This is a genomic window from Nonomuraea sp. NPDC001636 (genome assembly GCF_040298265.1).
Classification (GTDB): Bacteria; Actinomycetota; Actinomycetes; order Streptosporangiales; family Streptosporangiaceae; genus Nonomuraea.
This window is the reverse complement of record NZ_JBEOZT010000001.1, coordinates 508825-563913: the sequence shown is the minus strand read 5'-3', so window position 1 is coordinate 563913 and position 55089 is coordinate 508825. Positions and strand designations below refer to the sequence as shown.

General features: G+C 70.9%; 62 protein-coding genes and 1 pseudogene (2 of these 63 cut by a window edge). 26 read left to right on the top strand and 37 right to left on the bottom strand.

From position 1 onward, the window contains the following. The 6 genes from ABT158_RS02605 to ABT158_RS02580 all read right to left on the bottom strand — a co-directional run. Positions 1–65, bottom strand: the 5' portion of a protein-coding gene (locus ABT158_RS02605; RefSeq protein WP_352350102.1) for a DEAD/DEAH box helicase. The gene continues 1690 nt to the left of window position 1, outside the view; only the first 65 of its 1755 coding nucleotides appear in the window; the start codon lies at positions 63–65; the stop codon falls past the left edge of the window. Positions 66–189: 124 nt separating this feature from the next. Next, on the bottom strand, positions 190–1065 hold the full coding sequence (locus ABT158_RS02600) for a hypothetical protein (protein WP_352350100.1): 876 nt from the start codon (positions 1063–1065) through the stop codon (positions 190–192). A gap of 90 nt (positions 1066–1155) precedes the next feature. Continuing rightward, a complete protein-coding gene (locus ABT158_RS02595; RefSeq protein WP_352350098.1) occupies positions 1156–2544 on the bottom strand; it encodes an MFS transporter in 1389 nt (462 codons plus the stop codon). A 24-nt stretch (positions 2545–2568) separates the two neighbouring features. Next, positions 2569–3513, bottom strand: coding sequence for a zinc metalloprotease (locus ABT158_RS02590; protein ID WP_352350096.1), 945 nt, complete (start codon positions 3511–3513; stop codon positions 2569–2571). A 78-nt stretch (positions 3514–3591) separates the two neighbouring features. Continuing rightward, positions 3592–3849: a DUF3039 domain-containing protein gene (locus ABT158_RS02585; protein WP_352350092.1), complete on the bottom strand. Its 258-nt coding sequence runs from the start codon at positions 3847–3849 to the stop codon at positions 3592–3594. Continuing rightward, positions 3846–4331, bottom strand: coding sequence for a hypothetical protein (locus tag ABT158_RS02580; RefSeq protein ID WP_352350090.1), 486 nt, complete (start codon positions 4329–4331; stop codon positions 3846–3848). Before ABT158_RS02580 ends, ABT158_RS02585 begins: the two co-directional genes overlap by 4 nt. Before the next feature lie 68 nt (positions 4332–4399). On the opposite strand from ABT158_RS02580, the gene ABT158_RS02575 reads away from it, so the two are divergent. After that, on the top strand, positions 4400–5806 hold the full coding sequence (locus ABT158_RS02575; RefSeq protein ID WP_352350088.1) for a cellulase family glycosylhydrolase: 1407 nt from the start codon (positions 4400–4402) through the stop codon (positions 5804–5806). Positions 5807–5868: 62 nt separating this feature from the next. On the opposite strand, the gene ABT158_RS02570 is transcribed toward ABT158_RS02575, so the two are convergent. Next, complete coding sequence (locus ABT158_RS02570; protein ID WP_352350086.1) at positions 5869–7467, bottom strand: MFS transporter; 1599 nt, start codon at positions 7465–7467, stop codon at positions 5869–5871. 147 nt (positions 7468–7614) lie between these two features. On the opposite strand from ABT158_RS02570, the gene ABT158_RS02565 reads away from it, so the two are divergent. Further along, the gene (locus ABT158_RS02565; protein WP_352350084.1) at positions 7615–8244 is read left to right on the top strand and encodes a TetR family transcriptional regulator; all 630 of its coding nucleotides are present in this window, start codon (positions 7615–7617) and stop codon (positions 8242–8244) included. On the opposite strand, the gene ABT158_RS02560 is transcribed toward ABT158_RS02565, so the two are convergent. Then, the gene (locus tag ABT158_RS02560; protein WP_352350082.1) at positions 8241–8819 is read right to left on the bottom strand and encodes a YqgE/AlgH family protein; all 579 of its coding nucleotides are present in this window, start codon (positions 8817–8819) and stop codon (positions 8241–8243) included. The genes ABT158_RS02565 and ABT158_RS02560 overlap by 4 nt on opposite strands. Positions 8820–8938: 119 nt before the next feature. Between ABT158_RS02560 and ABT158_RS02555 the strand changes: the two genes are divergently transcribed. Continuing rightward, positions 8939–9463 carry a hypothetical protein gene (locus ABT158_RS02555; protein ID WP_352350080.1) on the top strand — a complete coding sequence of 175 codons (525 nt, stop codon included), beginning with the start codon at positions 8939–8941 and terminating at the stop codon, positions 9461–9463. Between the two features lie 33 nt (positions 9464–9496). Here the strand turns inward: ABT158_RS02555 and ABT158_RS02550 are convergent, their stop codons facing one another. Continuing rightward, positions 9497–10117, bottom strand: coding sequence for a TetR/AcrR family transcriptional regulator (locus tag ABT158_RS02550; protein WP_352350078.1), 621 nt, complete (start codon positions 10115–10117; stop codon positions 9497–9499). 67 nt (positions 10118–10184) lie between these two features. On the opposite strand from ABT158_RS02550, the gene ABT158_RS02545 reads away from it, so the two are divergent. From ABT158_RS02545 to ABT158_RS02520, 6 genes are all read left to right on the top strand, one after another. Next, entirely contained in the window at positions 10185–10379 is a 195-nt protein-coding gene (locus tag ABT158_RS02545) for a hypothetical protein (RefSeq protein ID WP_352350076.1), read from the top strand. A gap of 42 nt (positions 10380–10421) precedes the next feature. Continuing rightward, complete coding sequence (locus ABT158_RS02540) at positions 10422–11174, top strand: IclR family transcriptional regulator (protein WP_352350074.1); 753 nt, start codon at positions 10422–10424, stop codon at positions 11172–11174. Between the two features lie 52 nt (positions 11175–11226). Further along, entirely contained in the window at positions 11227–12717 is a 1491-nt protein-coding gene (gene glpK / locus ABT158_RS02535; protein ID WP_352350072.1) for a glycerol kinase GlpK, read from the top strand. A 14-nt stretch (positions 12718–12731) separates the two neighbouring features. Further along, on the top strand, positions 12732–14294 hold the full coding sequence (locus tag ABT158_RS02530) for a glycerol-3-phosphate dehydrogenase/oxidase (protein ID WP_352350070.1): 1563 nt from the start codon (positions 12732–12734) through the stop codon (positions 14292–14294). Positions 14295–14473: 179 nt separating this feature from the next. Beyond that, entirely contained in the window at positions 14474–15529 is a 1056-nt protein-coding gene (locus tag ABT158_RS02525) for a glycosyltransferase family 4 protein (RefSeq protein WP_352350068.1), read from the top strand. A 71-nt stretch (positions 15530–15600) separates the two neighbouring features. Next, entirely contained in the window at positions 15601–16086 is a 486-nt protein-coding gene (locus ABT158_RS02520) for a hypothetical protein (protein ID WP_352350066.1), read from the top strand. 204 nt (positions 16087–16290) lie between these two features. On the opposite strand, the gene ABT158_RS02515 is transcribed toward ABT158_RS02520, so the two are convergent. Genes ABT158_RS02515 through ABT158_RS02500 form a run of 4 tightly spaced genes read right to left on the bottom strand, consistent with a single transcriptional unit; the run spans position 16291 to position 19869 of the window. Continuing rightward, positions 16291–17700, bottom strand: coding sequence for an NAD-dependent malic enzyme (locus ABT158_RS02515; protein ID WP_352350064.1), 1410 nt, complete (start codon positions 17698–17700; stop codon positions 16291–16293). Between the two features lie 56 nt (positions 17701–17756). Further along, complete coding sequence (locus ABT158_RS02510) at positions 17757–18386, bottom strand: cytidylate kinase-like family protein (protein WP_352350062.1); 630 nt, start codon at positions 18384–18386, stop codon at positions 17757–17759. A 9-nt stretch (positions 18387–18395) separates the two neighbouring features. Then, on the bottom strand, positions 18396–19334 hold the full coding sequence (locus ABT158_RS02505; protein ID WP_352350060.1) for a tetratricopeptide repeat protein: 939 nt from the start codon (positions 19332–19334) through the stop codon (positions 18396–18398). Further along, positions 19318–19869, bottom strand: coding sequence for a MarR family winged helix-turn-helix transcriptional regulator (locus ABT158_RS02500; RefSeq protein WP_352350058.1), 552 nt, complete (start codon positions 19867–19869; stop codon positions 19318–19320). The genes ABT158_RS02505 and ABT158_RS02500 overlap by 17 nt, the downstream gene beginning before the upstream one ends. Before the next feature lie 280 nt (positions 19870–20149). Here ABT158_RS02500 and ABT158_RS02495 point away from each other — a divergent pair, with 280 nt between their 5' ends. The 6 genes from ABT158_RS02495 to ABT158_RS02470 all read left to right on the top strand — a co-directional run bounded on the left by ABT158_RS02495 (position 20150) and on the right by ABT158_RS02470 (position 24261). Continuing rightward, entirely contained in the window at positions 20150–21430 is a 1281-nt protein-coding gene (locus ABT158_RS02495; RefSeq protein WP_352350056.1) for a hypothetical protein, read from the top strand. Positions 21431–21489: 59 nt separating this feature from the next. After that, positions 21490–22161: a DUF4230 domain-containing protein gene (locus ABT158_RS02490; protein ID WP_352350054.1), complete on the top strand. Its 672-nt coding sequence runs from the start codon at positions 21490–21492 to the stop codon at positions 22159–22161. Positions 22162–22392: 231 nt separating this feature from the next. Next, positions 22393–22545, top strand: coding sequence for a hypothetical protein (locus ABT158_RS02485; protein ID WP_352324303.1), 153 nt, complete (start codon positions 22393–22395; stop codon positions 22543–22545). A gap of 232 nt (positions 22546–22777) precedes the next feature. Next, on the top strand, positions 22778–23236 hold the full coding sequence (locus ABT158_RS02480) for a hypothetical protein (protein WP_352350052.1): 459 nt from the start codon (positions 22778–22780) through the stop codon (positions 23234–23236). A 145-nt stretch (positions 23237–23381) separates the two neighbouring features. Continuing rightward, entirely contained in the window at positions 23382–23984 is a 603-nt protein-coding gene (locus ABT158_RS02475) for an RNA polymerase sigma factor (protein ID WP_352350050.1), read from the top strand. Further along, positions 23977–24261 (top strand): hypothetical protein, encoded by a 285-nt coding sequence (locus ABT158_RS02470; protein ID WP_352350048.1) that lies wholly within the window; start codon positions 23977–23979, stop codon positions 24259–24261. Before ABT158_RS02475 ends, ABT158_RS02470 begins: the two co-directional genes overlap by 8 nt. Positions 24262–24341: 80 nt before the next feature. On the opposite strand, the gene ABT158_RS02465 is transcribed toward ABT158_RS02470, so the two are convergent. Further along, positions 24342–25523: an acetyl-CoA C-acetyltransferase gene (locus tag ABT158_RS02465; protein WP_352350046.1), complete on the bottom strand. Its 1182-nt coding sequence runs from the start codon at positions 25521–25523 to the stop codon at positions 24342–24344. A gap of 86 nt (positions 25524–25609) precedes the next feature. Between ABT158_RS02465 and mce the strand changes: the two genes are divergently transcribed. From mce to ABT158_RS02450, 3 genes are all read left to right on the top strand, one after another. After that, positions 25610–26032, top strand: coding sequence for a methylmalonyl-CoA epimerase (mce, locus tag ABT158_RS02460; RefSeq protein WP_352350044.1), 423 nt, complete (start codon positions 25610–25612; stop codon positions 26030–26032). A gap of 191 nt (positions 26033–26223) precedes the next feature. Then, positions 26224–27513, top strand: a complete 1290-nt coding sequence (locus ABT158_RS02455; protein WP_352350042.1) for a DivIVA domain-containing protein — start codon at positions 26224–26226, stop codon at positions 27511–27513. A 125-nt stretch (positions 27514–27638) separates the two neighbouring features. Beyond that, complete coding sequence (locus tag ABT158_RS02450) at positions 27639–28778, top strand: AI-2E family transporter (RefSeq protein ID WP_352350040.1); 1140 nt, start codon at positions 27639–27641, stop codon at positions 28776–28778. On the opposite strand, the gene ABT158_RS02445 is transcribed toward ABT158_RS02450, so the two are convergent. From ABT158_RS02445 to ABT158_RS02435, 3 genes are all read right to left on the bottom strand, one after another. Further along, positions 28738–29490: an alpha/beta fold hydrolase gene (locus ABT158_RS02445; RefSeq protein WP_352350038.1), complete on the bottom strand. Its 753-nt coding sequence runs from the start codon at positions 29488–29490 to the stop codon at positions 28738–28740. The two genes, ABT158_RS02450 and ABT158_RS02445, sit on opposite strands and share 41 nt — an antisense overlap. Before the next feature lie 131 nt (positions 29491–29621). Further along, positions 29622–30383 (bottom strand): SDR family NAD(P)-dependent oxidoreductase, encoded by a 762-nt coding sequence (locus tag ABT158_RS02440; RefSeq protein WP_352350036.1) that lies wholly within the window; start codon positions 30381–30383, stop codon positions 29622–29624. Positions 30384–30458: 75 nt separating this feature from the next. Continuing rightward, entirely contained in the window at positions 30459–30794 is a 336-nt protein-coding gene (locus tag ABT158_RS02435; protein ID WP_352350034.1) for a hypothetical protein, read from the bottom strand. A 112-nt stretch (positions 30795–30906) separates the two neighbouring features. Here ABT158_RS02435 and ABT158_RS02430 point away from each other — a divergent pair. Continuing rightward, positions 30907–31557: pseudogene (locus tag ABT158_RS02430) on the top strand (response regulator transcription factor); the annotation flags it as partial. 44 nt (positions 31558–31601) lie between these two features. Beyond that, positions 31602–32729, top strand: coding sequence for a sensor histidine kinase (locus tag ABT158_RS02425; RefSeq protein WP_352350032.1), 1128 nt, complete (start codon positions 31602–31604; stop codon positions 32727–32729). Here ABT158_RS02425 and ABT158_RS02420 read toward each other — a convergent pair. The 3 genes from ABT158_RS02420 to ABT158_RS02410 are packed head-to-tail and all read right to left on the bottom strand — an operon-like array spanning position 32692 to position 35142. Next, a complete protein-coding gene (locus ABT158_RS02420; protein WP_352350030.1) occupies positions 32692–33396 on the bottom strand; it encodes an alpha/beta hydrolase in 705 nt (234 codons plus the stop codon). The genes ABT158_RS02425 and ABT158_RS02420 overlap by 38 nt on opposite strands. A gap of 10 nt (positions 33397–33406) precedes the next feature. Next, positions 33407–33697 (bottom strand): Rv1322 family protein, encoded by a 291-nt coding sequence (locus ABT158_RS02415; RefSeq protein ID WP_352350028.1) that lies wholly within the window; start codon positions 33695–33697, stop codon positions 33407–33409. Continuing rightward, on the bottom strand, positions 33694–35142 hold the full coding sequence (locus ABT158_RS02410; RefSeq protein WP_352350026.1) for a 3-hydroxyacyl-CoA dehydrogenase family protein: 1449 nt from the start codon (positions 35140–35142) through the stop codon (positions 33694–33696). The genes ABT158_RS02415 and ABT158_RS02410 overlap by 4 nt, the downstream gene beginning before the upstream one ends. Before the next feature lie 36 nt (positions 35143–35178). On the opposite strand from ABT158_RS02410, the gene nucS reads away from it, so the two are divergent. The 5 genes from nucS to ABT158_RS02385 all read left to right on the top strand — a co-directional run bounded on the left by nucS (position 35179) and on the right by ABT158_RS02385 (position 40003). Continuing rightward, positions 35179–35841: an endonuclease NucS gene (gene nucS, locus ABT158_RS02405; RefSeq protein WP_352350024.1), complete on the top strand. Its 663-nt coding sequence runs from the start codon at positions 35179–35181 to the stop codon at positions 35839–35841. Positions 35842–35948: 107 nt separating this feature from the next. Next, the gene (locus ABT158_RS02400) at positions 35949–37250 is read left to right on the top strand and encodes a carotenoid oxygenase family protein (protein ID WP_352350022.1); all 1302 of its coding nucleotides are present in this window, start codon (positions 35949–35951) and stop codon (positions 37248–37250) included. Between the two features lie 3 nt (positions 37251–37253). Continuing rightward, positions 37254–37811, top strand: a complete 558-nt coding sequence (locus ABT158_RS02395) for a GNAT family N-acetyltransferase (RefSeq protein ID WP_352350020.1) — start codon at positions 37254–37256, stop codon at positions 37809–37811. A 32-nt stretch (positions 37812–37843) separates the two neighbouring features. Then, complete coding sequence (locus ABT158_RS02390) at positions 37844–39316, top strand: aldehyde dehydrogenase family protein (protein ID WP_352350018.1); 1473 nt, start codon at positions 37844–37846, stop codon at positions 39314–39316. Positions 39317–39460: 144 nt separating this feature from the next. Continuing rightward, entirely contained in the window at positions 39461–40003 is a 543-nt protein-coding gene (locus ABT158_RS02385) for a TetR/AcrR family transcriptional regulator (protein ID WP_352350016.1), read from the top strand. Positions 40004–40171: 168 nt separating this feature from the next. Here the strand turns inward: ABT158_RS02385 and ABT158_RS02380 are convergent, their stop codons facing one another. From ABT158_RS02380 to ABT158_RS02365, 4 genes are all read right to left on the bottom strand, one after another. Further along, positions 40172–40489, bottom strand: a complete 318-nt coding sequence (locus ABT158_RS02380; protein WP_352350014.1) for an STAS domain-containing protein — start codon at positions 40487–40489, stop codon at positions 40172–40174. A gap of 64 nt (positions 40490–40553) precedes the next feature. Then, on the bottom strand, positions 40554–41723 hold the full coding sequence (locus tag ABT158_RS02375) for a sensor histidine kinase (protein WP_352350012.1): 1170 nt from the start codon (positions 41721–41723) through the stop codon (positions 40554–40556). Beyond that, positions 41724–42833, bottom strand: coding sequence for an ABC transporter permease (locus ABT158_RS02370; protein WP_352324280.1), 1110 nt, complete (start codon positions 42831–42833; stop codon positions 41724–41726). It lies immediately after the preceding gene. Next, positions 42830–43726: an ABC transporter ATP-binding protein gene (locus tag ABT158_RS02365; RefSeq protein WP_352350010.1), complete on the bottom strand. Its 897-nt coding sequence runs from the start codon at positions 43724–43726 to the stop codon at positions 42830–42832. The genes ABT158_RS02370 and ABT158_RS02365 overlap by 4 nt, the downstream gene beginning before the upstream one ends. A 127-nt stretch (positions 43727–43853) precedes the next feature. On the opposite strand from ABT158_RS02365, the gene ABT158_RS02360 reads away from it, so the two are divergent. Continuing rightward, positions 43854–44444 (top strand): cob(I)yrinic acid a,c-diamide adenosyltransferase, encoded by a 591-nt coding sequence (locus ABT158_RS02360; protein WP_352324278.1) that lies wholly within the window; start codon positions 43854–43856, stop codon positions 44442–44444. Here the strand turns inward: ABT158_RS02360 and ABT158_RS02355 are convergent. From ABT158_RS02355 to glyA, 13 genes are all read right to left on the bottom strand, one after another. Further along, the gene (locus tag ABT158_RS02355; protein WP_352350008.1) at positions 44441–44821 is read right to left on the bottom strand and encodes a DUF2550 family protein; all 381 of its coding nucleotides are present in this window, start codon (positions 44819–44821) and stop codon (positions 44441–44443) included. The genes ABT158_RS02360 and ABT158_RS02355 overlap by 4 nt on opposite strands. A 29-nt stretch (positions 44822–44850) precedes the next feature. Further along, positions 44851–45252 carry a F0F1 ATP synthase subunit epsilon gene (locus ABT158_RS02350; RefSeq protein WP_080042501.1) on the bottom strand — a complete coding sequence of 134 codons (402 nt, stop codon included), beginning with the start codon at positions 45250–45252 and terminating at the stop codon, positions 44851–44853. A 68-nt stretch (positions 45253–45320) separates the two neighbouring features. After that, positions 45321–46769 carry a F0F1 ATP synthase subunit beta gene (gene atpD, locus ABT158_RS02345; RefSeq protein WP_352350006.1) on the bottom strand — a complete coding sequence of 483 codons (1449 nt, stop codon included), beginning with the start codon at positions 46767–46769 and terminating at the stop codon, positions 45321–45323. A gap of 1 nt (position 46770) precedes the next feature. Beyond that, on the bottom strand, positions 46771–47673 hold the full coding sequence (locus tag ABT158_RS02340) for a F0F1 ATP synthase subunit gamma (protein WP_125631661.1): 903 nt from the start codon (positions 47671–47673) through the stop codon (positions 46771–46773). A gap of 3 nt (positions 47674–47676) precedes the next feature. Further along, complete coding sequence (gene atpA / locus ABT158_RS02335; protein ID WP_352320419.1) at positions 47677–49326, bottom strand: F0F1 ATP synthase subunit alpha; 1650 nt, start codon at positions 49324–49326, stop codon at positions 47677–47679. A gap of 40 nt (positions 49327–49366) precedes the next feature. Next, positions 49367–50176, bottom strand: a complete 810-nt coding sequence (locus ABT158_RS02330) for a F0F1 ATP synthase subunit delta (protein ID WP_352350003.1) — start codon at positions 50174–50176, stop codon at positions 49367–49369. Then, positions 50176–50727 (bottom strand): F0F1 ATP synthase subunit B, encoded by a 552-nt coding sequence (locus ABT158_RS02325; protein WP_352320415.1) that lies wholly within the window; start codon positions 50725–50727, stop codon positions 50176–50178. The genes ABT158_RS02330 and ABT158_RS02325 overlap by 1 nt, the downstream gene beginning before the upstream one ends. Positions 50728–50759: 32 nt before the next feature. After that, positions 50760–50990, bottom strand: a complete 231-nt coding sequence (gene atpE, locus ABT158_RS02320) for an ATP synthase F0 subunit C (RefSeq protein WP_188190622.1) — start codon at positions 50988–50990, stop codon at positions 50760–50762. Positions 50991–51059: 69 nt separating this feature from the next. Further along, positions 51060–51857, bottom strand: a complete 798-nt coding sequence (gene atpB / locus ABT158_RS02315) for a F0F1 ATP synthase subunit A (protein WP_352350001.1) — start codon at positions 51855–51857, stop codon at positions 51060–51062. Between the two features lie 67 nt (positions 51858–51924). Then, entirely contained in the window at positions 51925–52140 is a 216-nt protein-coding gene (locus tag ABT158_RS02310; RefSeq protein WP_229824207.1) for an AtpZ/AtpI family protein, read from the bottom strand. A 65-nt stretch (positions 52141–52205) separates the two neighbouring features. Further along, positions 52206–52628, bottom strand: coding sequence for a Cg1360 family ATP-synthase-associated protein (locus tag ABT158_RS02305; protein WP_352349999.1), 423 nt, complete (start codon positions 52626–52628; stop codon positions 52206–52208). Between the two features lie 131 nt (positions 52629–52759). After that, positions 52760–54049 (bottom strand): glycosyltransferase family 4 protein, encoded by a 1290-nt coding sequence (locus ABT158_RS02300; RefSeq protein ID WP_352349997.1) that lies wholly within the window; start codon positions 54047–54049, stop codon positions 52760–52762. A gap of 57 nt (positions 54050–54106) precedes the next feature. Then, on the bottom strand, positions 54107–55089 hold the 3' portion of the coding sequence (glyA, locus tag ABT158_RS02295; protein ID WP_352349995.1) for a serine hydroxymethyltransferase. It continues 283 nt past the right edge of the window; 983 of the gene's 1266 nt are visible here — the last part of the coding sequence; its start codon lies beyond the right edge, outside the window — the gene reads right to left on this strand; it ends in the stop codon at positions 54107–54109.

Sequence of the window (55089 nt, the reverse complement as noted above, 5' to 3'; positions counted from 1 at the left end):
GCGGTGCCCCACGCGGCGCGGTCTGGATAGGAAGGCGAAAGGTGGGACGCGGCGAAGGTGCTCACCGCATCACCTCTGGGGTTCGTGTGCTTCGCTCTCTCACAGTGACCCAAGAGTAATCGGGCCCACCGACAAGACGTGCCGTGCACCGAGGATTCTGGCCAAGGTCTTCCCTACGTGCTATGTGGCTTATCTGAAGCTCGTCATCACCGCGTCGAGCGCCTGTCTGCCGGTGGCCGCCTCGGGCTGGAGCAGGCCGACGAGCAGCACGGCGCGGCCCGCGCGAGTGAGAAGCATCACGCGCAGGAACGCGGGCCGGTTGACGACGTCCTGGTACTCGGCCCGCAGGGCCCGGGTGTGCCCCTGCGGAATGTCACGGTCGTCGACGACCGTGACCTTGTCGCCCTTGAGCAGCAGCCTGGAGTACAGCTCGGCGGCCTCCCCCGCGGCCTTCTTGACGTTCGGCACGGGCTCGGCGACCCGCCTGGCCATGACCAGCGCGCCGTTGCCGTCCCTGGCGACCGAGGTGAAGCCGGTGACCGGCGGGACCGTCCCGGCGCTCCAGCCGGGCGGCAGCCGCAGCGTCACGCCGGCCACGGCGTCGCTCAGCCGGTCGGGCCGCGGTGGCGGCGCGGTGAGCCGGGACGCCACCGCGCTCACCCCGGCGACCAGCCCCGCCGCCGCCACCAGCGCGACCAGGACGCCGGCCGGACGCCGTCCGCGCCGCGGGGCCTGCTCCAGCGGTCCGGGGTCGGCGGGGGTGCCGTAGAGGCGGGCCGAGGGCGGCAGCGGCTCGGAGGGGGTGGCGTGGCGGCGGGCCGAGGGCGGCAGCGGGTCGGCGGCCGGCGGGTCGAAGGGGACGGTCCGGCGGATCCGGGGGTTCCACGCCGTCCGCTCGTACGGGTCGCGCCCCCGGCGCGGCGGCCAGGGGACCTCCTCGTCGTCGCCGTCGTCGCTGTCGTCGTCGTCGCTGTCGGGGTCGGCCGGGAAGTCCGCGTCCTGGGGAGGAGTGCGGCGGTGCCGGGGCCCGGAAGTGGGGGGCCAGACCCGGTGATCATCCTCCATGACACCTCCTCGTCCCGTTGTCCTATCACTCCTCGGGACGAAGATCTGGCGATCCGTGATCGCTGTGGCGGGAGGGGCAGAATCGCACGATCAGCGGGTGCGGGCGGCCAGGAACGTGGCGGCCAGCCCGATGAGCGCCATGAGGACCGAGATCACCACGAATCCGGTGGCGATCTGCCCGGAGCCGTGCCCGATGAAGTTGATCACCGCGCCGCCCAGGCCCACGGTCAGGGCCGAGCCCAGCATGTCGGTGACCGACAGCGCGGCGGAGTTGGCGCCCTGCTCGCTGACCGGCGACTGCCTGAGCGCGGTGACGCTGACCGTGGTCATGCCGAGGCCCATGCCGAACCCGGCCGCGATCCAGGCCGGCACCGCGATCCAGCCGCTCACCGCGGGCAGCGCCGCGAACAGCGCGATCACGATCCCGGCCGTGACGCACACCGCCCCGAGCCTGATCCGCCGGTGCGGCTCGGCGGTCCGCCTGCTCTGCAGGAACGAACCCGCCGACCAGCCGAGCGCGCCCGTGGTCAGCGCGATCCCGGCGGCCCTGGCGTCGAAGAGCTTGACCGACGTGAGCACCAGCGGGATGAAGGAGTTGACCCCGAAGAACGCGGCCGAGAAGAACCCGCGCAGCAGCACGGTCGTGGGCAGCCCGCGCCCGAACCGCAGCGCGCCCGGCGGCAGCAGCCGGTGCAGACCGTAGACGAGGAAGCCCAGCCCGCCGAGCGTGGCGGCCGCGCCGATCACCGGCTGCTGGTGCAGCTCGTCCACGCCCCACAGCAGCACGCCCGCGCCGCCGGCGGCGGAGGTGGCGGCCAGCGTCATCGCCAGCGGCTGCGAACGCGGCCCGCGCGGGCTCTCGCCGGCCTCACCCCGCGAGGCCATCCGGAGCGCGGGGACGAGCATCACCAGCGCGGGCACCACCAGCGGGATGATCCCGTAGAAGACGAACCGCCAGCCCCACTCCTTCGCGACGGCCCCCGCCACGGCGGGCCCGACCATCGAGGGCACGACCCAGGCGGCCGACAGCGCCGCGAAGACCTTGGGCCGCACGACCGCCGGGTAGACCCGGGCGATCATGACGTACAGCGCCACGATCGAGGAACCGGCGCCCAGCCCCTGGACGGCCCGCGCCACCAGGAACAGCTCCTTGGCGTCCGCCGCGCCGGCCAGCGCCATCCCGGCGACGAACAGCACCACCCCGACGAGGAACGGCAGGGGGTAGCCGCGCCGGTCCGACCAGAGCCCGGCGACCACGTTGGCGAACAGGCTGGCGATGAGGAAGGCGGAGAAGCTGATGCCGTAGAGGTTGAGCGCGTCGAGGTCCGCCGAGACCGCCGGCATGACGACGCCGACCGACATGCCCTCGAAGGCGATCAGCGTGACCACCAGAAGGATCCCCAAGGTGGCGGTGCGGTACTGGGGCCCGAGGATGGGGGGTGAGGTGTCGGGAGCGTCGATTGCCTTCGGTGCTGTCACCTACACATCGTAATTGGCCCCAAACTACGCATCTGCGCTGCGTCGGTAGGCCGTCCACATCTCGTGCATGCGGTCGGCCTGGCCCTGGGTGAACTCCGACATGCACCGGTCGTGGGTGTAGTCCATGTAGTTGCGCATCGGGTCGGAGCCGGCGTGGGTGCAGGTGTCCTTGCCCTCGGGGCAGCCCTCGGTCGCGCGGGCCTCGGGGGCGGTGTCGGCGATGCCGTCGCCCGGCTCGTCGCAGCCGTTCTCGAAGGTGTGGAACAGGCCGAGCCAGTGGCCGATCTCGTGGACGCCGGTGTAGCCCTTGTCGTAGTTGGTCATCGGGCCGCCGGGCAGGCTGCGCCAGTCGATCACGACGCCGTCGAGGGCGGGGGCGCCGGCGTACCAGTAGGGGTAGCTGGCGAAGCCCAGCATGAGCTCGCTGAGCTGGGCGATGTAGAGGTTGAGCGTCTGGGCGCCGCCCTGGTGCAGGCGGGTCTTCATGTCCTTCTCGCCGCCGACGGGGTCGGTGAACCAGCCGGCGTTCTCCTTGACGGAGACCGACTCCAGCTTGAAGCGCACGCCGGTGTCGACGCCTCCGTTGCGGCCGGCGTAAGCGGCGTTGAGCACGTCGATCTGGGCCTTGACCGCCTGCTCGGAGACCTTGCGGCGGCCGTCGGTGAGGACGACCACCCTGGTCGGCACGGTGATGCGCGCAGGCACGGCCACCCCGCGCAGCCGGACCTTCAGCTCGGCCATGACCTTGGCGACGTCCTCGGGGAGCGGCGAGCGCGGGCCGGTCGCCTTGGGCATGCCCGCGTTCGGACGCACGGTCGGACGGGCGGTCGGGCGCACAGCCGGACGTGCGGCCAGGCGTGCGGCCGACGATTCGCAGCGCGACGTCGGCGTGGCGTCGAGCGGGAGCGGCGGGGCGAGCCCGGCCGCCAGCAGGCATGCCAACGAGACGGCGGTCGCGCGCCGGGCCATGCAATCCCCCCGTGACGGTATGGGCTGGTCAGATTACCGACCGTAGCCTTACCCGAGGGGATTGGGCTTCAGCAACACTCACTGCTTCTTGTCGTCGTCCCCGCCGCCCGACGGAAGACCTTCGTAGATCTCCTTGCACTCGGGGCAGACCGGGTATTTCTTCGGGTCCCGACTGGGCACCCAGACCTTGCCGCACAGGGCTCGGATGGGTGTGCCCGTCACCATGCTCTCGGTGATCTTGTGCTTGTCCGCGTAGTGGGCGAAGCGCTCGTGGTCGCCGTCACCGTGAGAGGTGCGCGGCGTGGTCTCCTGCTCAGGGAGGATCTTCGTGCTCACCCCTCCGAGTTTATGCCCGCCGGCGAGCGCTTCCGCGTTCCGCGTCGGCGTGGCAGCGCGGCGAGCCCGGGGAGCCAGCCGAGCACGATTCCCCAGATCAGCCCCAGGGCCAGGCCGCCGCCGAGATAGCCCAGATAGGCGCCGATCCCGGCCTGCGCGACCGTGGCGAGCAGGGCCGCGCGCAGCAGGTTCACCACGACCGCGGCGGCCAGGAACCTGCCCCAGGTGCGCCAGAAGCCGCCGCGCGTGGCCGCCACCGCGCCGACCAGGGCGAGCGCCAGGACCGTGTCGGCGAGCGTGAGCAGCCACGTCGTCTCGCCGAGGGGGACGACGCGCAGGCCCGGCAGCGCGTACGGGGCCCCGACCGCGGACGGCACGGCCAGGTAGCCGACCCTCGTGACCAGGGCCGCGCCGAACAGACCGAACCCCAAGACGATCAAGAAGGCGACGATCGCCGGCAGGCTATTGCGAACAAGGCTCATGTTCGGCAGGCTAGCCGCGTCCATGATTCTGATGGAAGACCCCATTTCCCGGCATCCGCGGAGATCAGATGAAGCGTGCCAGGTTGCTCGCGACGACAGCCGTGCTCGTCCTGCTGGCCGGAGGCGCCGTCGCCGCCGCGACCAGGGACGCTCCCCCGTCCACGCCCCGCTACGTCACCGACGACCGGGGACGGGCGCTGATCCTGCACGGCTTCAACACGGCGGGCAGCGCCAAGGGCGCCCCCGACGCCCTGCCCGAGCTGACCCCGGACGACATCGACCGCGAGTACCGGGACATGGGCACCAACTTCGTGCGGTTCCTCATGCAGTGGCGGGCCGTGGAGCCCTCCCCCGGCACCTATGACACGAAATATCTGGACAAGGTGGCTGAGCGGGTGCGGTGGTACTCCGACCGCGGCTACCAGGTCATGCTCGACATGCACCAGGACCTGTGGGGCAACGGCATCACCCCCACCGGCGTCGCCGGCAACGGCGCGCCCGGCTGGGCCACCCACACCGACGGCCTGCCGGTGGCCACCGACCACTTCACCTGGGAGATGTACTACCTGGAACCCGGCGTCATCCGGGCCTTCGACCACTTCTGGAACACCACCGGCGAGCACCCCGAGCTGATGGACCACTACGCCAGGGCGTGGGCGGCGGTCGCGGCCCGCTTCAAGGACGTGCCGGGCGTTCTGGGGTACGACCTGATGAACGAGCCGTGGGGCGGCTCGGTCCAGGGCGCGGCGTTCGAGACCGGCCCCCTGGCCACCCTCTACCGCAAGAGCATCGACCGGATCAGGGCGGTCGACCAGGACAGCTGGATCTTCCTGGAGCCGCAGGCTGTGGGCGTCAACTGGGGGCTGCCGTCGTCGCTGCCGCGCTTCGACGACCCGCGCGGCGGGCCGCCGCGCATCGCCTTCGCCCCGCACGTCTACCCGCTGCCGCTGGACCTCGGGGACGACTACGCCGCGGGCTCCAAGGAGTGGACCGACCGCACGCTGGGCTGGTGGCGCGACAACATCGCGCGGACGGCCGAGCGCATGGGGGCGCCCGTCCTGCTGGGCGAGTTCGGGCTGGACATGACCCGGCCGGGCGCGTCCGACCTGGTGCGGAAGGTCCAGGGGCTGAGTGACGAGGTGGGCACCGGCATGGCCTACTGGTCGCGGGACGCCGACGCCTGGGGGCCGTACGACGTGAAGGGGAAGGCCACCGCGTTGCCGGGCGCGTACGTCAGGGCGTACCCGAGGGCGATCGGCGGCGTCCCGATCAGCGTCGCCTACGGCGAGAACCGCCTCCAGGTGGTCTTCGACGCCAACGAGACCGGTCCCACCGAGATCTACCTGCCCGAGCGCGGCTTCCCGAACGGCGGCCGGGTGGACGGCGGCACCGCCGCCTGGAACGCCGCGAGGCGCATCCTGACGGTCACCACCAAGACCTCGGGCCGCGTCGTCCTGACCGTCACCCCCGCGTAACCGGGCCCGGACAGCGGAACGGCCCCCGCCACGCAGGCGGGGGCCGTTCCGGCGGGACGCGGTCAGCCCATGTGGACCGGCGCGCCCTCGCTCTTCCGCCCGGCCTTGACGAACAGCGTCAGCAGGGCCGTCAGCACCGCGACACCGGTGCTGACCAGGAAGGCGAGGTGCATGCCGTCCATGAACGAGTGGTGCACGGCGTCGGTGACCACCTGCGGCAGCCCGGGAGGCGCCGCGCCGAACGCGGCGGCCTTCTCCAGCAGCGGGAGCTGCGCGGGCGGGATCGCCTGCGCCGCCGGGCCGAGGTAGCCGGGCAGGGTGTCGGCGATCTCGCCGGCCATCACGGCGCCCAGGATCGCGGTGCCGAGCGCGCCGCCGACCTGCATGGCCGACTGCTGCACGCCACCCGCGACACCGCTCAGCTCGACCGGCGCGTTGCCCACGATGATCTCGGTCGCGCCGACGAACACCGGCGAGAGACCGAAGGCCAGCAGCACGAACGGCAGGCCGCTCTCGATGAACGAGGCGTCGATGCTGAGACGCGACATGAGGAACATCGAGCACGCCGTGATCAGCAGACCGGCGGCCATCGTGATCTTCGGCCCGAGCTTGCCGATCGCCATGCCGGCCAGCGGCGAGGCCACGATCATGCCCGCGCTCATCGGCAACATCCGCAGACCGGCCTCCAGCGGGGTCAGGCCGTGCACGCCCTGGAAGAAGAAGCCCAGGAAGAACATCGCGCCGAACATGGCGAACGCGACCATCATCATCAGCAGGGTGCCGATCGAGATCGAGGCGTTCTTGAACAGCGACAGCGGCACCAGCGGCTGCTTGGCCCTGCTCTGCCAGAAGATGAACGCGGCGATGAGCACGACGAACGCGCCGATGAAGGTCAGCGTCGTCGAGTCGCCCCAGCCCCACTCGGGGGCCTTGATGATCGTCCAGACCAGCGAGAACATCGCGCCCGACAGCAGCAGCACGCCGAGCCAGTCGATCCTGGCGAACGTCTGGACGCGGTTCTCCTTGATCAGGAAAATGCCCATGATCAGCGCGACGATGCCCACCGGGGCGTTGATGAAGAAGACCGACTCCCAGCTCACCTTCTCCACCAGCACGCCGCCCACGATCGGGCCGGCGGCGCTGGACAGGCCGATGATCGCACCCCAGGCGCCCATGGCCTGGTTCAGCTTCTCACCGGGGAAGGCGCCACGCAGCAGGGCCAGGGCGGCCGGCTGGAGCAGGGCGCCGAACAGGCCCTGCAGCACCCGCAGGCCGATCAGCGCGCCGACCGGCGACACGCCGGGAACGATGTCGGCCAGTTCCTGGCTGAGACCGATGCCGATCGAGGACAGGGCGAAGCCGGTCACGCCGATCAGGAAGACGCGCTTGTGCCCGAACAGGTCGCCGAGCTTGCCCGCCGTGATCAGGAACACGGCCAGCGCGAGCAGGTAACCGCTGGTCACCCACTGCAGGTCGGACAGCGACGCCTTCAATTCCATCTGGATGACGGGGTTGGCGATGCCCACCACCGTGCCGTCCAGCATCACCATGATGACGCCGAGGCTGACCGCCAACAGCACCAGCCACGGGTTTCCGCCACCTGTCCCCGTCTTACCGAGGCCGGGCGACGACGGTTCGACGACCGCCTTCGCGTTAGCCATAAGGTCCCCCTCAGTCACATACCGCTCAACTGCGGCATAGGTCTCGTAAGCCTCAGGTAGGGTATGTCAGGCGATGACTTATGACAAACGATTTTAAAAAGACGCCGCATGACTTCTGGCACACTGTGACAGAAAGGTGGCGAAGGGGTGTCCGCTGTGGGTCTACGGGAACGCAAGAAGGAGAAGACGCGCCTCGCGCTCCTCGACGCGGCGCTCGATCTGTTCCTCGAACAAGGATACGAGTCCACCACGATCGAGCAGATAGCGGGGGTCGTCGAAGTCTCTCCCCGCACCTTCTTCCGCTACTTCACCAGCAAGGACCATCTCGTTCTGTGGTTCCACGACCACGGTGAGGAGCTCCTGCTGGAGGAGTTCGCCGCTCGTCCCGCGGACGAGCCCCCGTTCACGTCGCTCATGCACGGCCTGCGGGCCATGGTGGACGACATGCAGGGGTCAACGCCGGAGGACACCGAGAGGTTCCTGAAACTGCGGCAACTATTCGATAAATATCCACATCTGGTGGGACAGTCGGTGGCCCGGGGCGCCATGACGGAGACCCGGCTGGCCGAGGCCGTCGCCGCCCGCAGGGGGGTCGCCCCCGAGGACGATCAGCTGACGTACCTGATCGTGGCGTTCGCGATGTCCACCATGCGCATCGGCTTCGAGTGCCCCCGCAGGGAGACCACCATGCCGGAGATCGTCTCGCGCATCTCCGAGGCGATCGCGCTGGCCGAGGCGTCGCTGCGGCCCGGCTGGGACACCCGCCCGGCGGCCTAGTTCATCGTGGGGTCGTCGGGGCAGGTCGCCACGAAGGCCAGCTCGCCCGGCTGGCGGCGCAGCACGTGCCGCCAGAGCGAGCCGGGGTCGCCGTGGAAGGTGTCGCCGGCCTCGGAGTCGACGACGTACCAGGCGCCTTCGGCGATCTCGCTCTCCAGCTGGCCGGAGGTCCAGCCGGCGTATCCGGCGAAGATCCGCATCTGCGCGATCTCGTCCTGGAGGATCTCGGGAGGCGCGTCGAGATCGACCGTGCCCAGGCGGGAGACGGCCGGGGTGCCGGCGTGGAGCCTGCGCCAGCCGAGCGGCTCCTCCCCGCTCGGCACCGCCGCGAGGGCGAGGGCGCTGTCGGTCTGCACCGGACCGCCCTCGAACAGCACCGGCGGCCCGGTCACCAGCGGGTCCCAGACCGGCAGCACCTGCGTGACCGAGATGTCGCTCGGCCGGTTGAGCACCACGCCGAGCGTGCCGCCGTCGTGGTCGTGTTCCAGGATCAGCACGACGCTACGCCGGAAGTTGGGGTCGTCAAGAAGCGGCGTCGCCACCAACAAACCGCCGACGTAGATCGCTTCCGCCATACCTCCATCATGAGGGGTGTGACGGGCTTCCGCTCCCCCGGCTCGGTCATGTTACTTTCTGTGCGCTTATGGGCACGATCTGTGGCAAAGATCACGCTTGCGGGGCTCGGGAGGAGCACATGCGCATCGGTACACGTCTCGTCCTGGCCGTCCTTCCCGTGGGCGCGGCCCTGCTGCTCCCGTCGGCCGCGCAGGCGTGGCCGCTGCCCGACCGGGGTGACCCGTTCACGATGACGACCGACCGGATCGCGTGCGGCTCGGGGTCCGTACGGGTCACGCTGCGCAACCAGACCCCCCAGCTCGCCCGGTTCGACCTGCGGGTGGACGCGCGCAGCGTGGCGACCGGCTCGATCCCGGCCCGCAAGCAGGTGGTCAGGACGGTCCGGATCGACCGGGGCACCACCCGCGAGATCGAGGCGTTCTCGGTCACCGACACTCATCCCGACACGCTGCTCGACTCCACCCGGGTGCGCAACGACTGCGCCTGGGGGCGGGAGCGCAGGCACGGCCGCCTGCCGTACACCGGGCCGCCGTCCGACCTGTGGGGCAAGCTGGCCACGGCGGCCGGGCTGGTGGTGATGGGCGGGATCATGTGGTGGTACGGCTCCGTCTGGCCCCGTTCGGTCCCCGACGGCCCCCTGTGACCCCGCCCGCGCGAGAGGCGCCGTCGTGCCGCGTCAGGCGTCCCGCGGGACGAACGCGCCCGCCCGCGCCGCGGCCAGCGTGCGCAGCACCGCGTCCCGGGCGACCTCCAGGTCCACCGGCTCCTTGGTGACGAGCAGGCGGTAGTAGAGCGGCGCGGAGATCGCCCGGATCACCTCCATGCCGTCGGTGCCCTCGGGCAGCTCACCCCGTTTCACCGCGAGGTCGACGACCTTCGCCCACTCCTCGATGCGCCGCAGGTAGAACGCGCGCAACGCCTGGACGGCCTGCGCGTCGGAGGTGCCCGCCGCGATCACCGCCTGGAACGTGGCCCCGAGCCGGTGGTCGGTGACCGCGCCCACGACGGCCGTGGCGTTGGCCAGCAGGTCGCCCTCGATGGATCCCGTGTCGGCGTGCGGTGACGACTGCTCGGCCAGCTCGGTCATCAGGTCCGTCACCAGCCCGGCCCTGCTGCCCCAGCGCCGGTAGACCGTGGTCTTGCCCACGCCGGCCCTGGCCGCCACCTGGTCCATGGTCAGCCCATGGAAACCGTGCTCGACCAGCTCGTCCTGAGTGGCCTCCAGCACGGCCGCGCGCACGCGCGCGGTGCGGCCCCCTGGCCGCACAGTCCCCGCCAAACGGGACTCTTGCTCCATTAATGCCCCTTTCATGCTCTCGTCGTGCCGCATCTCAACGGAACAGATGTCCCATCAGGGGGCTGGCATGACCGTGCTCGCCGATCGGCCCCGATCCGATCGCATGACGTCCGCGCAACGGCCGGTTCTGGCGCTCCCGCCGGGGCCCCAGTTCCCGCTCGCCGTGGACTTCTCCATTCTGAACGTGGCGCTGCCGATGATCGGTTCAGGTCCCGGCTTCGCGCCCGCACTCGCGGTCGGCGGGAGCGCTGATTTCCGGTAAGCGTTCGGCAATGTCGAACCGATCTGCGCTAGGGTGGCCGCCGTGGGAGAGACGATTCAATCGGTGGAACGGGCGGCCGCGATCCTGCGACTGCTCGCATCCGGCCCCCGCCAGCTCGGCGTGGCCGAGCTCGCCAGGGCGCTGGGCCTGCCCAAAGGCACGCTCCACGGCATCCTGCGCACGCTGGTCCGCGTCGGCTTCGTCGAGCAGGACGCCGCCACCGGCAAGTACCGGCTCGGGGCCACCCTGCTCCACCTGGGCAGCAGCTACCTCGACGTCAACGAGCTGCGCACCCGCTCGATCAACTGGGCCGACGCCCTGGCCGGGCGGAGCAGGGAGAGCGCCTGGATCGGCACCCTGCACGAGGGGCACGTGCTGGTGATCCACCACGTGTTCCGCCCCGACGACAGCATGCAGACCCTCCAGGTCGGCACCTACCTGCCGACGCACGCCAGCGCGCTCGGCAAGGTGCTGCTCGCCTACGACCCGTACGGGGAGTCGCTCGCGGCCCCGCCGCTGCCGGCCTACACCGACCGGACGCTGGTCGACGCCGCCAAGCTGGAGGAGGACCTGGAGCAGGTCCGGGCCAGGGGGTGGGCGGCCGAGATGGAGGAGCTCACCGAGGGCGAGGTCGCCATCGCCGCCCCGATCAAGGACCCGCGCGGCCTCGTGGTGGGCGCCATCGGCATCCGCGGCGCGGTCGAACGGCTGACCTCCGACGGCGCCCTGACCATGGAGTACGTCTCCTACGTCCGCGACGCCGCCCGCGCGATCACCCGCGATCTGGCCAGATGACCGGTTGAACAACACCGGGGCAAACACGTAACATCGCTCACATCGTTCGACAATGTCGAACCCCGACTCCCAAGCGAGGAACCTCGTGCCTCGACCGCACTACATCGCAGCCATCGACCAGGGCACCACGTCCAGCCGGTGCATCGTCTTCGACCAGGCCGGCAACATCGTCACCGTCGCCCAGCGCGAGCACCGCCAGATCTTCCCCAAGCCGGGCTGGGTCGAGCACGACGCCGAGGAGATCTGGCAGTCGGTCCGGACCGTCATGGCCGAGGCCACCGAGGGGCTCGACATCGCCGCGCTGGGCATCACCAACCAGCGCGAGACCACCGTCCTGTGGGACCGGGAGACCGGGCGTCCCGTCTGCCCCGCGATCGTGTGGCAGGACACCAGGACCGACACGCTCACCCGCGCGCTCGCCGAGCACGAGGGGCTGTTCAAGGAGAAGGCCGGCCTGCCGCTGACCACCTACTTCTCCGGGCCGAAGATCCGCTGGCTGCTCGACGCGTACGACCTGCGCGAGCGGGCCGAGCGCGGCGAGGTGCTGTTCGGCACGATGGACAGCTGGCTGCTGTGGAACCTGACCGGCCGCCACCTGACCGACGTGACCAACGCCAGCCGCACGATGCTGATGAACATCCACACGCTGAGCTGGGACGACGACCTGCTCGCCGCCCTCGGCGTGCCGCGCGCGATGCTGCCGGAGATCCGCCCGTCCGCCGAGGTCTACGGCCACACCGCGGCCGGCGTGCCGGTGGCCTCCGCGCTCGGCGACCAGCAGGCGGCGCTGTTCGGCCAGACCTGCTTCGAGCCCGGCGAGACCAAGAGCACCTACGGCTCGGGCAGCTTCCTGCTGATGAACACCGGCCAGGACCCCGTCGTCTCCCGGCACGGCCTGCTGACCACCGTCGGCTACCAGATCGGCGACGGCCCGGCCACGTACGCGCTGGAGGGCGCGATCGCCGTCACCGGCTCGCTGGTGCAGTGGCTGCGCGACAACCTGGGCCTGATCTCCAGCGCCGCCGAGATCGAGACGCTGGCCAAGACCGTCGACGACAACGGCGGCTGCTACTTCGTCCCGGCCTTCTCGGGGCTGTTCGCGCCCCACTGGCGCTCCGACGCGCGCGGCGTGATCGCCGGGCTGACCGGGTTCGTCACCAAGGGCCACATCGCGCGGGCCGTGCTGGAGGCCACCGCCTGGCAGACCCGCGAGGTCGTCGACGCGATGAACGCCGACTCCGGCCTCGACCTGACCACCCTGCGCGCCGACGGCGGCATGACGGCCGACAACCTGCTCATGCAGACGCTGGCCGACGTGCTGGCCGTCCCCGTGATCAGGCCGATGGTCGCCGAGACCACCGCGCTCGGCGCCGCGTACGCCGCCGGCCTGGCCACCGGCTACTGGCCCGACCTCGACAGCCTGCGCGCCAACTGGCACAAGGCGTCGGAGTGGCGGCCGGAGATCGACGAACAGGTCCGCGCGCGGGAGTACCGCAATTGGAAGAAGGCCGTGGCCCGCACCCTCGACTGGGTCGAACAGTAGGACTGGAGCACGTCATGAACATCGCCATCGGCGCCGACCGGGCCGAGATCCGGCACGAGCTCTCCCGCGCCACGTACGACCTGCTGGTGATCGGCGGCGGCATCCTCGGCACCTCCGTCACCTGGATGGCCGCGCAGGCGGGGCTGCGGGTGGCGATGGTCGAGGCGGGCGACTTCGCCGGGGCCACCTCCAGCGCGTCGTCCAAGCTGGTCCACGGCGGCCTGCGCTACCTGCAGACCGGCAACGTCAAGCTGGTCGCCGAGAACCACCGCGAACGCCGCGCCCTGGCCGCCGACATCGCGCCCCACCTGGTCAAACCGCTCAGCTTCCTGGTGCCGATCTACAAGGGCGGCCCGCACGGCGCGGCCAAGCTCGGCGCCGGCGTCTTCCTGTACTCCGCGCTGTCGGTGTTCGGCGACGGCATGGGCAAGGTCATCACGCCGCACCAGGCCATGACCCGCGTCCCCGCGCTGCGCAGCGAGGGCCTGCGCGCCGCCGCCGTCTACGGCGACCACCAGATGAACGACAGCCGCGTCGCCGTCATGACCGTGCGCGCGGCCGTCGACGCCGGGGCGGTCGTGCTCAACCACGCCGAGGTCGTCGGGCTGCGCAAGTCGGGCGGCGCCACGACCGGCAGCGTGACCGGGGCCGAGCTGCGCGACCGCCTCGACGGCACCGAGTTCGGGGTGGACGCCCGGCTCGTCCTCAACGCCACCGGCCCGTGGGTGGACCACCTGCGCCGGATGGAGGACCCGCACGCCGCGCCGAGCATCAGGCTCTCCAAGGGCGCCCACCTGGTCATGCGCCGCCACGACCCGTGGAAGGCCGCGCTCACCACGCCGATCGACAAGTACCGGGTCTCCTTCGCCATCCCGTGGGAGGACCACCTGCTGCTCGGCACCACCGACGAGGCGTACGAGGGCGACCCGGCCGACGTGCGCGCCACCGACGCCGACATCGCCCAGATCCTCGACGAGGCCGGTCACGCCGTGCGCGACTGCCAGCTCCGCCGTGAGGACATCACCTACGCCTTCGCCGGGCTGCGCGTGCTGCCCGGCGGCCCCGGGCAGGTGTCGGCCGCCAAGCGGGAGACCGTGGTGACCAGGGGCGCGGGCGGCATGTTGTCGGTCGCGGGCGGCAAGTGGACCACCTACCGGCACATCGGCAGGCACGTCCTGGACACCCTCTCCCGCCTGCCGGGCCGGCCGCTCGGCGACGACCTGGCCGACATCCTGCCCGCCGTGCCGCTGCCGGGCCTGGCCAGCCCGGACGCCGTCGCCATGCGCCTGTGGACCGAACGCGAGCCGGGCGCCCGCATGGACCCGCTGGTCGCCCGCAACCTGGCCACCCACTACGGCACGATCGCCTTCGACGTGGCCCGGCTCATCCGCGACGACCCCTCGCTCGGCGAGCGCATCCACCCTGACGGGCCCGACATCTGGGCCCAGGCCGTCTACGCCCGCGACCACGAGTGGGCGGCCACCGTAGACGACGTCGTGCGCCGCCGTACCACGCTCACCGTGCGCGGCCTCGACACGCCCGACGTCCGCACCCGCATCGAGCAGCTGCTCGCCTGACCGTCACCCCGGCCGCGGCGGCGCCCCGCCGCCGCGGCTGCGACGAACGTCACCGCAGTTCACAGGTTCGAAGCGGCCGGTACGGGGAATCCCAGACGTCGCATCCGCCGCCTCCCCGTCGAGGCGGCGGGCCGCCTACCGGCCGAACCCTCTTCTGCCGCCCCTACGGAGGTGACGTCATGTCCGCCAAGTCCCGGCTGCACATCGCGATGGTGGCTCCCCCGCGGTTCGAGAACCCGCCCCGCTCATACGGCGGCGGTGTCAAGGTCATGATGGACGACCTCGCGCGGTCCCTGCTCAGACTGGGCCACCAGGTCACCCTGATCGGCGCTGGCCGGTCGGGCACGTCCCCGCACGTCCTGGCCGCCTACACCGAGCCGCCCTCCCACCCGCTCGACGAACCCGCCCCTAGGGCGGCGGTCCCCGACGTCCGGCCGGCGGACCTGGACGTGGACGTCGTCCACGACCACTCCCCGGCCGGCTCGGTGACCGCCCTGAACCCCCGGATCCCGACGGTGACGACCGTCCACGGCCCGGCCTCGGGCGAGCAGGCCGAACGCTACCGCCGACTCGGCGACTCCGTCGGCCTGGTGTCCACCTCGACGTTCCAGCGCATGCAGGCCCCCGACCTCAACTGGCTGGGCACCGTGCACAACGGCGTGGACCTGAAGAGCTTCCCCTTCCGCGAGCGCAAGGAGGACTACGCGCTCTTCCTCGGCCGGTTCACCCCCGGCAAGGGCGCCCACCTGGCCATCGACGCCGCCCGGCGGGCCGGCCGGCGCATCGTGCTCGCCGGCCGCCTGAACGAGCCGTCCGAGCACGAGTACTTCGACAGCCACATCCGTCCCCGGCTCGGCGACGACGCCGTCTACGTCGGCGAGGCCGACGGACCGCGCAAGCGCGAGCTGCTGGCCGACGCCCACTGCCTGCTCTTCCCCAGCCGCCGGGAGGAGGCGTTCGGCATGGTCATGATCGAGGCCATGGCGAGCGGCACCCCGGTGGTCGCGCTGCGCGGCGGCGCCGTGGGCGAGGTCCTCGTCGACGGCATCACCGGCTACGTCTGCGACGACCCCGCCGACCTGGCCGAGGCGGTCGAGGCCGCGGGCGGCCTGAACCCGGCCGACTGCCGCATGCACGTCAAGCGCAACTTCGACGCGCTCGGCATGGCCATGGGCTACGAGAAGATCTACGAACTGAGCATCCGCGACCGGCGTCCGGCGCCGTACGCCGCCTGAGCCGCGCGTCCCCGTGCGGCGGATCGCCGTCGCACGGGGTGTCGCCCCCGTCCCGGGGGAAGGGGGTAGGCATGCGCACTGCCATGAACGAGGCTCTGATCAGGCATTTCACCGACCTGCGCGACGGCGTCCACGGCGGCGTCACCGCGCGGGAGGACAAGGAACGCCTGTTCGCCACGGCGGTCGAGCTGCTCGACCCGGTGGCGCGGGCGACGCTGGACGAGTTCAACGCCGACCTGCTCCTCGGCACGGGGCAGGTGGTGGCCAGCGGGCTCACCAGGTCTCAGGAGGGCGGGCTCAACGCCATGTGGTCGCTCACCTGGCCGGAGCAGCGCGACAAGGACATCCTGCCGATCGCGATCGTGGCCCACTACGGCGCCGACTTCCACCACCCGCACCTGCGCGGCAACACGGTCGGCGACTGGCCGCTGAACGTCTTCGACCACTCGGACGCGGCGGGCCAGCTCACCACCCTGCGCGCCATCGCCGCCGCCGACGCCCACAACCTGGTCTTCCAGGAGAGCTACCGCCTCATCCCCGCCATCACCCACACGTAGACGGTTCGCTCAGCGGCTTCTCTCCTCACGGCCCTCTCGCGCTTTTCTCTCCTCACGGCTTCGCGTGGTCAGGCCACCCGCCGTACTCCGGCCGGTGACCTTCCATGTCACGCCCTCTGACCCTTCACCGGCGCGCCGCCGTGACGGTGCGCTCTGTGGGCCGCCTGGGTGCGGGGCCGAGCCTGCTGGGTCGGCCCCCGTGTCTCACGCCTCCGTGAAGCCCCGCGCCCGGCCGCCGGCGCTCTCGCGGACGGCGGCGGCCACCGCCGTGGCCACGTCGGGGTGGAAGACGCTCGGCACGATGTAGTTGGGGCCCAGCTCCTCCGGGGTCACCACGGCCGCCAGCGCGCCCGCCGCGGCCAGCAGCATCTCCTGCGTCACCCCGCCGGCCTGCGCGTCGAGCAGGCCGCGGAACACGCCCGGGAAGGCCAGCACGTTGTTGATCTGGTTGGGGTAGTCGGAGCGGCCGGTCGCCACCACGGCGGCGTGCTCGCGCGCGTCGTCGGGCGAGACCTCGGGCTCGGGGTTGGCCAGCGCGAACACCACGGCGTCCTTGGCCATCGTCGCGATGTCGTCGCCGGTCAGGATGCCGGGCGCGGACACGCCCACGAACACGTCGGCGTCCTTGACCGCGCCGCGCAGGTCGCCCGCGTAGCCGTCGGCGTTGGTGTGCTCGGCGATCCAGCGCAGCGAGTCGTCGAGGTCGTCGCGGCCCTTGTGCACGGCGCCCAGGTAGTCGCAGACCACCACGTTGCGGGCGCCGGCGGCCAGCAGCAGCCGCAGCACCGCGTTCCCGGCCGCGCCGGCGCCGGCCATCGTGATCCGGACGTTCTCGATGGACTTGTTCACCACGCGCAGCGCGTTGGTCAGCGCCGCCAGCACGCAGATCGCCGTGCCGTGCTGGTCGTCGTGGAAGACCGGGATGTCCAGCAGCTCGCGCAGCCGGCGCTCGACCTCGAAGCAGCGCGGCGCGCCGATGTCCTCCAGGTTGATGCCGCCGAACCCGGGCGCGATCAGCTGCACGGTGCGGACGATCTCGTCGACGTCCTGGGTGTCGAGGCAGATCGGCCAGGCGTCGATGCCCGCGAACCGCTTGAACAGGGCCGCCTTGCCCTCCATGACCGGCAGCGCGGCCTCCGGCCCGATGTTGCCCAGGCCCAGCACCGCCGACCCGTCGGTGACCACGGCCACCGAGTTGCGCTTGATCGTCAGGCGCCGCGCGTCCTCCTTGTTCCTGGCGATGGCCATCGACACGCGCGCCACGCCCGGGGTGTAGGCCATGGACAGCTCGTCGCGGTTGCGCAGCGGCACCTTCGACTTCATCTCGATCTTGCCGCCGAGGTGCATGAGGAACGTGCGGTCGGAGACCTTGTGGATGACGACGCCCTCGACCGCCTCCAGCTGGTCGACGATGGCCTGCGCGTGGTCGGTGTCACGCGCGGCGCAGGTGACGTCGATGCGGAGCTTCTCGTGGCCCGCGTTGGTGACGTCGAGGGCGGTCACCACGCCTCCGGCCGACTCTACGGCGTGGGTGAGCTGGCTCACGGCCTTGCCGCCTGCGGGCACCTCAAGACGCACGGTTATGGAGTACGACACACTCGGGACGGTCGCCACGTCAATCGCTCCTTCGGGACTGACCAAGAAGTCATCCAAGGATAGGGGGCATCAGGTCAACCCAGTGCCGTCGCTGCGGTGACGATGAGATCGACACACGCGGGGACGGGAATCGTCGTGCTGTCGAGCACGAGGTGATAGTGGCACGGATCACCCGGATCCGCCCGGTAGAAGTGGCGGACGTAGGCCGTCCTGGCCCGGTCGTTGTCCTCGATGACGGCCCGCGCCTCCCGCTCGCTCGTGCCGCTCAGCGTGGCCGTCTGGCGGACCCGGCGCTTGAGCGGCGCGTCGAGCCTGACATGGAGGGCGCCGGGATGGTCGGCCAGCACCAGGGCGCCGGCACGGCCCAGGAAGACTCCCCCCTGGGCCAGGGCCATCTCCTTCATCATGCGCTCGGTGCGCCGGACGAACTCCTCGGGCGGCAGCGGCATCGCGCCGGGGACGTACATGTCCACGCCGCCGAAGGTGACCGTGGGCAGCCGGATGGCGCCCGACAGCAGCCTGCCGAGGCCGTGTTCGGCGCGGTCGTCGTGGGCCAGCGCCTCCTCCAGCGTGCAGCCGAGCTCCTTGGCCACCGCGCTGGGGATGGCACGGTCGACGAAGGGCACGCCGAGCCGTTCGGCGACGGCCGGGCCGATGTGGCTGCCGGCCGTGCCGTAGGCCGCGGAGATCGTGACGACCCGCATACCTCCAGGCTAGAACAGGGCGCTCGCCAATGCTCTACGCGCTTTTGCCAAAGATGGGTCGTCTGACGGCAACGCGTCGAAAAGTCCGAGCAAGTGCTTTCTGGCCCGGTCACGGTCGTCGCCCGACGTGCGCTTGACCACGGCCACGACCCGCTCGAACGCCTCGTCGACCGCGCCGGAGAGCATCTCCAGGTCGGCGGCCAGCAGCTGCGCGTCGATGTCGGACGGGTCCTGGGCGCGCCGCTGCACGTCGGCCGGGTCGGCCGCGGAGGTGCGCTTGATCAGGCCGACGCCCGCCAGGCCCATCTTGGCGTCCTCGTCGCCGGGGACGCGGGCCAGCAGGCGCCGGTAGGCCGCCTCGGCCGCGTCGAGGTCGCCGGCGTCGATGGCCTGCTCGGCCGCCACCAGGTCGGGGTCGGCGGGCGGCCCGGCGGGCTCCTGCGGCCCCTCCTCGGCCGCCGGCGGCCGGGCGTCGGGGTTGGCCTGGTAGAACTGCTCGACCGCGCCCATCAGCTCGTCGAGCCAGCGGCGCACCTCCTGCTCGGGCAGCACCTGCTGGAAGCCGGTGACGGCCTGCCCCTGGAAGATGGCCAGCACGGTCGGCACGGCCTGCACCCGCAGCGCCTGCGCGATCTGGGGGCTGGCGTCGACGTTGACCTTGGCCAGCACGGCCCGGCCGCCCAGGTCGCCGATCACCTTCTCCAGCACCGGGCTGAGCTGGGCGCTGCCGGGCGCCCTCGGCGACCACAGGTCGAGCACCACCGGCACGGTCATCGACCGGTCGATGACGTCCGTCGTGAACGTCTCCTCGGTCACGTCGACGACCGAGGCGGAGGTGGCCCCCTGGGGACCGGCGGCCTCCCGCCGGGCCTGGGCCTCCAGTGCCTGTTTGCGCGCGCCCAGGTCCACAGCTCCGTAGAGCGACCCGGGCCTAGAGAAGTCCGCCATGCTCCTCATCTTGCCGCATGGACGCGCCCGCGAAGTCACCCGCCGCCACCCTCAGCGTGCGGAGCTGGTCGAAGATCTGGCGGAGTTCGTCCTCGGCGTACATCGTGAGGCCGAACTCGGCGGCCATCAGGTCGTCGGTGGCCCGGCGCACGACCTCCCTGCCCTTGCCGGTGATCTCGGCCAGCACGCCGCGTCCGTCGCGGGGGTTGGGCAGGCGGCAGACGAACCCGGACTTCTCCAGCCTGTCCACCGTGTTCGTGACGCTGGTGGGGTGGACCATGAGCCGTTCGCCGATCTTCCACAGCGGCAGCGAGCCGGTGTGGCTGAAGGTCAGCAGGACCAGGGCCTCGTAGCGGGCGAAGGTGAGGTCGTGGGGTTTCAGCAGCGAGTCGAGCTGCGACAGCAGGATCTGCTGCGCTCTCATGATCGAGGTGACCGCGGCCATCGCGGAGGAAGGCCCGAAGCGGGCACGCCAGCTCTCCGCGGCGCGGTCGATGGGATCGAACGGCAGATTGAGCGGCTTCGGCTGGGACACAGCGCTACGGTAGCGTGCCTCTCGTCCCGGTTTCGTCGGGCCACCTGGAGCGACAGGCTTCACCGCTTGACCAAGAATCCGACCGTCAATCATCACGCTCCGTTATGGTTCTCTCACGTAAGGTGACGCGGAAGCCAAGTCCATCTGCCGTGGGGACGGGTCTGGGCTGGCATTCTTCCGCTTTGCCGAGGGCACGGGGGGTGCTTGGTGAACATCAACGGGATACAGGGTGCGTGAGCACGCGGGCGTTACACGCGAGGAGCTGAAGCACAGCGCGGCCGTGACAGTGGCAGTGCTGCTCGCTCTCGGCCTGGTCGCAGCGTGGAACGTCCTGATACCAGGCGTCGACGCGTGGGAGAACATCCTGGCCGCGGTCATCGGCTCGCTGCGGATGACCGGGCCGGTGGCGGCCGCGTTCGCCGCGTGGGTGGCGCTGCGCAAGCGGCGCGCCCTGCGCGGGCGGTCGCTCACGACCTGGCGGGCGCTCAAGGCGCCGCTGGCGATCGTGGTGGTGGTGCTGGGCTCGTTCGGCGCGACGGTGCTGGTGCTGGCGGTCAAGACCGTGCTCACCGACCAGGCGGGGCGGCTCAGCCTGTCCGGCCTGGGCATGGGCATGGCCGGCCTGGCGCTCTACGCGGTGATCGGGTGGGTGGCCGGCTGGGTCGTGCCCAAGGCGCTCACCCCGCCGATCACGGGGCTGGCCTGCTACGTCGCCTTCTCCTGGCTGGCCGACGACCGGGGGCTGGCCGACCGGCTGGTGCCGGGCACCGGCGAGCCGTACGACCTGTTCCAGGGGCTGGGCGGGGCGCCGTTCTTCGACCAGACGATCTGGCTGCTCGGCATCACCTGCGCGCTGCTGCTCGGCTGGGCGGCGCTGGTGACCAGGCAGGCCCTGGTGCTGGCGTGCGCGCTGCTGGCGGTGCTGGCGGCGGGCATGGGCGTGTCGCGGATGCTGGCCCACCCCAAGCCGGCCGCGGCCGAGGACATCGCCTACGCCTGCCAGGAGTGGCCGATCACGGTCTGCCTGCATCCCGGCATGCGGGCCGGGCAGACCGAGCTGGGCGCGGTGTTCACGCAGATCGCCTCGCGCCTGGCCGGCACGCCGGCCGCGTTCACGCGGGTGGAGCAGCGGCCGCTGGACGAGCCGCTGAAGCCCTCCAACGGCCTGGCGCCGATCCACGTGCCCGACCTGTCGGCGGGGTTCGCCGAGGAGGCGGCCTACGAGTACATCGACGCGCTGGCCGCCCGCTGCCCCGGCACGCCGGCCGACGGCTACCGGGAGATCGTGATGGCCTGGCTGCGCGGCGAGCCGCTGCCCGGCGGCCCGCTGCCCGAGCACCAGTACGCCGCGTCCTGGTTCTCCGGTCTCGACGAGCACCAGCGCAGGGAGTGGCTGCGCATGTTCTACAGCGACTTCCAGGCCTGCCGCCTGTCCAGCACGCACTTCGGCGGCGGTCCGGCCCCCAGCGCCGTCATCACGCCCCCCACCGGCGCCACGCCCGAGAGCAGCCACGTCTACCCGGTCTATCCCGACCCCGGCACGGCGGGCACCACCGGCTGAGGACGAAGATGTCACCCCGCGGGTGGCACTGATGATCGCCGAGCGGGTAGTCATGCCCCATGACGACTTCCCAGACGACGTCGCCGGACCTGGCTCCCCGGCGGCGGCGCAGGTGGCGATACGCGGCGGGGTTCCTCGTCCTGGCGGTCCTGCTCGTGGTGGGCGGCCGGCTGGCCTGGACCTGGCTCAACCCGTTCGGAGAGCAGACCGTCGACCGCAGCCAGCCGGTGCTGCTGCAGTCCATCAAGGACCTCAGCCGGTTCGAGGCGGCCACGGGCACCTTCCAGGTCGTCGTCGACCTGGAGAAGGACGCCAACTTCCTGCCCGACGCGGTCAAGGGCACCCGCACGCTGTTCGTGGGCGCGGGCGGCGTCGACGCCTACGTCGACTTCTCGGCCATGGGGGCGGGCGCGGTGACCGTGAACAAGGAGCGCACCGAGGCCACCGTCCGCCTCCCGCGCGCCCAGCTGGAGAAGCCCAACCTGGACAACAGCCGCTCGTACGTGTTCGCCCAGCAGCGCGGCCTGCTCGACCGCGTCCAGGACTTCCTGTCGGGCTCCCCGGGCGACCAGCGCGAGCTCTACCTGCTGGCGGAGAAGAAGATCACCGAGGCGGCCGTGGCCAGCGACCTGCGGGCGCGGGCCGACGCCAACACCAGGTCGATGCTCACCGGCATGCTCAAGTCGCTCGGGTTCGCCAAGGTGACCGTGAAGTTCACCGACGAGCCCTGACGGGCCGCCTTACCCTGCCTGCGGACCGCTCCACCTCGGGTGGGGCGGTCCGTCCGCGTTCCCGCCTAGGTATGCCGAGGCGTGCTTAGTTCATGGGCGCGTCTGCCTAGGTACCTCCCTACCTGCCCGAACCCCGGCAGATAGGACATCCGCCCGATGTGGCGGGAGGGGCCTTAGGAGGAGTCTTAAGAGTGCAGGGAACAAGGAAACACGAAACAGCAGGAGCATCGGATGAACGCCGAACTCGAGTACTCCGTCATGCAGCACCACGCCGCCGAACTCCGTCGGGCCGCCGCCGAGCAGCGGCGCGTACGGGAAGCGCTGAAGGGACAGCGTTCCGAGCGTCGCCACCGCTCGGTCTTCGCCAAGTTCCTGGCTTCATGACCGTCCACAAGCAGCCCGGCCGCATCCTCCCTCGCGGCCGGGCTGAGATGCCCCCTTAGGGGGCGCGTCCGGCGCCGGATTCCTGGCCGGCCCGAGCGCAGCGTCAGCGACACCCCGGTCCGTTCCTGGTGGACCGGGGTGTCGCGCGTTCACGCCGTACGTCGCGGGGGCTCGTACGGCGTCTGGAAGACACTGACGGAAGATGTCAGGGATCGGCGCATACCGTCCGGGCATGGACAACAGCTTCGACTTCTTCGTCGGCACCTGGACCTCACGGCAGCGGCGGCTGCGCAAGGTGCTGGCCGGCAGCGACGAATGGTACGAGTTCACCGGCCGCACCAGGTGCTGGAGCGTCCTGGACGGCGCGGGCAACATCGACGAGGTCACCTTCCCCAGCCAGGGCTCGGCCGGGGTGACCCTACGCCTGTACGACAAGACGGCCGGCACCTGGTCGCTCTACTGGGCCGGCAGCGCCACGGGCATGTCCCTGCCGCCCGTCGTGGGCCGCTTCGACGACACCGGAGTCGGCCTGTTCACCTGCGACGACGTGTACGACGGCAGGCCGATCAAGGTCGCCTACGTCTGGTCGGACATCACCGCCGAGTCGTGCCGATGGGAACAGCGCTTCTCCCCCGACGGCGGGACGACCTGGGAGACCAACTGGACGGCCGAGTTCACCCGCGCCTCCTGAATCCTTTCCGGGGGTCGGCGCCTCTCATGTCCGTACAACGGAACGAGACAATGGGAGACCGTCATGGTGATCGGCATCGCGGCCGGGGTTGCGGCGCTACTGATCTGCACGTGTGTCGTCGTACTGCGGCGAAGGAGCAAGGAACGTGGCTGACCCGCAGCGCCTCGGCACGGTCGCCGGGCCCGGCGCGCCGGCGCCGGGCGGCGGCGGGCGCGCCTGGTCGGACGAGCAGCTGATCGACGCGGCCCGGGCCGGCGACGCCGACTCGATCGCCGCGCTGGTGTCGGGCGCCCACCCGCACGTGCGGCGCTTCGCCCACACGCTGTGCGCCACGCCGGAGGACGCCGAGGACGCCGCCCAGGAGGCGCTGATCGTCCTGTACCGCAAGATCGGCACCCTGCGCGCGTCCGGAGCGCTGGCCTCGTGGATGTTCCGGATCATCCGCAACGAGTGCATCAGGCGGGCCCGCCTGATGCTGCGTCCTGCACCACCCACCCCCTCCTCGGCCGCCGTGCGGTCGGCCGAGGAGGAGATGTTCGAACGGCTGGAGGCCGCGCGGGTGGCCGAGGCCATCGCGGCACTCCCCGCCGACCAGCGGCGGGTGCTCATCATGCGGGACGTCCAGGGGCTCAGCGGCCGCATGGTCGCCGACGCCCTCGGGCTGAGCGTCCCGGCGATGAAGTCCCGCCTGCACCGCGCCCGCGCGACCGTGCACGGCCTGCTGTCGCGAGGAGCCCTCCATGACTGAGCCCACCGCGGGGACGTCACTGCCCCGCCACCTGGCCCGCGGCGCGCTGGGCTTCGGCGCGCTGATCGCCTCGGTCGCGCTGATCCCGTGGACCGGGCCGGTCAGCCTGGTGCTCGCCGTCGTCGGCGCGATCGCCCTGCGCGGCTGCCCGGCGTGCTGGGTGATGGCGCTGGTGCAGCTCGTCTCGATGGGACGCATGCAGCGCCGGTGCACCGACGGCGTGTGCGAGCTGGTCCCGGCGGGCGGGCGGCACACGGGCAAGGGCGCGGCTCATTGACCGCGCCCTGACCGGCGACCGCGCGCGGGGGGCGGGAGACGGGCCCACCCGACGACAGCGGCCGGGTGGGCCCGGACGGGTCAGGGCACGCGGATGATCAGCGCGTCGCCCTGCCCGCCGCCGCCGCACAGACCGGCCGCCCCGAGGCCGCCGCCCCGCCGCTTCAGCTCGTACGCCAGCGTCAGCACGATCCGCGCCCCCGAGGCCCCGATCGGGTGCCCGAGCGCGATGCCGCCGCCGTTGACGTTCACCTTGTCCAGCGGCACGCCGAGCTCCTTGGCCGACTGCAGGACCACGCTCGCGAACGCCTCGTTGATCTCGATCAGGTCGAGGTCGTCGGCGGTCAGCCCCTGCTTGGCCAGCGCGTGCTTGATGGCGTTGGCCGGCTGCGACTGCAGGGACGCGTCGGGCCCGGCCACGTTGCCGTGCCGGCCGATCTCCGCCAGCCACGGCAGCCCGAGCTCCTCGGCCTTGGCCTTCGACATGACCACCACGGCGCACGCGCCGTCGGAGATCTGCGAGGCCGACCCGGCGGTGATGGTGCCGTCGGCGGCGAAGGCCGGGCGCAGCTTGGCCAGCGTCTCGGCGGTGGTGTCGCCGCGGATGCCCTCGTCCTCGCGGACGATCACCGGCTCGCCGCGGCGCTGCGGGATCTCGACCGGGACGATCTCCTCCTCGAAGACGCCGTTCTTGGTGGCGGCGGCGGCGAGCTGGTGTGAGCGGGCCGACAGGGCGTCCTGCTCGTCGCGGGCGATGCCGAGCCGGGCGTTGTGCCGCTCGGTCGACTCGCCCATCGCGCACTGGTCGAAGGCGCAGAACAGGCCGTCGTGGGCCATGGAGTCGACCACGTCGGAGCCGCCGTACTTGACGCCCTTGCGCAGGCCCGGCAGCAGGTGGGGGGCGTTGGTCATGGACTCCATGCCGCCCGCGACCACGATGTCGAACTCGCCGGCGCGGATGAGCTGGTCGGCCAGGGCGATGGCGTCGAGGCCCGACAGGCAGACCTTGTTGACGGTCAGCGAGGGCACGGTCATCGGGATGCCGGCCTTGACGGCGGCCTGGCGGGAGGGGATCTGGCCCGCGCCCGCCTGGAGCACCTGACCCATGATCACGTACTCGACGGCCTCGGGGGCCACTCCGGCACGTTCCAGGGCGGCTTTGATGGCGATGCCGCCCAGCTCCACGCCGGACAGCCCGGACAGGGCGCCGAGCAACTTGCCGATGGGGGTACGAGCTCCGGCGACGATGACGGAACTGGACATTGGCGGCGGCCTCCTGTGCTCACGAGGGGTTCTTTGACACCATACCCACGAGTAGGAGCTCGCCCGCTATGGAGGTAGGCCACACAATGTTCATGCGCATCGACCACATCGGGATCGCCTGCCACGACCTGGAGGAGAAGATCGCGTTCTTCTCGGAGACGTTCGAGCTGACCGTCGTGGCCCGCGAGGTCAACGAGGCGCAGGGCGTCAAGGAGGCGATGCTGCACATCGCCGACGGCGAGGGCGGGGGCTCCTACATCCAGCTGCTGGAACCGCTCTCCGACGATTCGCCGGTGGGGAAATTCCTCGCCAAAAGGGGCGAAGGTGTCCACCATGTGGCATTTGGGGTTTCCGACGTCGCCGAGGCCATGACTAAGATCAACGAGAAGGGCGTGAGGGTGCTGGACGAACGTCCGCGTCACGGTTCGATGGGGTCGCAGATTGCGTTCCTGCACCCCAAAGATGTGGGAGGAATGCTCACCGAGTTGGTCCAAGCGGCCTCGCGCTAGCAAACGGAAATATCGTACATAAGTAACTAGTCACGCAGAAAGCTGGACGGGGCCCGAAGGTGGCACCAGCGGAGTACGCTGGCTTCCCACCGGACAGGGAGCCTGCCGTGAGGCACAGGCTCCTGGCTCGGCTGCCCCGAACCCCCCGTCCGGCCCGTGTAGCCGTCTCGACAACCCAGGATCGAGCCTCCATGCAGTCCGACATCGACGCCCAGCTCAACAACTTCTTCGAGGACGCCCCGGCACGCGAGTTCGACGTCGTGCTCAGGGGCTACGACCGGCACCAGGTGCACGACCACCTCAAGCAGCTCGACCTGGAGCTACGCCAGTCCAGGGAGCAGGTCACCAACCTGCAGCGCGATCTGTCCGACTCCCAGCGCCAGCTGCAGGAGCAGGAGCGTCCGACGTACTCCGGTCTCGGCGCCCGCATCGAGCAGTTGCTGCGTCTGGCCGAGGAGCAGGCCACCGAGCTCGTGCAGGCCGCCCGGACCGAGGCCAACGAGATCAAGGCCGCCGCCAAGGTCGAGGCCGCCGACCTGCGGGCCGCCGCCGAGGCCGAGGCCGCCGAGAAGCGGGCCCAGGCCACGCGGGAGAGCGACGACATGCGCTCCACCGCCGAGCGGGACGCCGAGGAGATCCGCTCCACCGCCCGCCGCGAGGCCGACGAGCTGACCAACACCACCGAGCGCGAGGCCGCCAAGCTGCGGGCCACCGCCGACCACGAGGTGGCCGAGAAGCGGGCCGACGCCGAGCGCGAGATCGCCAAGCTGCGCACCACCACCGAGCGCGAGGTGGCGCAGCTGCGCGCCTCGACCAAGCGCGAGCGCGACGAGGTGCTGACCACCGCCAAGCGGCAGGCCGACGAGATGCGCGCGCAGGCTCAGCGGGTGCTGGAGGAGTCGGAGGCCAAGCGGGCCCAGGACGAGGCGGAGTTCGAGATCCAGCTCGCCTCCCGCCGGGAGGAGGCCGAGCGCCAGGAGGCCGAGCGCCACGCCACCGCCCAGGCCAACACGCAGAAGATGGTGGCCGAGGCCGAGCAGCGGGCCGCCACGGCCGAGTCGCGCGCCACGAAGGCCACCCAGCAGGCCGAGCAGACGCGCCGCGAGGCCGACCTGCACGCCAAGCAGCTCGTCGCCAACGCCCGCAAGAGCGCCGAGACGATCATGTCGGAGGCCAAGACCAGCGCCGAGACGATCGTCACCGAGGCGAAGAACGACGCCGAGCGCACCCGCACCACGATGCAGCGCCAGGTCGACGAGCTGACCAGGCAGCGCGACAGCATCACCAGCCACCTGGCCCAGCTGCGCCAGCTGCTCGGCGGCGCCGCCCTGCCGGGCCTGGAGCCGGAGCCCGCGGTCGCCGCGGCCCCGGCCAAGCCGGCCATCGCCGCGCCGGCCGCCGAGCCGGTCGCGCCGCCCACGACGCCCGCTCCCAAGGTCGAGGCCAAGAGCGAGGACGACGCGGAGTGGTGGCAGGAGTGACGGCGGGCTAGACGGGAGACCGCACACGGGGGCAGCGAAACGATTGGAGAGAGAGCCTGGTGACCTTGGGTCGCTAGGCTCTCTTTCTGTTTCCCCGACACCTCCCGTCCCCCTAGGAGCCCCCCGTGTCCGCAGAAACCGAGCCCAGGACCGCCGAGGAGGCCGGGGCGCCCCAGGAGCCCGGTCCCGCAGAGGAGCAGGGGGCCGCCGAGGAGCCGGCGCCGTACGGGCTGCCGGGCAAGCCGTTCGCCCGCGGGCCGTTCCTGTTCGGGCTGGTGGGCGGGCTGGGCGTGCTGACCGCCATCGCGCTCGCGCAGATGATCGAGAAGTCGCTCAGCACGATCATCCTCATCGTCGTGGCGATGTTCCTGGCCGTGGGCCTCAACCCGGCGGTGGAGGCGTTGCAGCGGCGCGGCCTGGGCAGGCGGCCGGCGATCTCGATCGTGTTCACCGGGGTGGTCGTGGCGTTCGCGCTGTTCGGCCTGGCCGTGGTGCCGCCGGTCAGCCAGCAGTTGTCGGAGTTCATCGCGGCCGTGCCCGGCTACATCACCGACCTGAGCAACCATCCGACGGTCCGCCAGATCGAGGCCGAGTACCACGTGCTGGAACAGGTGCGCCAGTTCGTGACCAGCACGCTCGGGCCCGCGCTGGCCAGCGGCATCATGGGCGCGGGCCTGGTGGTGCTCAACGGCGTGTTCACCACGGTGACGCTGCTGGTGCTCATGCTGTACTTCCTCGGCTCGCTGCACACGATCAAGGAGTACCTGCTCAAGCTCGTCCCGGCCTCGCGCCGGCCGCGTACGTCGGCCATCACCGAGCAGATCCTCACCGGCATCGGCGGCTACGTCGCGGGCAATGTGCTCATCTCGGTCATCGCGGGCGTGCTGACCTGGATCTTCCTGTCGATCGCCGGGGTGCAGTACGCGCTCGCGCTCGCCCTCGTCGTGGCCCTGACCGACCTGATCCCGCTGGTGGGCGCCACGATCGGGGCGGTGCTGGTCACCGGGGTCGCGCTGCTGCAGTCGCTGCCCGCCGGCATCGCCTGCGCCATCTTCTTCGTGGTCTACCAGCAGATCGAGAACTACTTCATCTACCCCAGGGTGATGAAGCGCTCGGTGGACGTGACGCCCGCCGTGACGGTGATCGCCGCGCTGTTCGGCGGCGCCCTGCTCGGCATCGTCGGAGCGTTGCTGGCGATCCCGGTGGCCGCCGCCATCGCGCTGATCATCCGGGAGATCGTGCTGCCCCGCCAAGCTCGGTCCTGAGGAACTCGGCCACCATCGCGTTGAACGCCTCCGGCTGCTCGACCGCGCTCAGGTGACCGGCCTTGGGGATGACCTCCAGCCTGCCCTCGGGCGCGGCCCGCGCCATGGCCTCGGCGTCGGCGGGCGGTGACAGCTCGTCCTCCTCCCCCACGACGATCAGCAGGGGCACCTTCAGCTCGCCCAGCGTGCCGAAGGAGTCGGGGCGCGCGGCCATGGCCCGTTGCGCCCAGGCCACGGCCCCCGGCGGGGCCGACTGCACCAGGCCCTTGACCCGGCCGAACACCATGGCCCTGCGTTCCTTGGTCGTGGGGCCGATGAGCGCCGGCAGCACCTCGCTGACCAGCACCTCGCTCCCCTCGTCCAGCACGGCGCGGGCGATGCGTTCCCGGTTGTCCCTGGCGGCGGGCGGGTCGGTGCCGGCCTTGGTGTCGGCCAGGACCACGCCCAGCACCCGGTCGGGGTGCCGGCGGCAGAACGCCATGGTCACGTAGCCGCCCATCGACAACCCGCCGACCACCGCCCGGTCGATGCCCTCGTCGTCGAGCAGCCGGGCGACGTCGTCGGCCATCAGATCGAGGGAGGGCTCGTCGTCGCCCAGCCGGGAGCCGCCGAACCCGCGCAGGTCGGGGGTGATGACCCGGCAGACCGTCGACAGCCCTTCGCGCTGGGCCAGCCACATCGCCGACGACAGTGGGAACGCGTGAAGCAGCACAACCGGGAGTCCGCTCCCGGCCGATCTCGTGTAGAGCTGCACGGACCACACGGTAGCCGGGTTCACGGAGACATTCACTTATTGACCTATGCCGGTATACCGGGATAAGCCCGCCCGGCGTCTTAATGGGCTCAGCCGATCGCGGTGGCCCCGCCGTCGACGAACAGCACCTGCCCGGTCATGTACGCCGACGCCTCCCCGGCCAGGAACACGGCCGGCTGGGCCATCTCCTCCGGCGTCCCCCAGCGCCGCATGGGCACGCCCGCCACGGTGGCCGCGGCGGCGGTCTCGTCCTGCCACAGGTTGCGGTTGAGGTCGGTGGCCGTCCAGCCGGGGCACAGGGCGTTGACCCGGACGCCCGCCGGCGCCCACTCGGCCGCGAGCGTCTTGGTCAGGGCCACCAGCCCGGCCTTGGCGGCGGCGTACGGGGCGAGCAGCGGAGCGCCGCGGGCCGCCACCGAGGCCACGTTGATCACCGAGCCGGAGCCGCGGCCCAGCAGGTGGGGCGCGACGGCGTGGCAGACGGCCATGGCGGAGTCGAGGTTGAGCCGCATCAGCTTGTCCCAGCCGGACAGGCGCAGGTCCTTGAACTCAACCAGGAAGTTCGAGCCGCCGGCGTTGTTGACGACGACGTCGAGGTGCCCGAGCCCGTCGATCGAGGCGGCGACGGCCGCGGCGGCCGCCTCGCGGTCGGTGAGGTCGGCCGGGATCACGACGGCCCGCCTGCCGAGCGCCTGGACCTCCTTGGCCACCTCGGCGAGCGGCTCGGCCGACCTGCTGACCAGGGCGACGTCGGCGCCCGCCGCGGCGTAGGCGAGCGCGATGGCCCGCCCGATGCCCTTCGACGCCCCGGTGACCAGAGCCGTCCTGCCGGACAGGTCGAACGCGCCCACACTGCCTCCTCGCTCGGAACCGAACAAGATTCTACAAATCTTGCCCGGCCCGCGCTATGCCCGTACCGCCCCAAATCACGACAGGACGGGCGCCGCGGGTGCGGCCGGGGCCTGCGGCGCGGCCGGCAGCCTCGCCCCTCGCGGCAGCAGCGACTCGCACGCCCTGACCGCCGCCCCGTACGTCGCCGACAGCGCGTCCACCCGCTCGCCGTCGATGCTGAGGTTGATCAGCCCGTCCTCGGAGACGGTGACCCCGGGGAAGTCCGGCAGCCCGTGCGCCCGCACGCAGGCGGTGAACGCCTTCCCACCGTCGCCCGGCCCGCTCTCCCCGTACGACGCCGCCGCCCCGCCCGCCACGGCGGCGAAGACCAGGGCGGCCAGGGCCACCCGCCTGATGGTCGAACCCTTCATGATGACTCCTCCGTTTCGTCCGACGCTCCCAGCGAACCCCGCCCCCGGTTACCGCCCGGGAACGACGGCGGTTACCCCGCTGTAACCCCGCTCTGGGCATGCTGGGCGGACCATGAGGGTGCTGATCGTCGAAGACCACGAGGAGCTCGCCCACACCGTGGCCGCCGGCCTGCGCCGCGAGGGCATGGCCGTCGACGTGGCGCTGGACGGGCCGGCCGGGCTGGAACGCACGTCCGTCAACGACTACGACGTGGTCGTGCTCGACCGCGACCTGCCCGGCCTGCACGGCGACGACGTGTGCCGCAGCCTGGCCGCCGGCGGCCATCCGGCGCGGGTGCTGATGCTCACCGCCGCCGGGACCATCGACGACCGGGTGAGCGGGCTGGGCATCGGGGCCGACGACTACCTGCCCAAGCCGTTCGCGTTCGCCGAGCTGGTGGCCAGGGTCCGGGCGCTGGCCAGGCGGGCGCGTCCGGCGCTGCCCGCGGTGCTGGTCCACGGCGGGCTGCGGCTCGACCCGGCCACGCGGGTGGCCACCCGCGACGGACGCCGGCTGGCGCTCAGCCCGAAGGAGTTCGCGGTGCTGGAGCTGCTGCTGTCGGCGGGCGGCGCGGTCGTCTCGGCCGAGCAGCTGCTCGAACGCGGCTGGGACGAGTTCGCCGACCCGTTCACCCAGACCGTGAAGGTCACGGTCAGCCGGTTGCGCCGCAAGCTCGGCGACCCGCCGCTGATCGAGACCGTGCCGCAGGCCGGGTACCGGATGGCCGGCCCCGCGCGGGCACCGGACCCGGACGGAGGTGCCCCGGCGTGCGGCGGACCGTACGGCTGCGGCTGACGCTGCTCTACAGCGGCCTGTTCCTGGCCGCCGGGCTGCTGCTGGTCGCCCTGATCTACCTGCTGGTCGCCCACTCGCCGTTCCCGGCCGCGCCGGCCGCGCCCGTCCTGCCCGGCGGGCCCGGCCAGGTGGTGCCGCCGCCGCGGGTGGACGTGGCGTACCTGGCCGAGCAGCAGGCGGCCGGGCTGCGCAGGCTGCTGGTCAACTCGGCGATCGCCCTGGTGGTCATGGCGTTCGCGTCGGTGCTGCTGGGCCGGTTGACGGCCGGGCGGGTGCTGCGCCCGTTGCGGGACATGACGGCGACCGTCCGGCGCATCACGGCCGACCGGCTCGACCGGCGGCTGGCCGCCTCCGGCCCGCACGACGAGCTGAAGGAGCTGGCCGACACCTTCGACGACCTGCTCGACCGGCTGGAGGCCGCCTTCACCGCGCAACGCCGCTTCGTGGCCAACGCCTCCCACGAGCTGCGCACCCCGCTGACCCTGCAACGCGCCATGGCCGAGGTCGCGCTGGCCGACCCCGACGCCGGCGCCGCCGAGCTGCGCCGCGTCCTCGACCGCCTGCTGGCCGCCGGCCGGCACCAGGAACGGCTCATCGAGGCGCTGCTCGTCCTGGCCAGGAGCCAGCAGGGGCTGGACCACCGGGAGCCGCTGGACCTGGCCGCCGTCGCCGGGCAGGCGCTCGACCGGCGGCCGGACTCACCCCTGCGGGTCGAGGCGGCGCTGCGGCCCGCGCCCGCCTCCGGTGACCGCGCCCTGCTCGAACGCCTGGTCGTGAACCTGCTGGACAACGCGGCACGGCACAACGTGCCGGACGGCTGGATCTCGGTGACCACCGGCGTGCGGGCGGGCCTGGCCACGCTCAGCGTCGCCAACAGCGGCCCGGTGATCCCGCCCGACCGGGTCGCGACGCTGCTCCAGCCGTTCCAGCAGCTGGCGGGCGGCCGCCGGGCGGTCGGCGACGGGCTGGGGCTCGGCCTGTCGATCGTCGCCGCCGTCGTCCAGGCCCATCACGGCACGCTGGAGGTGGTCGCGCGGCCGCAGGGCGGGCTGGAGGTGACCGTCAGATGTCCGTCGGCAGCGGGTACGCCTCCGGATTGACCCGCCGGACGATCTCGTTCAGCACGATCCGGACGTAGGGCTCGCCCACCCACAGGTGCTTGGCGCCGTCGACCCCGATGACCTCGGCCTGCGGCACCCTGGCGAAGCGCCGCCGGGCCTCCTCCGGACGCAGGTAGTCGTCGAACTCGGGCACCATCGCCACCAGCGGCCGGCCGAACCGGGCCCAGGCGTCGAGGTCGTCGTCGGTGGCCCTGTGGAGCGGCGGCGAGAGCAGGATCGCCCCCTCGACCAGGGGGTCGTGGGCCCACTTCAGGGTCAGCTCGGTGCCGAAGGACCAGCCCACCACCCACACCCGCGGCAGGTCGTTGAACTCGGCGTACTCCAGCGCCGCCGCCACGTCGAACCGCTCGCCCTCGCCGCCGTCGAACGCGCCCCCGGAGGTGCCGCGCTCGGAGCTGGTGCCGCGCGTGTTGAAGCGCAGCACGGCGAGGTCGGCGAGCGCGGGCAGCCGGTTGGCGGCCTTCTTGTAGACGTGGCTGTCCATGAACCCGCCGTGGGTGGGCAGCGGGTGCAGGGTCACCAGGGTCGCCACGGGCGGCCGGTCGAGGGGCTGGGCCAGCTCGCCGACCAGGGTCAGGCCGTCGGCCGTCTGCAGCTCGATCGGTTCACGCCTGGCGGGCAGCACGGTGGCCGCGCGAATCTCCACGGGGGTCCTCCTAGTAGCGGCTGCGGCCGGGGCCGCGGTCGAGTCTCTTGCGCCAGCAGGCCGGATGCCAGTGGCGGCGCTCCTCGTCGCCGCCCGGCCAGTCGGGCCAGGCGACCAGGTGCGGCCTGCCGCCCAGGATCTCCTGGTCGCAGCCGGGGCAGCGGTAGGTCTTGGTCGAGGACGCGCCCGTGAGCATGCGCACCTTCCAGTCGCCGTCCGGCCATTGCTCCACCTTGTCGGTGCCGGTGGGAAGGCCGAGAGGGCGGGAGTCGTCCCTCCGGCGGGCGCGGCGGGGGCTCATGAGCGGGGGAACTCGCTCACACCGGCCGTGACGAGCTGGTCGAGCAGGGGGGCGGGGGCGAAGGCGGGCTCGCGGTACTCGGCGTACAGGGCCCTGAGGCCGTCGCGGACCCTGGCCAGGCCGAGGTAGCCCAGCATCTCGAACGGGCCGGCCGGGTAGCCGCAGCCCAGCCGCATGGCGGCGTCGATGTCGGCGATGGAGGCGTAGCCGGCGTCGTACATGCGGACGGCGTCGTTGAGGTAGGGGAACAGCAGGGCGTCGGCCACGAACCCGGCCCGGTCCTTGCACGAGACGGGCACCAGACCGGCGACCCGCATCAGGTCGCGCGCCGCCTTGGCGGCCCCGGGCGAGGTGAGCGCGGTGCCGGCCAGCTCGGCCACCTTGTCGCCGACGACGTGCACGCCGACCATTCTGGTGGGGTCGGACAGGCGTACGGCGTGCTCGATCACCGGACGGTCGGTGCAGCGCAGCACGGTGTCGGGCGCGTCGGACGGCCCGAACCCGGAGGCCCGCAACCGCTCGCCGAGCCCGTGGACGTCGGGCCCGTCGATGCCGAACGTGATGACCGTGGACTTCTCCGGCTCCTTGGGCGGCTCCTGCGGCCCGTAGAAGCCGTGGCCGCTCTTGCGGCCGAGCCGCCCGGCGGTGACCAGCTCGCGCAGCAGCGGCGAGGGCGCGTGCCGGCGGTCGCGCGTCTCGTCGAACAGCACCTCCATCACCTCGTACGCGGTGTCGAGCCCGATCAGGTCGAGCAGCGCGAACGGCCCCATCGGCAGCCCCACGCCCAGCCGCATGGCGTCGTCGATGCCGTCGCGCGTGGCGATGCCCAGCTCCAGCAGGACGGCGGCGTGGTTCAGATAGGGCAGCAGCAGCCGGTTGACCACGAACCCGGCCCGGTCGCCCGCCGGCACGGCGGTCTTGCCCAGCCGCCCGGCCAGCTCGCAGATCTCGGCGACCACTCCGGGCGCGGTCACCACCGTGCCCACGACCTCGACCAGCCGCATCACCGGCGCCGGGTTGAAGAAGTGCATGCCGACCACGCGGCCGGGCCGGCCCGTGGCGGCGGCGACGGCGGTGACCGGCAGCGAGGAGGTGTTGGTGGCCAGCACCGTCTCGGGCTTGCAGATCCGGTCGAGGTCCTGGAACAGCGAGATCTTCAGGTCGAGCACCTCGGGGATCGCCTCGATCACGAGGTCGGCCTCGCGCAGGTCCTCGCGCGAGGTGGTCAGCGTGATGCGCCCCAGGATCTCGGCCCGCTGCCCGTCGGTCAGCTTGCCCCGGTCGGCCGCCCTGGCCGTGGAGCGCTCGACGTGCCCGCGCCCCCTGGCCAGCGCCTCCACGTCGGCCTCGACGCCGATCACCCGGAGCCCGGCACGCGCGAAGACCTCGGCGATCCCGGCGCCCATCGTGCCGAGCCCGACAACTCCCACCGTTTCAAACGCCATGCGACCAGTTTTCCAGAGCCGCTAAGGTGGACCGTCATGCGGCTGGTCATCGCGCGGTGCAGCGTGGATTACATCGGACGGCTCACGGCGCATCTGCCGATGGCGCCGAGGCTCGTCCTCATCAAGGCGGACGGGAGCGTCAGCATCCACGCCGACGACCGCGCCTTCAAACCGCTCAACTGGATGAACCCGCCGTGCAAGCTCAAGGAGGACGGCGAGACCTGGACGGTCACCCACGGCAAGACCGGCGAGAAGCTGGTCCTGACCATGGCGGAGATCATCCACGACTCCAGCCACGAGCTGGGCGTCGACCCCGGCCTGATCAAGGACGGCGTGGAGGCCCACCTCCAGGAGCTGCTGGCGGAGCACATCACGACCCTGGGCGAGGGCTACTCGCTGATCCGCCGCGAGTACATGACGGCCATCGGGCCGGTCGACATCCTGTGCCGCGACGCGCAGGGCGCGACGGTGGCCATCGAGATCAAGCGGCGCGGCGAGATCGACGGCGTCGAGCAGCTCACCCGCTACCTGGAGCTGCTCAACCGCGATCCGCTGCTCGCGCCGGTGCGCGGGGTGTTCGCGGCGCAGGAGATCAAGCCGCAGGCGCGCGTGCTGGCCGCCGACCGGGGCATCGACTGCGTCACCCTCGACTACGCCGCCCTGCGCGGCATCGAGCCGGAGAACCCGACCCTCTTCTAGCCCTTCCCGGCCTCCTGGCAGGCCGGGATTTCCCATGGCCTGACATTCCTGTGTTGACACGTCTCTCATGGACGTTCTAGTTTCGACCTATCGAGATTGGAGTGTTCATGGACGTTCCCGCGTATCTCAGCGGCGACCTGGCGCCCGTCCCCGACGAGATCGAGGCGCACGACCTGGAGGTCACGGGCGCGCTGCCCGCCGAGCTGACCGGGCGCTACTTCCGCAACGGGCCCAACCCGCGGCCGGGCGAGGATCCCGGCCACTGGTTCGCCGGGCACGGCATGCTGCACGGCGTCCGGCTGCGGGACGGGCGGGCCGAGTGGTACCGCAACCGGTGGGTGCGGACCAGCAAGTTCACCGACGACGCGCCGTTCGTCTCCGACACCGGCGTCGATCTCGCCGCCGTGACCGCCAACACGCACGTCGTCCGGCACGCCGGGCGCATCCTGGCGCTCGTGGAGAACGGCCTGCCGCACGAGGTGACGCCCGAGCTGGCCACCGTGGGCCCGTGCGACTTCGGCGGACGGCTGACCACCGCGATGACCGCCCACCCCAAGCACGACCCGCTCACCGGCGAGCTGCACTTCTTCGGCTACGGATACTTCCCGCCGTTCCTCACCTACCACCGGCTCTCGGCCGCCGGCGAGCTGGTGGAGAGCAGGGAGATCGAGGTGCCGGGGCCGACGATGATGCACGACTTCGCCGTCACCGAGCACCACCTGCTCTGGCTGGACCTGCCGGTGGTGTTCGACCTGGACCGCCGCGGCATGCCGTACGCGTGGGAGGACGACTACGGCGCCAGGATCGGCGTCACCCCCCGGGCGGGCGGCCCGACCCGCTGGTTCGACGTCGACCCCTGCTACGTGTTCCACGTCGGCAACGCCTGGGAGGACGAGCGGGTGCGCGTCGTCCTGAACGCCGCCCGCTACTCCCCCGGCGCGTGGTCCGCCGTCTGGAAGCAGATCGGCGGCGCCGCCGACCCGGCCCGGCACGCGGGCGCCGCCGGCGCGGCCGCCCTGCACCGCTGGACCCTCGACCCGGCCACCGGCACGGCCACGGAGGAGGCGCTGGACGACCGCGGCGTGGAGTTCCCCACGTTCAACGAGGACCTGCTCGGCCGGCCCAGCCGCCACCTGTACACGGTGGGCGCCGACGCCGTCGTCAAGTACGACCTGCGCGACGGCTCCGCCCAGGTCAGGAAGACCGGCGGCGCCACCGGCGAGGCCGTGTTCGTGCCGGCCGAGGGGGCCGCGGGCGAGGACGAGGGGTGGCTGCTGTCGATCGTCACCTCCGGGGAGTCGTCCGAGCTGCTGGTGCTGGACGCGAGCGACCTGTCCGGCGTCGCGTCGGTGCGGCTGCCCAGGCGGGTGCCGGCGGGCTTCCACGGCTCGTGGTTCGCGGAGGGCTGACCGGTGGAGATCAGGCAGTCCGACGACTTCGAGGCCGCCGGCGACGCGCTGGCCAGGGCCTTCCACGACGATCCGGTGGTCTGCTGGCTGCTGCCCGGCGGCCATGGCGCGGCGGGGATGTTCACCACGATCGCCCGTCACCTGCACGGGTTCACCGACACGGCGCTCAGCGGGGGCGGCGCCGTAGCGGGGGCCGCGCTGTGGGACCCGCCGGGCCACCGGCCCGACATGGAGGCGGCCGTGCCCGGCCTGGTGGCGGCCATGGGCGACCGGGTGCGCCAGGGGCTGGTGCTGGAGGAGGAGTTGGCCCGGCACAAGCCGGAAGGCCCCTACTGGTACCTGGCTCAGCTCGGCACCGTGCCCGAGCTCCAGGGCACCGGCGTGGGCGGCGCGCTGCTGCGCGCGGGCCTGGCCAGATGCGGCGGCCTGCCCGTCTACCTGGAGAGCAGCAAGGAGTCGAACGTGCCCTTCTACGAGCGGTTCGGGTTCGCGGTCACCGAGCGGTTCACGCTGCCGGACGGGCCGCCGGTGTGGGGGATGCTGCGCCCGCCCCGGAGCTAGTAAGCGACGGCTTACCGGTTTATCGTGACGCCATGACCACGCTGACGTTCGACTCACTGAACCCGGCTACCGGCGAGGTCGTCGGCAGTCACCCCAAGAACGACGCCCAGGCCGTGCGCGAGGCCGTGACCAGGGCCGAGACGGCCGCGGAGTGGTGGGCGGGCCTGCCCGCGGGCGAGCGCAGGCGCCGCCTGCTCGACTACAAGGCGGTCATCACGCGGCGCCTGCGGGAGCTGGCCGCGCTGGTGCACGAGGAGACCGGCAAGCCGGTGGGCGACGCCACGCTGGAGATCGTGCTGGCCGTCACGCACCTCGACTGGGCGGCCCGCAACGCCGCCAAGGTGCTGGGCCGCCGCCGCGTGGCGACCGGCATGCTGGGGCTCAACCTGGCCGCCACCCTGGAGTACCTGCCGCTCGGCGTGGTCGGCGTGATCGGCCCGTGGAACTACCCGGTGTTCACCCCCATGGGGTCCATCGCGTACGCGCTGGCCGCCGGCAACGCGGTCGTGTTCAAGCCCAGCGAGCTCACCCCGGGCGTGGGCGTGCGGCTGGCGGAGCTGTTCGCCGAGTCGGTGCCCGAGCAGCCGGTGTTGCAGACGGTGACCGGGCTCGGCGAGACCGGCGCGGCGCTGGCCGCCGACCCCCGGGTGCGGAAGGTGGCCTTCACCGGCTCGACCGCCACCGCCAAGCGGGTCATGGCGGCGTGCGCGGAGAACCTCACGCCCCTCGTGGCCGAGTGCGGCGGCAAGGACGCCTTCATTGTGGACGCCGACGCCGACCTGCCCGCCGCGGCCGACGCCTGCCTGTGGGGCGCGATGTCCAACGCGGGCCAGACCTGCGCGGGCGTCGAGCGGGTCTACGTGGTGGACGCGGTGTACGAGCCGTTCATGCGGGAGCTGTCGGAGCGGGCCGCCGAGATCAAGGCCGGCCAGGACTACGGCCCGATCACCATGCCCGCCCAGATCGACATCATCCGGCGGCACATCGACGACGCCACCAAGTCCGGAAAAGTGGTGACCGGCGGCCCCGGCTCGGTCCGGGCGCCGTTCGTCGACCCGGTCATCGTGGCGGACGTGCCCGAGGACTCCCCGGCCGTGCGCGAGGAGACGTTCGGGCCGACGATCACCGTCCGGCGCACCCGCGACGCGCAGGAGGCGCTGGAGCTGGCCAACGCCTCGGCGTACGGGCTGGCGGGCACGATCTTCTCGCGGGACGCGCGCCGGGCGACGCGGCTCGCGCGCGCGATGCGTACCGGGATGACCGCCGTCAACTCGGTCATCTCCTTCGCCGGGGTGCCCGCGCTGCCGTTCGGCGGGGTCGGCGACTCGGGGTTCGGCCGCATCCACGGAGCCGACGGCCTACGCGAGTTCACCAGGCCGAAGGCGGTCTCCCGGCAGCGCTTCGCCCTGCCCGGCATGAACCTGACCTCGTTCAGGAGGGGCCCCGACGAGCTTGAGCGACTGATCAGGCTTGTCACGTTCTTGCACGGACGACGTAAAAGATAATCATCGCACTCTTTCCCAAATCCGATCATCCGTCCATAATTGTGTGCTCTGGGGGCCACGATCATGTTGGACGGGTGGAATGTGAACCGGTCTTACCGGGGAATGTCGGCTGAGCAAAGGCTGGCGGACAGACGCGAGCGGCTGATGACGGCCGCCTACACGCTATACGCGAAACCAGGTTTCGCGGCGACGACCATCGAAAGATTGTGCTCGGAGGCGCGGATCTCCAACCGCGCCTTCTACGAATGTTTCGGCGGCCGCGAGGAGTTGCTCCAGGCGCTGCACGAGCGGTGCGTGGAGGAAAGCCTCGCGGTTGTGGCCAAAGCGTTACAGGAGGCGCCGGGCACGCTTGACGGAAGAGTCAAGGCGGGGATTCGCGCCTATATCGAGTTCGCCGCCGCCGACTGGCGGCGGGCCCGCATCATGCACCTGGAGGTGCGCAGGTCGGGTGACGTCCTGACAGCCTCGCGTCAGCGGGCGGTGGACTCCTTCGCCCGGCTCGTGGAGGAGGCGTCGGCGGATTTCCCGCAGGCCGGCTCGCTGAATCGGCGCCTGGTGGCACTTGGCGTAATTGGCGCGCTGCAAGAGCTGCTGATCGAATGGATACTGGCCGACCAGCAGCCCGCCATCGACGATCTGGTCGAGGTGGCGGTGCACATCTTCATCCGCAGCCTCAGTCCGTCGTGACCCGCCGATTACCCGCAGTGATGGGGTCACAGAATAATCACTTTCACAGTTCTTTCCGAGTGCCCACGCCCGTGATAGCGGGCCAGCCGAAATCTACATTCCTTCTATATTCGGCTCGTGAAAGGGCACGGGCGACGGCTGATCGGCGCCCGGCCCCGATATGTGACCTCAGGCCACCGCGGCCGCGGGAACCTCGACGAGCAGGACCCGATTCAGCCGGGTCACCGCCAGGATCCGCATGATCCGCGGGGGCACCCCCCGAAGAACGAGGCGGCGTTGCACGCTGATCGCGCGCCGATGCGCTCCGACCAGCACCCCGAGCCCGGTGGCGTCGATCATCTCCAGCTTGGAGAGGTCGAGGATGAGGTCGCCCTCGCCGGCGTCGAGCGCGGCGTGCAGCCGCTCGCGCACGCCGGCCGACGTGCCGGCGTCGAGCCGGGCGCCGATCCGCACCGTCTGGCCTCGTGGATTGCGCCGGACGCGCATGCCACCTCCTCAATCACGCACACGGCGTGTGGTCGCCGGGATCGAAACCCCCGCTCCACCTCCCCTACCCATCTATCGGGAGTGACACGACAGCCGTCAGCAGGAACTGTCCGTCGCCGGTGGGACGGGCCGTCATGCGCCCGCCCACGGCAGCCATCCGCTCGCCCATGCCGGTCAGCCCGCTGCCCAGGTCGTCGGCCTGCCTGCGGGCCACGCCGTCGTTGCGCACCGCCAGTTCCGCCTCCTGGTCGGTGAACCGCAGGGTGATGTCGCAGAAGGTCGCGGCGCTGTGCTTCAGCACGTTCGTGACGGCCTCACGCACCGCGTAGGCGAACACCGGCGCGACCCCGTGGGGCAGCTCGCGGTGCGGCAGGCGCACCTCGCAGCGGACGCCGGCCGCTTCGAGCACTCCCTTCACGCTATTCAGCTCAGCGGTCAAGTCAAGTTCGCGGTAGCCGCGCACGGCCTGGCGCAGCTCCCGCAGGGCCTTGCGGGTCAGCGTGTTCACCTCCGCCATCTCGTCCCTGGCGGCCTTGCCGTCGGCGTCGGCCAGGCGTACGGCCAGCTCGGTCTTGACGGCGATGGCGGACAGCTGATGGCCGACCAGGTCGTGCAGGTCCCTGGCGAAACGCAGCCGCTCCTCGGCCAGCGCCAGCCGGGTGTGCGCCTCGCGGCCGTCGTGGGCCTGCACGGCCAGCGACCAGATCCAGGCCCACATCCTGTTGGTGCAGGGCAGCGCCGTGGCCCACACGACGTCGAGGGCGGCGATGACGAGCAGCGAGACGAGGAAGGAGTCACCGCTCAGCGCCAGCAGGCCCGTCCCCCCCAGCACGGACAGTGCGCCGAGCCCGACGCAGGCCGCGCACGTCGCCGCGCCCAGCGCCAGCGCCCGGCGCGCGGGCAGCCCGATCACCACCACCGACAGCCAGACCATGGGCACGAACCCCCAGCCCATGGGGTCGGCCCCGCCGAGCAGCGCCGCCAGGAACGCCAGAGCGCCGGTCCACACGACCTCCCTCGTGGGATACCGGCGCTCCATGACCGCGGCGACGACGCGTACGTAGAGCCAGGTGAAGCCGAGTGCCGCGATCGTCGCGAGCAGCAGGCGCGGCCAGCCGGCCGCCCCCGAGCCGAGGCTGAAGACGGTCGACGCGATCAGGAAGATCCACATGATCACGAGCGTCGAGTTCAGCATCCGGCGGGTCAGCCGCCGCGCCCGCGTGATCGCGTCCATCTAGCCCGCGCGCAGCACGTCGCCGAGCTTCAGCCGGGCGCCCGTGCGCAGCACCGCCCGCTCGTAGACCTTGGCGCCGAACGACAACACCGCCAGCACGGCCACGGCCATCGCCGCCATGGACGCCGCCACCTGCCACATCGGCACGTCCGCCGCCGCCATCCGGACCGGCATGATCATCGACGAGAACGGCGGGATGTAGGACATCACCGTGGCCAGCGTGCCCGTGGGGTCGTTGGTGGCGTAGAAGGCCACGAAGTACGTGACCATGATGAGCATGGTCAGCGGCGACATCACACTGCTCACCTCCTCCTGGCGGGAGACCAGCGAGGCGAACGCGGCCGCGAGCGTGGCGAAGAACGCGTACCCGAGCACGAACCAGACCAGGACGGCGACCACCAGCCCCGGCACGCCCGGCGGGAAGTCGGCGGCGAACCCCGACACCGACGTGGCGACCAGGCCGACGGCGAGGATGGTGAGCAGGTTGATCAGCCCGAGCACGCCCAGCCCGACGATCTTGCCGCCGAGCAGCTGCCACGGGCGCACCGCCGCGAGCAGGATCTCCACGATCCTGCTGCCCTTCTCCTCCACCACGCCCATCGCCACCATCATGACCTGACCCATGAGCAGCATGAACAGGACGAGCACCAGCACCACGGCGATGCCGGTCTTGGCCGCCTGGTAGCGGGTGTCCACGCCCACGGAGACCATCTGCAGCGGCGGGATCGTCACCCCGGCCGCGCCGAGCCGCATCTCCCGGTTGGTGCTCTGCATGAGCACGCCGAGCTTGCTGTCGATCTCGCCGTCGGTGAGCACCTTGTCGCCGTTGACCAGCACCGCGTCCACGTCACCGGCCAGCACGGCCTTCTTGGCCGCGGCCTCGTCGGGGAAGGAGCGCCACTCGAACTCGGCGTCCGGCGCGGCGGCCTTCAGCGGTAGCTGCTGGGAGTTGACCGTGCCCAGCGTGTACGAGTCGTTCCCGCCCATGATCTTGGGCGCGAAGGAGACGGCCGCCACCAGCAGCGCGGTCACCAGCAGGCCGACCAGGAACGTCTTCGTCCGAACCTGCGTGACGATCTCGCGGCGGGCGACCAGCATCAGTCCGTTCACGCCACGGCCTCCTTGAAGATCTCGGTGAGGGTCGGCTGCTCGACCCCGAAGTGCTCGACGCGGCCCGCCTTCATGGCGCGGCGCAGGATCTCCTGGTCGTCGCCCTCGGTCGTCCGCAGGGTGTGCAGGTCGCCGTGGACGGTCACCGTGCCCGGCAGGCCGTCGGCCCAGCCCGGGGCGGGGTCGCGGACCTCCACGCGCAACGTGTCGCCCTCGGCGGCGCGCAGTTCGGCCACCGTGCCTGTCGCGACCATCCTGCCGCCGGAGACGATGCCCACCGAGTCGCACAGCCGCTCCACCAGGTCTAGCTGGTGGCTGGAGAAGATCACCGGCACGCCGCTCCGGCAGCGTTCCTGGAGCGCCCCGGCCAGGGCGTCCACGGCGAGCGGGTCGAGCCCCGAGAACGGCTCGTCCAGGACCAGCGCCTCGGGGTCGTGCACCAGCGCCACGGCGAGCTGCACGCGCTGCTGGTTGCCCAGCGACAACGTCTGCACCGCGTCGCCCCTGCGCTCGGTCAGCCCCAGCCGCTCGATGAGCTCGTCGGCGGCCTTCTTCGCCGCCGCCGGGGCGAGCCCGTGCAGCCGGCCGAAGTACTCGATCTGCTCGCTGACCCGCATCTTCTGGTACAGCCCGCGCTCCTCGGGCATGTAGCCGAACCGCGTGCGGTCGTCGTAGCCCAGCGCGCGGTCCCGCCAGCGCACCGAACCGGAGTCGGCCTGGAGCACGCCCATGACGATGCGCATCGTCGTCGTCTTGCCCGCACCGTTCGCGCCCACGAAGCCGTACATCTCGCCCGGACGTACCGTGAAGCTGATCCCGTCCAGGGCCACCTTGCCGCCGGGGTTGTCGGGACCGCCCGCGAAGCGCTTGCGCAGCTCGCTGATCTCGAGCATCAGGTCCTCTCTCTCGTCATGAGTAGATTGTGGCTTTGGCGGCGTTCGCCCTGGTAGTCGTGGAAATCATGGACGCGACATGGAAAGCGCGTCCCGTTCGGATGACATTTGTCATTACGCTGGGCTCATGACGCGTGCCGACAAGGACAAGCCCGTCGTCCTCTCCCGCATCTACACCCGTACGGGCGACGACGGCACCACGAACCTGAGCGACATGAGCCGCGCGGCCAAGACCGACACCCGGCTGGCCGCCTACGCCGACGTCGAGGAGGCCAACGCCTGCCTGGGCCTGGCCCTGTCCCACGGCACCCTGTCCGCCGACCTCGTGGCGCTCCTCGTGCGCATCCAGAACGAGCTGTTCGACGTGGGGGCCGACCTCGCCACACCGGTGGTGGACGAGCCGGAGTTCCCGCCGCTGCGGGTGGAGCAGTCCTACATCGACCGGCTGGAGGAGCAGTGCGACCGGCTCAACGCCGAGCTCCAGCCGCTGCGCAGCTTCATCCTGCCCGGCGGCGACCCGGCCACGGCCGCGCTGCACCTGGCCCGGGTGACCGTACGCAGGGCCGAGCGCACCACGTGGGCGGCGCTCGAGGCCCACGACGACGTCAACCCGCTGACCGCGAAATACCTCAACAGGCTGTCCGACCTGCTCTTCATCGCCTGCCGGGTCGCCCACGGCGGCAACGAGATCCTCTGGAAGCCCGGCGGCACCCGCTAGGCGACGTCGAGGTACGCGCTGGGCGGCGCCGACTCCAGCCAGGCGAGGAAGCCGGTGAGGGCGTCGGCGCTCATCGCCAGCGACAACCCGCGCGTCGTGCCGCCGCAGTCGACGGCGTAGAGGCCGCCGTCGATCTCCCGCCGGGCGGAAACGACGAGGCCGCGCCTCGCGATCGCGTGGCGCGGCCTCAGTCGGACGCCCATGAGCGGAATCCAGTGGAGCTCACCGTCGGCGTAGCGGGCAACCCCGCTCTGCCACCCTCGGCTGCCTGCTTTCAGCCGACAGGGTACGCTCCCGCGCGAACGGGCGAGCGTCACCCCTCGCAGGACCACGAGGGCGACCAGCAGCAACAACAAAACCGAAACCGTCGCCACCATGGCCGCCCCCCTGAATCCCGTTGTATGTATTAAACCTCTTCGCCCGCCGCGCGCAGCCGGGCCCTGGCCCGCTTCGCCTCGATCGCCGCGTCGGCGTCCTCCTGGTTGGCCTCGATCGAGGCCTGAGCCCGGTCGAGAGCGTCTCGGGCGGCCGCGACGTCGACCTCGGAACCGAGCTCGGCGACCTCGGCGAGCACCGACACCTCATCATCGGCCACGGAGATGAACCCCCCGTGAACGGCCGCGACGAGCTCGGGCTCACCTTCCCGCTTGACGCGCAGCACGCCGCCCTCGACGAGGACACCGAGCACGGGTGCGTGTTGCGGCATAATACCGATCTCGCCGTCAACGGTCTTGGCAATCACCATGTCGGCCTCGCCCGACCAGATCTCACGCTCGGGTGAGACAACCCCTACGCGTAGCTTCGCCACTTCGTCAGGTTCCTTTCCGATCAGGTAGCGGCACGGGTTCTCCCACCCGTGCCACTACCGTAGGGCGATCAGCGACGCTCGAGTTCCTTGGCCTTGGCCACGGCCTGGTCGATGCCGCCGACCATGAAGAACGCCTGCTCGGGCAGGTGGTCGTACTCGCCGGCGCACAGGCCCTTGAAGGAGGCGATCGTCTCGTCCAGCGGGACGTTCTCGCCCGGCTGGCCGGTGAACGCCTCGGCGGCGTACATCGGGTGCGACAGGAACCGCTCGATGCGACGGGCCCGCTGCACGGTGACCTTGTCCTCTTCGGACAGCTCGTCGATACCGAGGATCGCGATGATGTCCTGGAGCTCGCGGTACTTCTGCAGGATCCGCTTGGTCTCCTGGGCCACCCGGTAGTGCTCCTCGCCCACGACCTGCGGGTCGAGGATCCGGGAGGTGGAGTCGAGCGGGTCCACCGCGGGGTAGATGCCCTTCTCCGAGATCGGCCGGGACAGAACGGTCTGCGCGTCGAGGTGCGCGAACGCGTTGTGCGGGGCCGGGTCGGTGATGTCGTCGGCGGGCACGTAGATCGCCTGCATGGAGGTGATCGAGTGACCGCGCGTCGAGGTGATGCGCTCCTGGAGCACACCCATCTCGTCGGCCAGCGTCGGCTGGTAACCCACCGCGGACGGCATGCGGCCGAGGAGGGTGGAGACCTCCGAGCCCGCCTGCGTGAAGCGGAAGATGTTGTCGATGAACAGCAGCACGTCCTGCTTCTGCACGTCGCGGAAGTACTCCGCCATCGTCAGCGCGGACAGGGCCACCCGCAGACGGGTGCCCGGCGGCTCGTCCATCTGGCCGAAGACGAGCGCGGTGTCCTTGAGGACGTCCGCCTCCTCCATCTCCAGCCAGAGGTCGTTGCCCTCACGGGTGCGCTCGCCGACGCCGGCGAACACCGAGGTGCCACCGAAGTTGCGGGCGACACGACGGATCATCTCCTGGATGAGAACCGTCTTGCCCACACCGGCGCCGCCGAACAGGCCGATCTTGCCACCCTGCACGTACGGGGTGAGCAGGTCGATGACCTTGATACCCGTGACCAGCATCTCGGTACGGGACTCGAGCTGGTCGAAGGGCGGGGACGGCCGGTGGATGCCCCACTTCTCGGTGACCTGGAGCGAAGCGGTCGGCACGTCGAGCGACTCGCCGAGCGCGTTCCACACGTGACCCTTGACGACGTCGCCGACGGGCACCGAGATCGGGTGGCCGGAGTCGGTGACGGCCGTACCGCGGACCAGGCCGTCGGTGGGCTGCATGGAGATGGCGCGGACCAGGTTGTCACCCAGGTGCTGGGCGACCTCCATGGTCAGGGTCTTGGTCTCGCCGCCGAGGGTCACCTCGACGTTGAGCGCGTTGTAGATGTCGGGCATCGCCTCGACGGGGAACTCCACGTCGACGACGGGCCCCTTGACGCTGGCCACACGACCGGCACCGGCCGACGTGGGCTCAACAGTCTCAACAGCCTCTGCAGTCATTTCACTCTTTCCCCGCTGCGGCGTCAGCCAGCGCGTTGGCGCCACCGACGATCTCGCTGATTTCCTGGGTGATCTCGGCCTGGCGAGCCTGGTTCATCTGCATGGTGAACACGCGGATCAGCTCGTTGGCGTTGTCCGTGGCGGACTTCATGGCGCGGCGGCGCGCGGCCTCCTCCGAAGCAGCCGACTGCAGCAGCGCCGTGAAGATGCGGGACTCCACATAGCGCGGCAGCAGCGATTCGAGCACGTCGCCCGCGGTGGGCTCGAACTCGAAGTACGGCGGGATCGTCTCGGTGGCCGTCGCCTCGGTCTCCTCGACCTCCAGCGGCAGCACGCGCTTGACCACGACGTTCTGGGTCAGCATCGAGACGAACTCGGTCGAGACGATGTGGATCTCGTCGATCCCCGCCTCTTCCTTGAAGGAGTCGATCAGCGTCTGCGCGATCTCCTTGGCGTCGGCGTAGGCCGGCTTCCTGGAGAAGCCGACCCACTGGCCGCCCATCGTACGGTTGCGGAAGGTGTGCCAGGTGACACCCTTCCGGCCGGTGACGAACGGCACCACCGTCAGGCCGCGGCTCTCCAGCAGCCCGCGCAGGGCCTCGGCCTCGCGCAGGACGTTGGCGTTGAAGCCGCCACAGAACCCGCTGTCGCTGGTGACGATGAGGACGCCCGCCTTGGCGGGGTTCTCCTTCGCCACGGTCAGCGGATGGTCGACGCTGGCCGCGTTGCTGACGACGCCGGTGACGGCGCGAGTGATCTCACGCTCGTACGGCAGCGCCGCCTGCATCCGCATCTGCGCCTTCACGATCCGCGAGGAGGCGATGAGCTCCTGGGCGCGCGTGATCTTGGCGGTCGACTTGACCGACCTGATCCGCCGCCGCAGCAGCCTTAGCTGGGCACCCATGAGCTACTTCTCCGTCGCCGGACGGACGACCTTCTTGATCTTCTCCTGGCCGACCTCGTCGGCCTCGAGCGGCGCCACCGGCTCGTCCTTGACCAGGAGCTCGCCCGAAGAGGTGGTGAAGCCCTTCTTGAACTCCGTGACGGCGTCCTTGAGGCTGGTCACCGCGTCGTCGGACAGCTCGTTGGTCTCGCGGATGCTGTCGAAGATGCCCTTGTGACTGCTCTGCAGGTAGTCGAGGAACTCCTGCTCGAAGCGGCGGATGTCCTCGATCGGAACCTCGTCGAGCTCACCCGTCGTGCCCGCCCACACCGACACGACCTGACGCTCCACGGAGAACGGCGAGTACTGCGGCTGGATGAGCAGCTCGGTCAGGCGCTGACCGCGCTCCAGCTGGGCGCGGGAGGCCGCGTCCAGGTCGGAGGCGAAGGCCGCGAAGGCCTCCAGGTCGCGGTACTGCGACAGCGACAGGCGCAGCGTGCCGGCCACCTTGCGCATCGCCTTGATCTGCGCCGAGCCACCGACTCGGGAGACCGAGATACCGACGTTGATGGCGGGACGGATACCGGCGTTGAAGTAGTCGGTCTCCAGGAAGATCTGGCCGTCGGTGATGGAGATGACGTTGGTCGGGATGAACGCCGACACGTCGTTGCCCTTGGTCTCGATGATCGGAAGACCGGTCATCGAGCCACCGCCCATGTCGGCGGAGAGCTTGGCGCAGCGCTCCAGCAGACGGGAGTGGAGGTAGAAGACGTCACCGGGGAACGCCTCGCGGCCCGGCGGGCGGCGAAGCAGCAGCGAGACGGCGCGGTAGGCGTCGGCCTGCTTGGTGAGGTCGTCGAAGATGATGAGGACGTGCTTGCCCTGGTACATCCAGTGCTGGCCGATGGCCGAACCGGTGTAGGGGGCGATGTACTTGTAACCCGCCGGGTCGGAGGCCGGGGCGGCGACGATCGTGGTGTACTCCAGGGCGCCGGCCTCTTCGAGACGGGAGCGCACCTGGGCGATCGTCGAGCCCTTCTGGCCGACCGCGACGTAGACGCAGCGCACCTGCTTCTCGGGGTCGCCCGAGAGCCAGTTGTCGCGCTGGTTGAGGATGGTGTCGACGGCCACGGCGGTCTTGCCCGTGCCACGGTCACCGATGATCAGCTGGCGCTGGCCGCGGCCGATCGGCGTCATGGCGTCGATGGCCTTGATGCCGGTCTGCAGCGGCTGCTTCACCGGCTGCCGCTGGACGACCGAGGGGGCCTGCAGTTCGAGGGCGCGCAGGCCCTCGGACTCGATCGCGCCCTTGCCGTCGAGGGGGTTGCCGAGCGGGTCGACCACACGGCCGAGGAAGTTGTCGCCGACCGGCACGGACAGGACCTCGCCCGTCCGGCGGACCGTCTGGCCTTCCTCGATCTTGCTGAAGTCGCCCAGGACCACGACGCCGATCTCTCGGGGGTCGAGGTTCAGGGCCAGGCCGCGCGTGCCGTCCTCGAACTCGAGCAGCTCGTTCGCCATCGCCGAGGGAAGGCCGGAGACATGGGCAATGCCGTCGCCGGCGTCGACGACGGTCCCGATCTCCTCGCGCGCGGCGCCTTCCGGTTCGTACGCCTGGACGAAGCGCTCAAGCGCGTCCCGGATCTCGTCCGGCCGGATCGTAAGCTCCGCCATCTCTACTCTGTCTCCCTATTCATTCGGCGCTCACTGCGCCTCAGCCGGCCAACCGGCGGCGGACTTCTTCAATTCGTCCCACGATCGTGGTGTCGATCATCTCGTCGCCGATGCGGACCGAGAACCCACCGAGCACTCGCTTGTCCACCTCGACGTTCAGGTGCACGTCACGACCGTAGGAGGTGCGCAGCCAGTCGGCCAGTCGCTGCTTCTGCGCGTCGGACAGCTCGACCGCGCTGCGCACGACCGCCACCAGGCGCTGGCGCTGCTGGGCCACGAGCTGGCCGAACTCCTCCAAGCCCCTTTCCAGGCTACGCCCGCGCGGGTGCACCGCCAGCTGCGTGATCAGGCGCTGGCTGGTGGGGGCCACCTTGCCGCCGAGCAGGTCGCCCAGCAGCTGCCGCTTGCCCTCCGCGGGCGCGGCCGCGTCGGCGAGCGCGCGTCGGAGGTCGGGGTTGGCGGCGACGATACGGCCGAAGCGGAAGAGCTCGTCCTCGACGTCGTCGAGCCTGGACTGGCCCTCCGCCTCGGCGGCGGCGGCGACGACGCCGAGCCGTTCGAGCGAGTCGGCCAGGTCACCCGCGCGCGACCACCGGACCGAGACCGCGGCCTCGGTCGTGGCGAGGGCCGCCTCGGAGACCTTGCCGCCGAGCAGGGCGCGGACGGTGCCCGCCTTCTGCTCGGCAGCCCTGGCCGGGTCGGACAGCGCGCGGCGCAGGCCGTGCTCGCGGTCGAGCAGATCCGCGACGGCGAACAACTCGTCGGAGAGCGCGCCGAGGTCGGCGCTGCCCGCGACCGCGTTGAAGCGCTCCTCGACCTCTGCCAACGAGGTCCTGCTCAGACCTCGCATTAGCGCACCGCCTGCGCGTTGCTGCTCTCGAGCTCGTCGAGGAACCTGTCCACGATCCGGCTCTGGCGGACCTCGTCCTCAAGGGACTCGCCGACGATGCGGCCGGCCAGCTCGGTGGACAGACGGCCGATCTCCGTGCGGAGCTGCGCGAACGCGGCGGCGCGGTCGGCCTCGATCTGGGCGTGCGCGGCCTCGACGAGACGACGGGCCTCGGCCTGCGCCTCCTCGCGGAGCTCCGCCTTGATCTGCGCGGCCTGCTCGCGAGCCTCTTCACGGAGCCGGCCGGCCTCGCGGCGGGCCTCCTCAAGCTGCTGCGCGTACTGCCGCTGGAGGTTCTGCGCCTCGGCCTGGGCCTCCTCAGCCCTCTTGATGCCACCCTCGATCGCGTCGGTCCGCTCGGCCAGAGTCTTCTGGATGCGCGGAACGAGAATCTTGCCGACGACGAGGAGGACGACGAGGAACGAGAAGATACCGACGACGAGCTCGAACGTGTGCGGAAGGAGCGGGTTCGCCCCTTCTTCCTGCGCGAGGAGCGTAGCTGCCTTAATCATGGGTGCAGCCTTTCGTCAGAATTCTTCTGGTCCTAGATGCCCGCGAAGATGAACGGCGCGACCAGACCGATCAGGGCGAGGGCCTCGGTGAGGACGAAGCCGAGGAGCATGTTCTGGCGGATCAGGCCGTAAGCCTCGGGCTGACGCGCGATGGCCTGCACGCCCTGACCGAAGATGATGCCGACGCCGATGCCGGGGCCGATGGCGGCGAGACCGTAACCGATGGCGGTGACGTTGCCGGAGACCTCAGCGAGAACGCTCATTGCTATTTCCTTTACTGGACGGCCGGTGAAGGGAGTCCCACCGGTCATGGATATTCCGGTATGTGGTTCTCAGTGATCCGGGTGCAGCGCGCCGCCGATGTACATCGACGCCAGCATCGCGAACAGGAAGGCCTGCAGGAACTGGATGAACATCTCGAACCCGGTCAGGATGATCGTCATGATCACGCCCACCACGCCGACGGGGGCACCCAAGGGCGTCAGCTTCTCGAACAGGAACCAGAAGCCGACCATGCTGAAGAACGCGAGCAGCATGTGACCGGCGAACATGTTCGCGAACAGTCGGACAGCGTGCGTGAACGGCGCGATGATCATGTTCGACAGGAACTCGATCGGCGCCAGAAGGAAGTAGATCGGCTTGGGCAGGCCGGGCGGGAACATCATGTTCTTGAAGTAACCGATGCCGCCCTGGTGCTTGACGCCCAGGTAGACCTTGATCGCGTAGATCGAGAGCGCGAGCACGGCCGGGAACGCGATGTGCGAGGCGACCGGGAACTGCGCGAGCGGGATCACGCCGAGGATGTTCCAGAACAGGACCAGGAAGAAGAGCGTGACCAGCAGGCCCATCCACCGATCGGCGTCCTTGCCGAGGAACGGCCGGGCGATCTGGTCACGGACGAACATGTAGCCGTACTCGACGACGTTCTGGGTGCCCCTCGGCACGAGCTTCGGCTTGGCGAAGGCCACCCAGCACACGGCGATCACCACGAGCGCGCTGAGCATCGCCAGCAGCACCGGCTTGGTGAACCAGGTCACCCCGGGGATGATCGGCGTGAACGAATTGAACAGCTCATCGGGCGATGGCGCCCGGAAGTTGTCTTCGGGGGCGAGGACCGTCAGCGCAATCACGCGGCGTTCCCTTCAACGTCGTAGTGGATCACAAGGGTTTCCTCAGCGAGGCGATCGCTGCGTCGGGTTAGCGACCGAACTTCCGGTAGACCGCGTAGCCGCCGAGCACGACCCCAAGGACCACGCCTATGGGGAAGAACGCGGACATGTCGAGCCACCGGTCCAGCAACCACCCGAGACCGCCATAGACCGCCATCCCGGCGAGCAGATAGCTGGGGACTGACCACATGGCATCGGAGAAGTCGCGACCGTCGTGTTCCGGCCGGCGTTCCTGTGCGCTCATCGCGGCCCCGACGATAGCAGGCGAGTGGAGGACTAGTCATATCGGACCCCATCCCTTTACCTGCCTCATGAGTCGCCCTTTCCGGGGACCGAGGCTTCGGGGTCGACGTAGAGCATCTTGGTCTTCATGAACGCGCGGACCTCGAATCCGGTCCAGACGAGCGTGCATCCGACCACGGACCACGCGAAGGCCTGGGTGTTCCAGGCGGTGGTCTCACGGAAGGCGGACAGCACCACCATGATGGCGACGACTTTGACGAGGTAGCTGACCATCGCCGCGATCGCCATCATCTGGGGGGAGACGCGGGCGGCATAGGAGACCGCTACCACGCTGATGCTGAAGAAAACCCCGACGAGCAAGGTGCCGAGGGCCGCGCCGAGCGCTCCCTTGCCGCCCGCGAGGAGGAACGCCACGATGACCGCGACCACCCCGACCGCGAAGGTCGGAACAGCGGCGCTCTTGAGTACGCGCACGTCGTTGGCCTGCATCGGTGCTCCATCAGCATGTTGTCAAGCGAGCGTTTGCTACCTCCAGAACATGTGCGTCTGGAGGTCCCTGCTCGTGAAAGATATCACAAGCTCACGGAAGACCGCTTTTACCTGCCGTTTCTAGTTCCCGATCACGGACGGCTCGGAAATGCAGGAATGACCGGTTTGCCCTCGGCGCTCGCGCGTTCCTGCGCCGAAGGGCCGCCCTGCGGCGGCATCTGCCGCCTGACCTGGGTGTCCGGGCCGATCGGCGGCATCGGGCCGGTGGGCGGGCCGTCGTCGTCGGGCTGCTTGTCGCGCGTGGCGGCGTGCGCGCCGCCCCTCCCCCGCCACCGCGGCGCCGCCATCAGGACGAGCACCGCCAGCGCCAGCACGATGACCACGACGAACAGCAGCACCGGCACGCCCTCGCGGGACATCGCCACCAGGCCGAAGGCGAACAGGAACGCCCACGCGTACATGATCAGCACCGAGCGGCGGTGCGAGTGGCCGATGTCCAGCAGCCGGTGGTGCAGGTGACCGCGGTCGGGCGCGAACGGCGACATGCCGTGGGACGTGCGCCGGACCACGGCGGTGATCAGGTCGATCAGCGGCAGGACCAGCACCGCCGCCGGCAGCATCAGCGGCAGCAGCACCGGGACCTTGTTCATGTCCTCGATGGCGGCCGGGTCGAGCGGTGTCACCGTGACGATCGAGGAGGCGAGCACCAGCCCGATCAGCATCGCCCCGGTGTCGCCCATGAAGATCTTGGCCGGATGGAAGTTGTGCGGCAGGAAGCCCAGGCACGTGCCGATGAGCACGGCCGCGATGGCCGCCGTCGTGGTGATGTTGCCCACGCTCATGCTCTGCGCCAGCAGGATCGAGTACGCCCACGTGGCCATGGCGGCGATGCAGACGATGCCGGCCGCGAGCCCGTCGAGCCCGTCGACGAAGTTCACGGCGTTGATGGTGACCACCACGATCATGATGGTGATGATCGTGCTCAGCGTGTAGTCGAGGCTGGTGGAGCCGCCCCAGTCCTTCGGCAGCGGGATGTAGAGCAGCCGCAGGTCGAAGTAGACCAGCACGCCCGCCGCCGCGATCTGCCCGCCGAGCTTGATGAAGGCGTCCATGCCCCACCAGTCGTCGAGGAAGCCGGTGAGCGTGATCAGGCCGCCGGCGACGATCAACGCGGTGACGGCTCTGCCGTCGTACTCCGACAGCGCCGCGCCGGTGTGTTTCAGCTGGCTGGCGACCAGCAGGCCGACCACCAGACCGCCGTACATGGCCAGGCCGCCGAGTCTCGGCGTCGGCGTGGTGTGCACGTCGCGCTCGCGAACCTCGGGCATGGCGCCGATGCGGATGGCGAAGCGGCGCACCAGCGGGACCAGCAGATACGTCACCGCTGCCGAGATGAGCGCCATGAACAGGTATTCGCGCACGGACCTAGTTTCCCGGATGCTCCGGCCAGCTGTGACCGGAAACCGACACAGACCAGCTTAATATTCGCTGAGATATGGCTGATGGATGGCGAGAAGCGCCGCCACTCTTTCCCTGACCTCGGGCGCAACGGCCGGATCGCGTACGGACATCGACAGCAGACTTCCCACCTCCTCCATCTCCCGCGGGCCCATGCCCTGCGTCGTCACGCACGCCGTGCCCACCCGGATCCCGGAGGTGACGGCCGCCGGCTCCGGATCGTACGGGATGACGTTGCGGTTGAGCGTGATGCCGGCGGCCGCGCAGCGCCGTTCGGCCTCGGCGCCCGAGACGCCCAGCTCACGCAGGTCGATCAGGGCCAGGTGGGTGTCGGTGCCGCCGGTGACCGGACGCATGCCCGCCCCCTCCAGCGCGGAGGCGAGCGCGCGGGCGTTGCCGACGACGCGGCTTGCGTACGCGGCGAACTCCGGCCGCAGCGCCTCCCCGAACGCCACCGCCTTGGCCGCCACCGCGTGCATCAGCGGCCCGCCCTGCACGAACGGGAACACCGCCCGGTCGATCTTGGCGGCCAGCTCCTCCGTGCACAGGATCGCGCCGCCGCGCGGCCCGCGCAGCACCTTGTGCGTGGTCAGCGTCACGACGTCCGCGTACGGCACCGCCGACGGGATCACCCCGCCCGCCATCAGCCCGATCGGGTGCGCCACGTCGGCCAGCAACCACGCGCCCACCTCGTCGGCGATGCCGCGGAAGACCGAGAAGTCGATCAGTCTCGGGTACGCCGTCGCGCCGCACACGATGACCTTGGGCCGGCGTCGCAGCGCCAGGTCGCGCACCTCGTCGTAGTCGATGAGCTCGGTGTCGCGGCGCACGCCGTAGGAGGCGACGTCGAACCATCGTCCCGAGAAGTTCACCTTCGAGCCGTGCGTGAGGTGGCCGCCGTGCGGGAGCGCCATGGCGAGCATGGTGTCGCCGGGCTGGAGCAGGGCGGCGTAGGCGGCCAGGTTGGCGCTCGCGCCCGAATGCGGCTGGACGTTGGCGTGCT

Bases quoted from the DNA above. Each gene is read 5' to 3' on its own strand.
- ABT158_RS02510 (WP_352350062.1), bottom strand. From the start codon at position 18,386: ATGCGGGTCGTCACGATCTCCGCGGCCTACGGCACGGCCGGCAGCCAC.
- ABT158_RS02435 (WP_352350034.1), bottom strand. From the start codon at position 30,794: ATGAAGGGTTCGACCATCAGGCGGGTGGCCCTGGCCGCCCTGGTCTTC.
- ABT158_RS02380 (WP_352350014.1), bottom strand. From the start codon at position 40,489: ATGCGCGTCCGGCGCAATCCACGAGGCCAGACGGTGCGGATCGGCGCC.
- ABT158_RS02360 (WP_352324278.1), top strand. From the start codon at position 43,854: ATGACGCGTGCCGACAAGGACAAGCCCGTCGTCCTCTCCCGCATCTAC.
- ABT158_RS02305 (WP_352349999.1), bottom strand. From the start codon at position 52,628: ATGCAGGCCAACGACGTGCGCGTACTCAAGAGCGCCGCTGTTCCGACC.
- ABT158_RS02325 (WP_352320415.1), bottom strand. From the start codon at position 50,727: ATGATTAAGGCAGCTACGCTCCTCGCGCAGGAAGAAGGGGCGAACCCG.
- ABT158_RS02480 (WP_352350052.1), top strand. From the start codon at position 22,778: ATGGACAACAGCTTCGACTTCTTCGTCGGCACCTGGACCTCACGGCAG.
- atpD (WP_352350006.1), bottom strand. From the start codon at position 46,769: ATGACTGCAGAGGCTGTTGAGACTGTTGAGCCCACGTCGGCCGGTGCC.
- ABT158_RS02455 (WP_352350042.1), top strand. From the start codon at position 26,224: ATGCAGTCCGACATCGACGCCCAGCTCAACAACTTCTTCGAGGACGCC.
- ABT158_RS02400 (WP_352350022.1), top strand. From the start codon at position 35,949: ATGGACGTTCCCGCGTATCTCAGCGGCGACCTGGCGCCCGTCCCCGAC.
- ABT158_RS02550 (WP_352350078.1), bottom strand. From the start codon at position 10,117: ATGGAGCAAGAGTCCCGTTTGGCGGGGACTGTGCGGCCAGGGGGCCGC.
- ABT158_RS02355 (WP_352350008.1), bottom strand. From the start codon at position 44,821: ATGGTGGCGACGGTTTCGGTTTTGTTGTTGCTGCTGGTCGCCCTCGTG.
- ABT158_RS02490 (WP_352350054.1), top strand. From the start codon at position 21,490: ATGACGACTTCCCAGACGACGTCGCCGGACCTGGCTCCCCGGCGGCGG.
- ABT158_RS02365 (WP_352350010.1), bottom strand. From the start codon at position 43,726: ATGCTCGAGATCAGCGAGCTGCGCAAGCGCTTCGCGGGCGGTCCCGAC.
- nucS (WP_352350024.1), top strand. From the start codon at position 35,179: ATGCGGCTGGTCATCGCGCGGTGCAGCGTGGATTACATCGGACGGCTC.
- mce (WP_352350044.1), top strand. From the start codon at position 25,610: ATGTTCATGCGCATCGACCACATCGGGATCGCCTGCCACGACCTGGAG.
- ABT158_RS02520 (WP_352350066.1), top strand. From the start codon at position 15,601: ATGCGCACTGCCATGAACGAGGCTCTGATCAGGCATTTCACCGACCTG.
- ABT158_RS02575 (WP_352350088.1), top strand. From the start codon at position 4,400: ATGAAGCGTGCCAGGTTGCTCGCGACGACAGCCGTGCTCGTCCTGCTG.
- ABT158_RS02340 (WP_125631661.1), bottom strand. From the start codon at position 47,673: ATGGGTGCCCAGCTAAGGCTGCTGCGGCGGCGGATCAGGTCGGTCAAG.
- ABT158_RS02485 (WP_352324303.1), top strand. From the start codon at position 22,393: ATGAACGCCGAACTCGAGTACTCCGTCATGCAGCACCACGCCGCCGAA.
- glpK (WP_352350072.1), top strand. From the start codon at position 11,227: ATGTCGAACCCCGACTCCCAAGCGAGGAACCTCGTGCCTCGACCGCAC.
- ABT158_RS02580 (WP_352350090.1), bottom strand. From the start codon at position 4,331: ATGAGCCTTGTTCGCAATAGCCTGCCGGCGATCGTCGCCTTCTTGATC.
- ABT158_RS02465 (WP_352350046.1), bottom strand. From the start codon at position 25,523: ATGTCCAGTTCCGTCATCGTCGCCGGAGCTCGTACCCCCATCGGCAAG.
- ABT158_RS02530 (WP_352350070.1), top strand. From the start codon at position 12,732: ATGAACATCGCCATCGGCGCCGACCGGGCCGAGATCCGGCACGAGCTC.
- ABT158_RS02310 (WP_229824207.1), bottom strand. From the start codon at position 52,140: ATGAGCGCACAGGAACGCCGGCCGGAACACGACGGTCGCGACTTCTCC.
- ABT158_RS02390 (WP_352350018.1), top strand. From the start codon at position 37,844: ATGACCACGCTGACGTTCGACTCACTGAACCCGGCTACCGGCGAGGTC.
- ABT158_RS02545 (WP_352350076.1), top strand. From the start codon at position 10,185: ATGACCGTGCTCGCCGATCGGCCCCGATCCGATCGCATGACGTCCGCG.
- atpE (WP_188190622.1), bottom strand. From the start codon at position 50,990: ATGAGCGTTCTCGCTGAGGTCTCCGGCAACGTCACCGCCATCGGTTAC.
- ABT158_RS02410 (WP_352350026.1), bottom strand. From the start codon at position 35,142: ATGGCGTTTGAAACGGTGGGAGTTGTCGGGCTCGGCACGATGGGCGCC.
- ABT158_RS02600 (WP_352350100.1), bottom strand. From the start codon at position 1,065: ATGGAGGATGATCACCGGGTCTGGCCCCCCACTTCCGGGCCCCGGCAC.
- ABT158_RS02555 (WP_352350080.1), top strand. From the start codon at position 8,939: ATGCGCATCGGTACACGTCTCGTCCTGGCCGTCCTTCCCGTGGGCGCG.
- ABT158_RS02505 (WP_352350060.1), bottom strand. From the start codon at position 19,334: ATGGCGGACTTCTCTAGGCCCGGGTCGCTCTACGGAGCTGTGGACCTG.
- atpA (WP_352320419.1), bottom strand. From the start codon at position 49,326: ATGGCGGAGCTTACGATCCGGCCGGACGAGATCCGGGACGCGCTTGAG.
- ABT158_RS02560 (WP_352350082.1), bottom strand. From the start codon at position 8,819: ATGGCGGAAGCGATCTACGTCGGCGGTTTGTTGGTGGCGACGCCGCTT.
- ABT158_RS02385 (WP_352350016.1), top strand. From the start codon at position 39,461: ATGACGGCCGCCTACACGCTATACGCGAAACCAGGTTTCGCGGCGACG.
- ABT158_RS02470 (WP_352350048.1), top strand. From the start codon at position 23,977: ATGACTGAGCCCACCGCGGGGACGTCACTGCCCCGCCACCTGGCCCGC.
- ABT158_RS02415 (WP_352350028.1), bottom strand. From the start codon at position 33,697: ATGAGCCCCCGCCGCGCCCGCCGGAGGGACGACTCCCGCCCTCTCGGC.
- ABT158_RS02570 (WP_352350086.1), bottom strand. From the start codon at position 7,467: ATGGCTAACGCGAAGGCGGTCGTCGAACCGTCGTCGCCCGGCCTCGGT.
- ABT158_RS02330 (WP_352350003.1), bottom strand. From the start codon at position 50,176: ATGCGAGGTCTGAGCAGGACCTCGTTGGCAGAGGTCGAGGAGCGCTTC.
- ABT158_RS02375 (WP_352350012.1), bottom strand. From the start codon at position 41,723: ATGGACGCGATCACGCGGGCGCGGCGGCTGACCCGCCGGATGCTGAAC.
- ABT158_RS02525 (WP_352350068.1), top strand. From the start codon at position 14,474: ATGTCCGCCAAGTCCCGGCTGCACATCGCGATGGTGGCTCCCCCGCGG.
- ABT158_RS02590 (WP_352350096.1), bottom strand. From the start codon at position 3,513: ATGGCCCGGCGCGCGACCGCCGTCTCGTTGGCATGCCTGCTGGCGGCC.